Annotated in this window: 53 protein-coding genes and 1 pseudogene (1 of these 54 only partly in view); 20 read left to right on the forward strand and 34 right to left on the reverse strand. The window is 64.6% G+C overall.

Annotated features, from left to right (window positions below):
- On the forward strand, positions 1–2,075 hold the 3' portion of the coding sequence (locus tag I6F12_RS12955) for a TonB-dependent receptor (RefSeq protein ID WP_225156488.1). It extends 397 nt beyond the left edge of the window; the window shows 2,075 of its 2,472 coding nt (coding positions 398–2,472); its start codon lies off the left edge, out of view; it ends in the stop codon at positions 2,073–2,075.
- Between the two features lie 4 nt (positions 2,076–2,079).
- Here the strand turns inward: I6F12_RS12955 and I6F12_RS12960 are convergent, their stop codons facing one another.
- Genes I6F12_RS12960 through I6F12_RS12970 form a run of 3 tightly spaced genes read right to left on the reverse strand, consistent with a single transcriptional unit; the run spans position 2,080 to position 5,606 of the window.
- The gene (locus I6F12_RS12960; RefSeq protein ID WP_036007882.1) at positions 2,080–3,105 is read right to left on the reverse strand and encodes an ABC transporter permease; all 1,026 of its coding nucleotides are present in this window, start codon (positions 3,103–3,105) and stop codon (positions 2,080–2,082) included.
- A complete protein-coding gene (locus I6F12_RS12965; protein ID WP_225156489.1) occupies positions 3,102–4,619 on the reverse strand; it encodes a sugar ABC transporter ATP-binding protein in 1,518 nt (505 codons plus the stop codon). The genes I6F12_RS12960 and I6F12_RS12965 overlap by 4 nt, the downstream gene beginning before the upstream one ends.
- 33 nt (positions 4,620–4,652) lie before the next feature.
- Positions 4,653–5,606: a sugar-binding protein gene (locus I6F12_RS12970; protein ID WP_036007875.1), complete on the reverse strand. Its 954-nt coding sequence runs from the start codon at positions 5,604–5,606 to the stop codon at positions 4,653–4,655.
- Between the two features lie 384 nt (positions 5,607–5,990).
- On the opposite strand from I6F12_RS12970, the gene I6F12_RS12975 reads away from it, so the two are divergent.
- Together I6F12_RS12975 and I6F12_RS12980 are read left to right on the forward strand one after the other, a co-directional pair.
- Complete coding sequence (locus I6F12_RS12975; RefSeq protein WP_197424369.1) at positions 5,991–6,158, forward strand: hypothetical protein; 168 nt, start codon at positions 5,991–5,993, stop codon at positions 6,156–6,158.
- A gap of 61 nt (positions 6,159–6,219) precedes the next feature.
- On the forward strand, positions 6,220–6,627 hold the full coding sequence (locus I6F12_RS12980) for a hypothetical protein (RefSeq protein ID WP_057026612.1): 408 nt from the start codon (positions 6,220–6,222) through the stop codon (positions 6,625–6,627).
- Positions 6,628–6,702: 75 nt separating this feature from the next.
- On the opposite strand, the gene I6F12_RS12985 is transcribed toward I6F12_RS12980, so the two are convergent.
- The gene (locus I6F12_RS12985; protein ID WP_225156490.1) at positions 6,703–7,278 is read right to left on the reverse strand and encodes a nuclear transport factor 2 family protein; all 576 of its coding nucleotides are present in this window, start codon (positions 7,276–7,278) and stop codon (positions 6,703–6,705) included.
- A 79-nt stretch (positions 7,279–7,357) separates the two neighbouring features.
- On the opposite strand from I6F12_RS12985, the gene I6F12_RS12990 reads away from it, so the two are divergent.
- The 4 genes from I6F12_RS12990 (at position 7,358) to I6F12_RS13005 (ending at position 12,055) form a co-directional block, all read left to right on the forward strand.
- Positions 7,358–8,311, forward strand: coding sequence for a LysR family transcriptional regulator (locus I6F12_RS12990; RefSeq protein ID WP_225148108.1), 954 nt, complete (start codon positions 7,358–7,360; stop codon positions 8,309–8,311).
- Positions 8,312–8,470: 159 nt separating this feature from the next.
- Positions 8,471–9,931, forward strand: a complete 1,461-nt coding sequence (locus I6F12_RS12995) for a GH1 family beta-glucosidase (RefSeq protein WP_225148109.1) — start codon at positions 8,471–8,473, stop codon at positions 9,929–9,931.
- A gap of 243 nt (positions 9,932–10,174) precedes the next feature.
- Positions 10,175–11,407, forward strand: coding sequence for an acetyl-CoA C-acetyltransferase (locus I6F12_RS13000; RefSeq protein WP_225156491.1), 1,233 nt, complete (start codon positions 10,175–10,177; stop codon positions 11,405–11,407).
- 345 nt (positions 11,408–11,752) lie between these two features.
- On the forward strand, positions 11,753–12,055 hold the full coding sequence (locus I6F12_RS13005) for an HU family DNA-binding protein (protein ID WP_018320691.1): 303 nt from the start codon (positions 11,753–11,755) through the stop codon (positions 12,053–12,055).
- 70 nt (positions 12,056–12,125) lie between these two features.
- Here the strand turns inward: I6F12_RS13005 and I6F12_RS13010 are convergent, their stop codons facing one another.
- The 7 genes from I6F12_RS13010 to I6F12_RS13040 form a co-directional block, all read right to left on the reverse strand.
- Entirely contained in the window at positions 12,126–12,281 is a 156-nt protein-coding gene (locus tag I6F12_RS13010; protein WP_167361688.1) for a hypothetical protein, read from the reverse strand.
- Between the two features lie 5 nt (positions 12,282–12,286).
- Entirely contained in the window at positions 12,287–14,665 is a 2,379-nt protein-coding gene (gene lon, locus I6F12_RS13015) for an endopeptidase La (RefSeq protein ID WP_225156493.1), read from the reverse strand.
- Between the two features lie 8 nt (positions 14,666–14,673).
- Positions 14,674–15,057 carry an Hsp20/alpha crystallin family protein gene (locus I6F12_RS13020; RefSeq protein ID WP_024342525.1) on the reverse strand — a complete coding sequence of 128 codons (384 nt, stop codon included), beginning with the start codon at positions 15,055–15,057 and terminating at the stop codon, positions 14,674–14,676.
- A 168-nt stretch (positions 15,058–15,225) separates the two neighbouring features.
- A complete protein-coding gene (locus I6F12_RS13025; RefSeq protein ID WP_225156494.1) occupies positions 15,226–15,792 on the reverse strand; it encodes a ferritin-like domain-containing protein in 567 nt (188 codons plus the stop codon).
- Between the two features lie 104 nt (positions 15,793–15,896).
- A complete protein-coding gene (locus I6F12_RS13030; protein ID WP_036007833.1) occupies positions 15,897–16,103 on the reverse strand; it encodes a hypothetical protein in 207 nt (68 codons plus the stop codon).
- An 86-nt stretch (positions 16,104–16,189) separates the two neighbouring features.
- On the reverse strand, positions 16,190–17,377 hold the full coding sequence (locus tag I6F12_RS13035) for a carboxylate-amine ligase (RefSeq protein ID WP_225152336.1): 1,188 nt from the start codon (positions 17,375–17,377) through the stop codon (positions 16,190–16,192).
- A gap of 3 nt (positions 17,378–17,380) precedes the next feature.
- The gene (locus tag I6F12_RS13040; protein WP_345944159.1) at positions 17,381–18,199 is read right to left on the reverse strand and encodes a gamma-glutamyl-gamma-aminobutyrate hydrolase family protein; all 819 of its coding nucleotides are present in this window, start codon (positions 18,197–18,199) and stop codon (positions 17,381–17,383) included.
- Between the two features lie 469 nt (positions 18,200–18,668).
- On the opposite strand from I6F12_RS13040, the gene I6F12_RS13045 reads away from it, so the two are divergent.
- Together I6F12_RS13045 and I6F12_RS13050 are read left to right on the forward strand one after the other, a co-directional pair.
- A complete protein-coding gene (locus I6F12_RS13045; RefSeq protein WP_192893125.1) occupies positions 18,669–19,322 on the forward strand; it encodes an L-fuculose-phosphate aldolase in 654 nt (217 codons plus the stop codon).
- Positions 19,323–19,335: 13 nt separating this feature from the next.
- Positions 19,336–21,123: a chloride channel protein gene (locus I6F12_RS13050; protein WP_057026746.1), complete on the forward strand. Its 1,788-nt coding sequence runs from the start codon at positions 19,336–19,338 to the stop codon at positions 21,121–21,123.
- Between the two features lie 6 nt (positions 21,124–21,129).
- Here I6F12_RS13050 and I6F12_RS13055 read toward each other — a convergent pair whose 3' ends face one another.
- Complete coding sequence (locus I6F12_RS13055) at positions 21,130–21,381, reverse strand: DUF2798 domain-containing protein (protein WP_036042074.1); 252 nt, start codon at positions 21,379–21,381, stop codon at positions 21,130–21,132.
- 289 nt (positions 21,382–21,670) lie between these two features.
- Here I6F12_RS13055 and I6F12_RS13060 point away from each other — a divergent pair, with 289 nt between their 5' ends.
- From I6F12_RS13060 to uraD, 4 genes are all read left to right on the forward strand, one after another.
- Positions 21,671–22,081: a hypothetical protein gene (locus I6F12_RS13060; RefSeq protein WP_225133400.1), complete on the forward strand. Its 411-nt coding sequence runs from the start codon at positions 21,671–21,673 to the stop codon at positions 22,079–22,081.
- A gap of 1,227 nt (positions 22,082–23,308) precedes the next feature.
- Positions 23,309–23,722: a DUF3830 family protein gene (locus I6F12_RS13065; RefSeq protein ID WP_036045261.1), complete on the forward strand. Its 414-nt coding sequence runs from the start codon at positions 23,309–23,311 to the stop codon at positions 23,720–23,722.
- A complete protein-coding gene (gene puuE, locus I6F12_RS13070; RefSeq protein WP_225156496.1) occupies positions 23,723–24,658 on the forward strand; it encodes an allantoinase PuuE in 936 nt (311 codons plus the stop codon).
- Between the two features lie 4 nt (positions 24,659–24,662).
- Positions 24,663–25,550, forward strand: coding sequence for a 2-oxo-4-hydroxy-4-carboxy-5-ureidoimidazoline decarboxylase (gene uraD, locus I6F12_RS13075; RefSeq protein ID WP_057028791.1), 888 nt, complete (start codon positions 24,663–24,665; stop codon positions 25,548–25,550).
- A gap of 98 nt (positions 25,551–25,648) precedes the next feature.
- Here the strand turns inward: uraD and I6F12_RS13080 are convergent, their stop codons facing one another.
- From I6F12_RS13080 to I6F12_RS13090, 3 genes are read right to left on the reverse strand one after another with little or no spacing between them, the layout of a single operon-like run.
- On the reverse strand, positions 25,649–27,046 hold the full coding sequence (locus I6F12_RS13080; RefSeq protein ID WP_225112002.1) for a nucleobase:cation symporter-2 family protein: 1,398 nt from the start codon (positions 27,044–27,046) through the stop codon (positions 25,649–25,651).
- Positions 27,047–27,068: 22 nt separating this feature from the next.
- Positions 27,069–29,792, reverse strand: coding sequence for a molybdopterin cofactor-binding domain-containing protein (locus I6F12_RS13085; protein ID WP_225156497.1), 2,724 nt, complete (start codon positions 29,790–29,792; stop codon positions 27,069–27,071).
- The gene (locus I6F12_RS13090) at positions 29,789–30,616 is read right to left on the reverse strand and encodes an FAD binding domain-containing protein (protein WP_225156498.1); all 828 of its coding nucleotides are present in this window, start codon (positions 30,614–30,616) and stop codon (positions 29,789–29,791) included. The genes I6F12_RS13085 and I6F12_RS13090 overlap by 4 nt, the downstream gene beginning before the upstream one ends.
- A gap of 146 nt (positions 30,617–30,762) precedes the next feature.
- Between I6F12_RS13090 and I6F12_RS13095 the strand changes: the two genes are divergently transcribed.
- A complete protein-coding gene (locus I6F12_RS13095) occupies positions 30,763–32,112 on the forward strand; it encodes an 8-oxoguanine deaminase (protein WP_225156499.1) in 1,350 nt (449 codons plus the stop codon).
- A gap of 110 nt (positions 32,113–32,222) precedes the next feature.
- Here I6F12_RS13095 and I6F12_RS13100 read toward each other — a convergent pair whose 3' ends face one another.
- The 10 genes from I6F12_RS13100 to I6F12_RS13145 form a co-directional block, all read right to left on the reverse strand.
- Positions 32,223–33,299, reverse strand: a complete 1,077-nt coding sequence (locus I6F12_RS13100) for a BMP family ABC transporter substrate-binding protein (RefSeq protein ID WP_225156579.1) — start codon at positions 33,297–33,299, stop codon at positions 32,223–32,225.
- Positions 33,300–33,374: 75 nt separating this feature from the next.
- Positions 33,375–34,292, reverse strand: coding sequence for an ABC transporter permease (locus I6F12_RS13105; RefSeq protein ID WP_109142969.1), 918 nt, complete (start codon positions 34,290–34,292; stop codon positions 33,375–33,377).
- Complete coding sequence (locus I6F12_RS13110) at positions 34,279–35,370, reverse strand: ABC transporter permease (protein ID WP_225156501.1); 1,092 nt, start codon at positions 35,368–35,370, stop codon at positions 34,279–34,281. The genes I6F12_RS13105 and I6F12_RS13110 overlap by 14 nt, the downstream gene beginning before the upstream one ends.
- Positions 35,354–36,925 carry an ABC transporter ATP-binding protein gene (locus I6F12_RS13115; RefSeq protein ID WP_225156503.1) on the reverse strand — a complete coding sequence of 524 codons (1,572 nt, stop codon included), beginning with the start codon at positions 36,923–36,925 and terminating at the stop codon, positions 35,354–35,356. Before I6F12_RS13115 ends, I6F12_RS13110 begins: the two co-directional genes overlap by 17 nt.
- Positions 36,926–37,182: 257 nt before the next feature.
- Positions 37,183–37,668 (reverse strand): nucleoside deaminase, encoded by a 486-nt coding sequence (locus I6F12_RS13120; protein WP_225150466.1) that lies wholly within the window; start codon positions 37,666–37,668, stop codon positions 37,183–37,185.
- A gap of 11 nt (positions 37,669–37,679) precedes the next feature.
- On the reverse strand, positions 37,680–39,212 hold the full coding sequence (locus tag I6F12_RS13125) for an ABC transporter ATP-binding protein (RefSeq protein ID WP_225156504.1): 1,533 nt from the start codon (positions 39,210–39,212) through the stop codon (positions 37,680–37,682).
- Positions 39,209–39,892, reverse strand: coding sequence for an isochorismatase family cysteine hydrolase (locus I6F12_RS13130; RefSeq protein WP_057028619.1), 684 nt, complete (start codon positions 39,890–39,892; stop codon positions 39,209–39,211). The genes I6F12_RS13125 and I6F12_RS13130 overlap by 4 nt, the downstream gene beginning before the upstream one ends.
- A 17-nt stretch (positions 39,893–39,909) precedes the next feature.
- Positions 39,910–40,836 (reverse strand): ABC transporter permease, encoded by a 927-nt coding sequence (locus tag I6F12_RS13135; protein WP_036007718.1) that lies wholly within the window; start codon positions 40,834–40,836, stop codon positions 39,910–39,912.
- A 1-nt stretch (position 40,837) separates the two neighbouring features.
- Positions 40,838–41,950 carry an ABC transporter permease gene (locus I6F12_RS13140; RefSeq protein WP_225152354.1) on the reverse strand — a complete coding sequence of 371 codons (1,113 nt, stop codon included), beginning with the start codon at positions 41,948–41,950 and terminating at the stop codon, positions 40,838–40,840.
- Positions 41,947–43,059 carry a BMP family ABC transporter substrate-binding protein gene (locus I6F12_RS13145; RefSeq protein WP_225152356.1) on the reverse strand — a complete coding sequence of 371 codons (1,113 nt, stop codon included), beginning with the start codon at positions 43,057–43,059 and terminating at the stop codon, positions 41,947–41,949. The genes I6F12_RS13140 and I6F12_RS13145 overlap by 4 nt, the downstream gene beginning before the upstream one ends.
- Positions 43,060–43,455: 396 nt before the next feature.
- Between I6F12_RS13145 and I6F12_RS13150 the strand changes: the two genes are divergently transcribed.
- Complete coding sequence (locus I6F12_RS13150) at positions 43,456–44,712, forward strand: allantoate amidohydrolase (RefSeq protein ID WP_225156506.1); 1,257 nt, start codon at positions 43,456–43,458, stop codon at positions 44,710–44,712.
- 107 nt (positions 44,713–44,819) lie between these two features.
- Positions 44,820–46,193 (forward strand): hypothetical protein, encoded by a 1,374-nt coding sequence (locus I6F12_RS13155; protein WP_225156507.1) that lies wholly within the window; start codon positions 44,820–44,822, stop codon positions 46,191–46,193.
- Positions 46,194–46,204: 11 nt separating this feature from the next.
- On the opposite strand, the pseudogene I6F12_RS37485 reads toward I6F12_RS13155, so the two are convergent.
- The 3 genes and pseudogenes from I6F12_RS37485 to I6F12_RS13165 form a co-directional block, all read right to left on the reverse strand.
- Positions 46,205–46,341 (reverse strand): annotated as a pseudogene (locus I6F12_RS37485) (C4-dicarboxylate transporter DctA); the annotation flags it as partial.
- A gap of 38 nt (positions 46,342–46,379) precedes the next feature.
- Entirely contained in the window at positions 46,380–47,393 is a 1,014-nt protein-coding gene (locus I6F12_RS13160; RefSeq protein ID WP_225156508.1) for a formamidase, read from the reverse strand.
- Between the two features lie 135 nt (positions 47,394–47,528).
- Entirely contained in the window at positions 47,529–47,750 is a 222-nt protein-coding gene (locus I6F12_RS13165) for a hypothetical protein (RefSeq protein ID WP_225152364.1), read from the reverse strand.
- A 350-nt stretch (positions 47,751–48,100) separates the two neighbouring features.
- Between I6F12_RS13165 and I6F12_RS13170 the strand changes: the two genes are divergently transcribed.
- On the forward strand, positions 48,101–48,277 hold the full coding sequence (locus tag I6F12_RS13170; RefSeq protein WP_192893126.1) for a hypothetical protein: 177 nt from the start codon (positions 48,101–48,103) through the stop codon (positions 48,275–48,277).
- Between the two features lie 19 nt (positions 48,278–48,296).
- Here I6F12_RS13170 and I6F12_RS13175 read toward each other — a convergent pair whose 3' ends face one another.
- The 3 genes from I6F12_RS13175 to I6F12_RS13185 all read right to left on the reverse strand — a co-directional run bounded on the left by I6F12_RS13175 (position 48,297) and on the right by I6F12_RS13185 (position 50,977).
- A complete protein-coding gene (locus tag I6F12_RS13175; protein WP_225156509.1) occupies positions 48,297–49,676 on the reverse strand; it encodes a VWA domain-containing protein in 1,380 nt (459 codons plus the stop codon).
- 5 nt (positions 49,677–49,681) lie between these two features.
- The gene (locus tag I6F12_RS13180) at positions 49,682–50,629 is read right to left on the reverse strand and encodes a MoxR family ATPase (protein ID WP_036007771.1); all 948 of its coding nucleotides are present in this window, start codon (positions 50,627–50,629) and stop codon (positions 49,682–49,684) included.
- A 147-nt stretch (positions 50,630–50,776) separates the two neighbouring features.
- Positions 50,777–50,977, reverse strand: a complete 201-nt coding sequence (locus I6F12_RS13185) for a hypothetical protein (protein ID WP_036007702.1) — start codon at positions 50,975–50,977, stop codon at positions 50,777–50,779.
- A gap of 223 nt (positions 50,978–51,200) precedes the next feature.
- On the opposite strand from I6F12_RS13185, the gene I6F12_RS13190 reads away from it, so the two are divergent.
- Positions 51,201–52,175 (forward strand): quinone oxidoreductase, encoded by a 975-nt coding sequence (locus tag I6F12_RS13190; protein WP_225156510.1) that lies wholly within the window; start codon positions 51,201–51,203, stop codon positions 52,173–52,175.
- A 159-nt stretch (positions 52,176–52,334) separates the two neighbouring features.
- Here the strand turns inward: I6F12_RS13190 and I6F12_RS13195 are convergent, their stop codons facing one another.
- Both I6F12_RS13195 and I6F12_RS13200 read right to left on the reverse strand, forming a co-directional pair.
- Entirely contained in the window at positions 52,335–52,610 is a 276-nt protein-coding gene (locus I6F12_RS13195) for a hypothetical protein (RefSeq protein WP_036045322.1), read from the reverse strand.
- Positions 52,611–52,710: 100 nt separating this feature from the next.
- Positions 52,711–53,319 (reverse strand): S24 family peptidase, encoded by a 609-nt coding sequence (locus I6F12_RS13200; RefSeq protein WP_036045323.1) that lies wholly within the window; start codon positions 53,317–53,319, stop codon positions 52,711–52,713.
- A 155-nt stretch (positions 53,320–53,474) separates the two neighbouring features.
- On the opposite strand from I6F12_RS13200, the gene I6F12_RS13205 reads away from it, so the two are divergent.
- Both I6F12_RS13205 and I6F12_RS13210 read left to right on the forward strand, forming a co-directional pair.
- A complete protein-coding gene (locus tag I6F12_RS13205; RefSeq protein WP_157283862.1) occupies positions 53,475–54,011 on the forward strand; it encodes a GcrA family cell cycle regulator in 537 nt (178 codons plus the stop codon).
- Between the two features lie 45 nt (positions 54,012–54,056).
- Positions 54,057–54,632, forward strand: coding sequence for a hypothetical protein (locus I6F12_RS13210; protein WP_225156511.1), 576 nt, complete (start codon positions 54,057–54,059; stop codon positions 54,630–54,632).
- Positions 54,633–54,677: 45 nt separating this feature from the next.
- Here I6F12_RS13210 and I6F12_RS13215 read toward each other — a convergent pair whose 3' ends face one another.
- The gene (locus I6F12_RS13215) at positions 54,678–55,034 is read right to left on the reverse strand and encodes a hypothetical protein (protein WP_036007687.1); all 357 of its coding nucleotides are present in this window, start codon (positions 55,032–55,034) and stop codon (positions 54,678–54,680) included.
- Between the last annotated feature and the right edge of the window lie 188 nt (positions 55,035–55,222).

A 55,222-nucleotide genomic window follows, 5' to 3' on the forward strand; every position in this document is an offset into this window, starting at 1 on the left:
TCACCGGCAATCCGTTCCAGCCGGATGTCGAATTCCGCGGCTTCGTCGCTTCGCCCGTGACGGGCACGCCGCAAGGCCTTGCGGTGTACCAGAACGGCGTCCGCATCAACGAGGCCTTCTCGGACGCCGTCAATTGGGACCTGATTCCGACGGCTGCGATCAGGTCGGTGACGCTGGTGACCAACAATCCGGCCTTCGGCCTCAATGCACTCGGCGGCGCGATCAACCTGCAAATGAAGGACGGCTTCACCTATCAGGGCGCCGAGCTCGACCTCATGGGCGGATCGTTCGGCCGCATCCAGGGCTCGGCGCAATGGGGCAAGCAGGTCGACCAGAACTTCGCCGTCTACGGTGCGCTCGAAGGACTGCGCGACAACGGCTTCCGCAATTTTTCCCAATCGACCGTGCGGCGCTTCTACGGCGATGTCGGCTACAGGGCCGGCGACAGCGAATTCCACGCCAATATGGGCGTGGCCAAGAACGATTTCGGCGCCAGCGCCACGGTCCCGGCCGAGCTGCTCGACAGATATTGGGGCGCGACCTACACCACGCCGCAGACCACCTCCAATCGCGTCGGCTATCTCAACCTGACCGGCAAGGTCGACGCGACGCCGACCTGGACGCTCGAAGGCACCGCGCGTGTGCGCAGGTACGAGCAAAAGGTGGTCGACGGCAACCCGACCGACGTGGAGGAGTGCGCTGCAGATCCGGCGCTGCTCTGCTTTGGCGACGACACCTCACCCGCCTACGGCGCGGGCGGCGTGCAGCTTGCCAACCCATTTGCGCCGGGCACGATCCTCGGCGCGATCGACCGCGGCTCGATCCGTTCGACCACGTTCGGCGTGTCGGGGCAGGCCACCAACACCGACCAGTTGTTCGGTCATGACAACCGCTTTGTGGTGGGCGCAACCTATGACGCCAGCGTCACGCGCTACAACGCCTCCTCCGAAATCGGCTCGATGGGAGAGAACTACGTCGTCAGCGGCAGCGGCGTTTTCCTGGGAGCGACTCCTGTGGCGGACCCCGTCGCCGGCCCGGTCTCGCTGCGGACCGTCAATCAGTATAACGGCCTCTACGCGATGGATACGTTCAACGTCACGGATGCCTTCGCCATCACGGGGGGCGGCCGCTTCAATGCGGCGCGGATCACGTTGGAAGATCAGCTTGGGACTGCGCTCAACGGCGATCACACCTTCACGCGTTTCAATCCGATCATCGGCGGCACCTACAGGATCACGCCGGAATTGACCGCCTATGCCGGCTACTCCGAGGCCAACCGCGTCCCGACGCCGCTCGAGCTCGGCTGCTCCGATCCGGCCCGTCCCTGTCTGATCGCGGCGTTTCTGGTCTCCGATCCGCCGCTCAAGCAGGTCGTCTCCAAGACCGTGGAGGCCGGTTTCCGGGGCACCAAGGAGTTGAACATCGGCACCCTCGGATGGAAGATCGGCGGCTTTCGCGCCACCAACCACGACGACATCATGGCGGTGCCGGTCGTTGGCCGGACTGGTTTCGGCTATTTTTCGAACGTAGGCCGCACCCGGCGGCAGGGGCTCGAAGCCGAAGTCAACATCAAGTCTCCGACGCTGCAGTTCCAGGCGAGTTACGCGTTCGTCGATGCCCGCTTCCTTGATCCGCTCGAGCTCGGCTCGGAAAGCCCGTTTGCCGACGATACTTCCGAGACCATTCAGGTCAGGCCCGGAAACCAGATCCCGGCAGTCCCGCGCCACCGCGTCAAGGTCGGCGTCGACTATGCCGTGACCGACGTCTGGAAGGTCGGCGGCAACGCGCTGTTCGTCTCCAGCCAGTATCTGGTCGGCGACGAGTCCAACCAGTTCGCGAAGCTGCCGTCCTACACGGTGTTCAATCTCCACACCTCCTATCAGGTCGCGAAGAACGTCCAGCTCTACGGCCGCGTCGACAACATCTTCGACAAGCGTTACGTGACCTACGGCCAGTTCTTCGACCGCGACGCCTTGCCCAACTTCACCAATGGCGGCGCGGATTTCACCGACCCGCGCTCGCTGAGCCCGGCAAGGCCGCGCGCGTTTTACGCGGGGTTGCGGGTGACGTTCTAGATTTTCACTCCACCTTCACGCGCTCGAGCGGAGCCGCAGCGACGCTCGCCTGCTCCCGGCCTTTGGCCGCACTCGCGCGGTGGCGTCGCTGCACCAGATATTGATCGCCGAGCACACCGACCAGGATCACCGTTCCCATCACCGCGAAATTGAGCGAGCTCGGAATGCCCAGCAGGTTGACGAGATTCTGCAGCACCTGGAGCAGCACGGTGCCGAGCACGACGCCGATGATCGAGCCTTCGCCGCCGCGCAAGGAGCAGCCGCCGAGCACGGCGGCCGCGATGGCGTAGAGCTCGTAGAACGAGCCGTGCACCGCCGGCGAAATCGACCGGGTGTACATCGCGATCAGGATCGCCGAAAACGCAGTCAGCCCGCCACAGATGACATAGGCCGAGATGATCACGCGGTTGGTGCGAATGCCGGAGTAGCGTGCCGCTTCCTCGTTCTTGCCGACGGCAAGGAGATAGCGGCCGAACACCGAGCGGTGAAGCACCACCCAGGCGATCACGGCCACCACGGCGAGCGCCACCACGCTGTGCGGCAGCGGGAATCCGAGCACGTTTGTGCGGCCGGCGGCCAGCCATTCCAGCATCGGAAAGCTCGCGCCGAAGCCGAAGCCCGCCGTCGCGTCCTCGGTGTAATAGCGCGCCGCGCCGCGATAGATCAGAAGGCCGCACAGCGTGACCACGAAAGCCTGGATCCGCATCCTGGTCACCAGCGTGCCATGAACCAGGCCGATCACGAGCCCGGCCGCGACGATCATCGCGAGGGCTACGACCCAGTTGACGTCGTGATTGACGATCAGGTCGATGAACAGGACGCCCAGCAGTGCGATCACCGAACCCACCGACAGCTCGATCCCGCCGATGATGATGATGAAGGCTTCGGCGATGGAGAAGATGCCGAACAGCCCGATCTGGTTGGCGGTGTTCGAGAGATTGCCGACGTACAGGAATCTCGGATTGATCAGGGCGACAACGGTCCCGACCACCAGAATCAGAACGAGAAGGCTCAGGTCTTTCTTGCTCAAGGTCCCTCCGCCGTGATTGTGTGGCCAACGGCAAGCTGCAGCACATTGTGCTCACTGAACTGGCTGCGATCAAGGAAGCCCGAGATCGCGCCTTCATGCATCACCGCGAGCCGGTCGCTGACCCCGATCACCTCCTCCATGTCGCTGGAGATCATCAGGATCGCCACCCCGGCATCGGTCAGGCGGCGCAGCATGCCGTAGATTTCCTGCTTGGCTCCGACGTCGACCCCACGCGTCGGCTCGTCGACGATCAGCACCTTCGGCCGCATCGACAGCCATTTGGCGAGCACGACCTTCTGCTGGTTGCCTCCCGACAGCGAGCCGACGGCGGTCTTGACGTCGGGCGCGCGGATTTTTAGGCGCTCCCGCTGACGCACCGCGTTCTCGTTCTCGCGATCCGTATCCACCAGCCAGAAGCGCATATAGGACGCCAGATCCGGCAGCGAGATGTTTTCGGCGATCGAGACGTCGAGCAGCAGGCCGGCGCCCTTGCGGTCCTCCGGAACGAGATAGATGCCTTGCTCGATGGCGGCCCGTGGGCTTGCGATACGGATCGGCTCGCCATCGAGACGTATCGTGCCGCCACGCAGTGGGTCGATGCCGAAGACGGCGCGGGCGAACTCGGTGCGGCCGGACCCGACGAGACCGGCAAGCCCGAGGATCTCGCCGCGGCGGACCGACAGGCTCACGGCCCGGCCGGGATAGGTGTCGGTGACGGCATCGACGATCTCCAGCACGCTGGCGCCGGGCGGCGCGGCCGGCGGAACGTAGAGCGATTTCAGGTCGCGGCCGATCATCAAGCGGATCATCGCCGCCGGAGAGAGCTCCGCACGCGTCAGCGCGCCGACCACGCGACCGTCGCGCAGCACGACCGCACGGTCGGCGCACTGCATCACCTCGTTGAGCCGATGCGTGATGAAGATGATGCTGACGCCGTGGGCTTTCAGGCCGGCCACGGTGCGCATCAGGCGGTCCGTCTCGGCGAGCGTCAGGCTCGAGGTCGGCTCGTCCATGATGACGAGACGAGCGTCGAGCGAAAGCGCCTTCATGATCTCGACCAGCTGGCGCTGCGCCAGCGACAGGTCGGCGAGCGGCGCATCGGCCGCGAAATCGCAGCCCAGCCGCTCCAGCAGCGGCGCGACATCGGCATACATCCGTTTGCGGTCGATCAGCCGCAAGGGCCCGCCGTGCACGGGCTCGCGGCCGATGAAGACGTTGCCGGCGACATCGAGATTGTCGAACAGGTTCAGTTCCTGATGGACGAAGGCGATGCCCGCCTTGATCGCATCCGCCACGGTGAGCGAAGATCGCGCGGCGCCATCGACACGAATAAAGCCGCCGCTGGGCTCCACGACCCCGCCGAGCACGCGCATCAGCGTCGACTTGCCGGCGCCGTTCTCGCCGATCAGCGCAACGACCTCGCCGGGCGACACTTGGAGACCGACGTGGTCGAGAGCGACCACGCCTGGATAGCTCTTGCTGATGTCGACCAGTTCGAGAAACGGTTCTGGCATGGCAGGCTGCACGGCGGGCAGCGCGGATCTCTCCTATTTCTTCAGCATCTGCTTCATCGAGGCCATGAACTCGTCGACATTCGCCTTTTCGATGACCTTGCCGGGCACGATGATGATACCGTTAGCCGGAATGCCGGACTTGTTGCCGCCGATGTAGTTCGCCATCAGCTTCATGCCCTGATAGCCCCATTCGAACGGCTGCTGCACCACCGTGCCGACGATGCTGCCTTCCTTGACGCCACCGAGCGTAATCGGATCCTCGTCGAAGCCGATGATCTTGATCTTGCCGAGCTTGCCGGCCTCCTTGAGCACCTCGTAGATCCGCGGTGTGTTGTAGGAGTAGAAGCCGACGAGGCAGCTCACATCGGGCATGGCGGCGAGGATGTCCTCGACGTTGCGCTTGGCGCGGGTCTGGTCGATCTCGTCGCCGCGAACGTCGACGAGCTCGACCTTCGAGCCTTTGAGCGTCTCCTTCACGCCTTCGATGCGCTCGCGTGCGTTGTCGGCGCCGGGTAGGCCGACGAAGCCGACGCATTTGCCGCCGTTCGGCAGCGCCTTGACCATCAGCTTTCCTGCCTCCTTGCCGAGGTCGGTGTTGGAGGAGCCGATATAGGCCACGCGCTTGGATTTCGGCGCGTCGCTGTCGGTGGTGAACAGCACGGTCTGGGACGCAACCTTGTTGAGATGCTCGGTCTGGTTCTTTGGATCGACTGCGCTGACCATGATGCCGGCGGCACCGGCGGCGACGAGGTCGTCCATCACGCGCTGCTGCACGGCGGCTGCAGCCTGTTCCGGATATTTGAACTGGAGCTCGTAGTTGGGCAGCTCGCCCTGCGCCTTCTTCATCCCGGCCTCGGCGATCTTCCAGAAGTCGGACGCCCCGTTGACGACGAAGGCCAGAACCTTCTTGTCCGCCGCATCCGTCGGGCCGACACCCGCTGCGATCGCGAAGGCAACAGACACACCTGCAACCAAGAGACGCTGCATATCATTCCTCCCCTAAGGCGGTCGGCCCTTTTTGATGGCCAACTCTGCTTGAACCCAGATTGGGCGCATGCCTCACCCCCAGCGGCACGGCAATCAGCCGCTACCCGCATCGTTGCGGCAGAGGCGGGTCACCAACCCGGCCGGCGAGGTGAAATGAGGCACGTACCTCAAGCTAGCAGAAGCCCGCCGCGCACGCAATTGGAAGCAACGGTCTGGACGTCAACCGCTGCGCTCAGGCTGGTGTCGCCGGTCCCACGGCAGCCTTTTCGGGCAATCCGCAAGCCGGCCGCGCCTTTAACCGACTGGAAACCATCGCAAATGATCTGAAAATTGTAACGAAACTCTCCGCCCGTCTCCGCGTCGGTTCGCCGGAGGGCAAGTCTCATGACAGAGCGCCAGTTGAGAGAGCAGGAATTCCAGATTGCGCGGTACCGGGATCTGGAGCGCGAGGTGACCGATCCGCTTGCAGCGTGTCTGCTTCACAGCATCATCGAGGAGCTCGAGGCCGAGCTGCGCAAGCAAAGACCGGATTGGCACGGGCCCGGTCATTAACCGTTTATTGGCGCTAATGATGCCAATTGTTGGCGTGGGAATACCAGGGGAGGCTGCTCCCATGCTGAAGGACGGCACCTACGCGGCGTGGTACAAGACGCCGCTCGACCATGGTACCGGGATCGTCCATGTCGCAGACGGCCAGATCTGGGGCCGTGACAGCCTGATGACCTATCACGGCACCTGCCAGATCGATGGGGATCGCTTCACCGCAACCGTATTGACGAAGCGTCACACCGACGGACGCGCCACCGTGTTCGGCAACGATCAAGAGCTGACGTTGACGATCGAGGGAAGCTGCCCTGGCAAGATCGCGACCTACACCGCGACGGCACCTCAGGCGCCGGGCATGATCCTCCACGGAACGCTCATCCTCAGGGAACAACAGCCGCCGCCACCTGAACCACCAGGGCAGATGCCGGCATTCAATCCCGACAAGCTGCCGAAATTGCCGAAGCGCTCGCGCTGAACATCGCGACGAAATCGCACGTCGTCTCGACTGGCCGCCGGCCGGCTCCGAATCCAGCTCATCTGCAGCGCTTCGTCATTTTTCCTCCGGCCATCCCCGGGCGAGTATCGCCGCCTGTTGCAAGGTGATGCTTCGGACCAGCGGGTCCGCATGACGGTGCACGAGTTGCCAATCCGTGCCGTCCTTGCGGTAGACTTCGGTCACGCGCAGCGACCAGTCTTGAGCCGGCAACCCGCCCACCTCGGCGCGCTGGCGCTCGACCATGACGAGAGCGACGAGCGCGTCGGATGCATAGGTTTGCAAAACCTCAAGTTCGGTTTGGCCTTCCCTGAAGTATCGGGAGAGGGCAGCCAGACGCTGGGGACTAGCGTCGAATCCCCGACTCGTAGGCCCGCCGAAGGGCTGCATCAGCGTGAAATCGGGCGCGATGCGGACAAGCTGGGACCAGCGATCCACATCGCCACGCATGAAGGCGGCATTCTTCTCGCGGGCGCGTTCGACGAGGCCTGCTATCGCGTCGCTTCCAGCGGCCGCATCGGCCGAAAGCTGACCGGACAGGGGAATTGCTGCGGTAGCGGCCATCATCGAGCGCCGCGATATCTTTTCCTGCTCGCATGGCCGCCTGTTCAGCCCGGACGGTTTGTTGGTCATTTCTCAGCTCCTGATCGAACGACGAGGCCCATGCATGAAGCCTTGATCCCAATGAATCCAGCGATATGATTTCAGCAACATGCTGAACCAAATTGATTTATCCAGGATCGACCTCAATCTCCTCGTGCTCTTCCGCGTGGTCCTGGAAGAGCGCCATGTCGCGCGTGCAGCCGCTCGGCTGAGCCTGACGCCGTCGGCTGTCAGCCATGCGCTTGGCCGCCTCCGTCTTCTGCTGAACGATCCGCTGTTTCTGCGGACGCCGAAGGGCGTCGTTCCGACGGCGCGCGCCCTGGAGCTCGGCGAGCCGGTGGCCGAGATCATCGCGCGCGTCGAACAGCTGATCGGCTCGGCCACACCGTTCGACCCGGAGCAAAGTGGCCGTCGATTTACGATTGGCGCTCCCGATGCCGTACTGGTCTCAGCGATCGGTCCGCTGTTGCAATCGATCGCGACTGCGGCGCCCCACATTGATATCGGGCTGATCCACCTGATGCCTGCGCCGCGCGGTGGTGCAATCGGAGAACCTTGGCAGCAAAGCCTAGACATGCTCGAACGACGCGAGCTCGATATCGCAATGCTGCCGCTGCCGGCGGTATCACCGCGTTTCGAGGCGCGCAGGCTTTACGAGGAGGAGTTCGTGCTGGCCATGCGCAAGCGACATCCCTTCGCAAAAGCGCCAACCCATGCTGCGTTCGCGCGATCACAGCACCTGCTGGTCTCTCTCAGTGGGGAACCGCGCGGTTTCGTTGATGAGATGTTGGCAAAGCGCGGCCTCGAACGCCGCATCGCTTTGACTGTTCCGAATTTCATGATGGCGCTTGCCCAGCTTTCCGGGTCTGATTTGATCGCCGCATTGCCGCGCCGACTGGTGGAGCAGCACGCCAGCCGTTTCGGCCTCGTGTTGGTCGAGCTGCCTTTCGCGCGCAAACCGGATACGATCCGGGCCATCGCGACCAAAGCGGCTATGAAAGACGCGGGCATCGCGTGGCTGATGCAGATTGTGGTCGGTTCAATCGGAGCAGGCCGAAGCTAGAATCCGGTTTGAACTCAATAGGCGTTCATCTCGGCAAGGGAACGGCATTGTGCTGCCGCGCCTGCGGTGGCGGATCTGGGACCTCCTGCACCCGCTTCTCAAATCGCCCGGAACTGTTCATTGTGCCGGCCCGAAACGAAAAGAAGTGGAGCAGCATCAATGACGGAGGGGGTCTCGCGCCGCCGGTTTGCCAAGCTGGCGGGATTGTCCGCAGCCGGGATTGCGAGTCCGCTTGTCGCCGAAGCCAAGCCGGCGCGGCCGCCGCGCAATGCAGCCGGTTTTCCGGCGGGCTTTCTCTGGGGCACGGCGACCTCGTCCTATCAGGTCGAGGGTGCGGTCGAGGAGGACGGGCGAGGGGCCTCGATCTGGGACAAGTTCGTCCGCATCCCCGGCAAGATCGAGGACGGCACCAACGGCGACCGCGCCAACGAGCACTATCACCGCTACAAGGAGGACATCGCCCTCATCAAGGAGCTCGGCTGCAAGGCCTATCGCTTCTCGGTGGCCTGGCCGCGGCTGTTCCCGGACGGCGACGGCAAGCCCAATCCAAAGGGGCTCGACTTCTACAACCGTCTCGTCGACGAGCTGCTGAAGAACGGCATCGAGCCGTGGCTGACCCTCTATCATTGGGACCTGCCCCAATCGCTCCAGGACCGGTTCGGCGGTTGGCGTTCGACCGAGACCTGCAAGATCTTCGGCGACTACGCGGCCTATATCGCCGCGCACCTCACCGACCGCGTCAGGAACGTGTTCACGTTGAACGAGAGCGGGCGCTTCGTCTATTTCGGTTACGGCGTCGGCATCGACGCGCCGGGCTTGAAGCTGCCGCAAGCCGATGTCAATCAGATCAGGCACAACAGTGCGCTGGCGCACGGGCTCGCGGTGCAGGCGGTGCGAGCCCATGGCCGCCGCGGCACCAGGGTGGGGCCGGCGGAGAACATCGATGCCTGCGCGCCTGCCTTCGACACGCCGGAAAACGTGCGGGCCGCGGAGACCGCGCTGCGCGAGATGAATGCCGGCTACCTCAACGTCATCATGACGGGCCGCTATACCGACGCCTTCCTGAAATACGCCGGGTCCAACGCGCCGAAATACACCGATGCGGAGCTCAAGATCATCTCTTCGCCGGTCGATTTTCTCGGTCTCAACATCTATGCGCCGCAGAACTACGTGGTGGCCTCCGACCAGGGCGCGGGCTTCAAGCCGCTGCCGATCCCGAAATCGTTCCCGCACATGAATTCGGACTGGCTGCGCGTCGGGCCCGAGACGATCTACTGGGTGCCGAAGCTGGCGGCGAAGATCTGGAAGACGGATGCGATCTATATCAGCGAGAACGGCACCTCCGGCGACGATGTGGTGTCGCCCGACGGCAAGATCTACGACACCGATCGCATCATGTATCTGCGCAACTATCTCGCCCAGCTCCAGCGCGCCACCGACGAAGGCGTGCCGGTGCGCGGCTATTTCCTCTGGAGCCTGATGGACAATTTCGAGTGGGTGTACGGCCTTAACAAGCGTTTCGGGCTGTACCACGTCAATTTCGACACCCAGGTCCGCACGGCAAAACTCAGCGCCAGCTTCTACCGCAACGTGATCGCGAAGAACGCGGCGGGGGCGTAGCTCTTCTCCCTCTCCCCGTTCTTACGGGGAGAGGGCAGGGGTGAGGGGCTCTCTCCGCGAGTCCATCTGTCACCCTGTCACCGTTCTTGCTGAGGCTCCCCCTCACCCGGATTTTCCGCTGCGCGTAAAATCCGGCCCCTCCCCGCACGCGGGGAGAGGCGAAGGGCGAGCGCCGCACATTGACTCTCTTCTCCCCCTTATTCAAAACCGTTCTCAACACCCATAAACAAGAGGACGACGCCAATGCCTGACGCGCTGATCATTGATGCCTGCCGCACGCCGCGGGGCATCGGCAAGGCCGGCAAGGGAGCCCTCTCGGGCATTCATCCGCAGCAGCTCGGGGCGACCGTGCTGCGCGCACTCGCCGACCGCACCGGCATCGATACCGCCGATGTCGACGACATCGTCTGGGGCTGCAGCGCGCAGGTGGCAACGCAAAGCGGCGATCTCGGCCGCATGTCGGCGCTCGATGCCGGCTACGACGTGCGCGCCAGCGCGGTGACGCTCGACCGCTTTTGCGGCAGCAGCATCACCAGCGTCAACATGGCGGCAAGCTCGATCATGGCGGGTGCGGAAGACCTCGTCATCGCCGGCGGCTGCGAGATGATGTCGATGGAGGGACGCCGCGGCGGCGGTCCGATGATGATGGACGGCGGCAATCTGCGTCTGCGGGCACGGCATCCGCAGTCGCATCAGGGCGTCTGCGCCGATGCGATCGCGACGCTGGAAGGCATCACCCGAAGCGACGTCGACGCGCTCGGGCTGGAGAGCCAGAAGCGCGCCGCGCATGCGATCGCGAACGGCCACTTCAAGAACAGCCTCGTGCCTGTTTACCGCGAGGACGGCAGTCTGGCGCTGGATCATGAAGAATACCCACGGCCGCAGACCACGATGGAAGGCCTCAGCAGCCTGAAGCCGGCATTCCCCGCCGTCGCGGACTACGCGCTCGACGACAAGGGCACGACCTATCGCGGCCTGGTCCTGCAAAAGTACCCTGATCTCGAAATCGACTTCGTGCATCACGCCGGCAACTCCTCCGGCGTCGTCGACGGCGCTGCTGCGATCCTTTTGGCCTCGCCCGCTTATGCCAAGGCGCATGGCCTTAAAGCCCGGGCCCGCGTGGTCGCGATGGCCAACATGGGGGACTCGCCGACCCTCATGCTGAACGCACCGGTGCCGGCAACGCGCAAGGTGCTGGCCAAGGCGGGGCTCACCATCGACGATATCGACCTGTTCGAGATCAACGAGGCCTTCGCCGTGGTGGCGGAAAAATATATCCGCGACCTCAAGCTCGATCGGGCCAAGGTCAACGTCAACGGCGGCTCGATCGCGCTCGGCCACCCCATCGGCGCCACCGGCTCGATCCTGATCGGCACCGTGCTCGACGAGCTCGAACGGCGCGACCTCAAGCGCGGTCTTGTCACCATGTGCGCCGCCGGCGGCATGGCGCCGGCCATCATCATCGAGCGCGTCTAGCCAATCGCCCACTGACTTTCTCCCCATTTTTACGGGGAAGAAGACCGGCGACCAGCGATCCGACCCTTATTTTTCAGGGTGAAACACGACCGGCCTCTCATAAAGAGGCCGGTCGTCGCTTGTCGAAAGCGGCGAATCAGTTCTAGCAAGGTTGCGTGCGGGCCTTTGAAACAAGGCAAAAACCGCTGCCCGAGGCTTCATCCGCTCCGGAAGTAGCTAAAAAGCAGGGTTTTTTGTCACAGCAGGCCAGAAAAGCCCGTAATTTCGCGACAAAACTGTGCAGAAGGCTATAGGCCTTCAACGGTTGGTCTAATATGCAACCGGCAACGAATCAGAGGAGACACGATGCCAACCCAGATGTCCAAATCGCAATTGATCGAAAAGATTGCGACCGCCACCGAGCTTTCCAAGCGTGACGTCAAGAACGTCATGGAGACGCTGACCGATGTCGGCCACAAGGAGCTCAAGAAGAACGGCCTGTTCCTGGTGCCGGGCTTCGCCAAGTTCGTGGTCATCAAGAAGCCCGCGACCAAGGCGCGCAAGGGCACCAACCCGTTCACGGGTGAAGAGATGATGTTCAAGGCCAAGCCGGCCCGGAAGATCGTCCGCGCCCGCCCGGTCAAGGCCGCCAAGGACGCCGTGGGCTAACAACGCAAAGGCCCCCTCGAACGAGGGGGCCTTTTGTCTGGGGTAGCCGCGAGGGTTCGAGACGGAGGGCTCAACCCTTGCGGCGCTTCACTCGGACCGTAGCAGGCTGAAGCCGCGGCTCGGGTCCTACGAGCCCATCGCGAATCCGGTCGATCGCGCGATCGAGCAATTGGCGCAGCCGCTGCGTCTTCCGCGACCGCTTCGCTCTTTCCAGCAGTTTCTTCATCGCATTCACTCCGCCGCTTCCTTGGCTTCAGCCGGCTCGAGCGCCGCGGCGATGGCTTCGTCGACGCGCTCCAGCCAGATGAACTCGAGGGTGTCCCGCGCGCTCTTCGGGATGTCGTCATAGTCCCGCTTGTTGCGCGCCGGCAGCATCACCCGCTTCAGGCCGGCAGCAGCCGCAGCCACCACCTTCTCCTTGATGCCGCCGACCGGCAGCACCAGGCCGCGCAGCGAGATCTCGCCGGTCATCGCGGTGTCACTCCTGACCGTGCGGTTGGTGAGCAGGGAGGTCAGCGCCGTGAACATCGCAACGCCCGCGCTCGGCCCGTCCTTCGGGGTTGCGCCCGCGGGGACGTGAACGTGGATGTCGCTCTTCTCGAACGCTTGCGGATCGATGCCGAGCTGAGAGGCCCGGCTCTTCACCAGCGTCAGCGCAGCCTGCACGCTCTCGCGCATGACGTCGCCGAGCTGGCCGGTCAAAATCAGCCCGCCCTTGCCGGGCACGCGCGTGGCTTCGATGAACAGGATGTCACCGCCGACCGGCGTCCAGGCCAGGCCGGTGGCAACGCCCGGAACGCTGGTGCGCAGTGCGATCTCGCCCTCGAAGCGCGGCTGGCCGAGCACGGTGGTGATGTCCTTTGCCGTCACCACGACCTTCGCGGCCGTGCCTTCGGCGACCTGCACCGCGGCATGGCGGAGCACCTTGCCGATCTCGCGCTCGAGGTTACGCACGCCAGCCTCGCGGGTGTAGCCCTTGACGATCAGCTTCAAGGCTTCCGGCTCGATCTCGGCCTGCTCGGCCGAGAGGCCGTTGGCCTCCAGCTGCCGCCGCACCAGATAGCGCCGCGCGATCTCCAGCTTCTCGTCCTCGGTGTAGCCGGCGAGGCTGATCAGCTCCATGCGGTCCAGCAGCGGACCCGGGATCTGATCGAGCATGTTGGCGGTCGCGATGAACACGACGCGCGACAGGTCGAAGGGCACGCCCAGGTAATTGTCCCGGAACGTTCCGTTCTGCTCGGGGTCGAGCACCTCCAGCATGGCCGCGGACGGATCGCCCTGCACGCCGCGGCCCATCTTGTCGATCTCGTCCAGCATCATGACGCAGTTCCTCGCGCCCGCCTTCTTGATGCCCTGGATGATGTTGCCGGGCAACGCGCCGATATAGGTGCGGCGGTGACCGCGGATCTCGGCCTCGTCATGCACGCCGCCGAGGCTGACGCGCACGAAAGGACGATCCATCGCGCGCGCGATGGATTGGCCGAGCGAGGTCTTGCCGACGCCGGGCGGGCCGACGAAGCACAGGATCGGCGCCTTGCCCTGCGGGGCGAGCTTGCGCACCGCCAGATATTCGATGATCCGGCTCTTGATCTTCTCCAGGCCGAAATGGTCGGCATCCAGGATGGCTCGCGCCTCCTTGATGTCGATCGGCTTCTCCGCGGGCAGCGCCCAGGGCAGCTCGATCAGCCAGTCCAGATAGGTGCGGACCATGCCGGCCTCGCCGGCAGCCTCCGGCATGCGCTCGTAGCGGCGCAGCTCCTTCTTGGCATGCGCTTCCGCTTCCGGCGGCATGTTGGCCTTGGCGATCGCAGCCGTCAGCTCGGTGACCTCGGCCTGCTTGCCGTCGCCTTCGCCCAGTTGGCGCTGGATCGTCGCCATCTGCTCGCGCAGGATCGCCTCGCGCTGCCGCTCGTCGAAGGAGGCCTTGGTCTGCTGGCCGATTTCGTTGCTGATGCGCAGCACCTCCAGCCGCTCGGCCAGGTGCTTCGACACCTTCTCCACGCGAAGAGCCAGGTCGATGGTCTCCAGCACCTCCTGCTTGTCCTGCGGCTTGATGTCCATGAACGACGTTGCCAGATCCGCCAGCGCGCCGGGCGCGCTGGTGCCCTGGAACATCGCGGCGAGCTCGGGCGGCGCCTGCGGCAGCAGCTCGATCGCCTCGATGGCCTGGCGCTGCAGGTTCAGCGCGCGGGCCTCGATCTCGGGCGAGGTCGTGGTCGGCTCGGGGATCTGCTGGAAGCGCGCGGCCGGGAACGGCGTCCCCGGCAGGAAGTCGAGGATGCGCGCGCGCTGCACGCCCTGGCAGACGATGTGATGGGTGCCGTCGGGCGCGGTGATGTAGCGCACGATGTTGGCGATGGTTGCGACCCTGTAGAGGTCGTCCGGCCCGGGGTCATTGGTCTCGGGGCTGCGCTGCAGGACGATGCCAATCGGCCGCTGCTCGCGCAGCGCCTGCTGCGCGGCGGCAATGGACTTCGCCCGGCCGATCGTGATCGGCGCGATCGCGCCGGGAAACAGCACCATCTCGCGCACGGGGACGATGATCAGCGCGTCGTCGGGGATCTTCACGTCGTTATTGCTTTGTTCGTTGTTCATCTGTTCGGTGGCCATGATCGACCTCAGGATTTCGCGAGGCGCAGTGCGACGCAGCCGTCCATCACGAAGCGGCTGATGGCGTAACGGCCGAGGGGCAATGCAATGCGGCGCTCAAAACGCCCTTGCGGCAGCTCGAGCCGATGGATGCGGGCGTTGCGAAGCTCCGGCGGGAGGGTGCGCTGACCCGAGATGACGAGCACGCCGTCATGGATGACGGTCTCGACATTGTCCGGATTGACGCCGGGAAGCGCGACCAGGATCAGGAGCTCACGCTCGGTCTCGAGCACGTCGATCGGCGGCTCCCAGCAGGCTTCCTGGCGGCCGAACTGCTGGCGCAGCCGATCGGCGCGGGTCAGCGAGTCCAGGGCTTCGGACAGCATCCAGTCGAGGGGATTTTTGGGTTGCATGATGCAGGCTCTGGGGTGGGAAAGCCTGCATATGGGGCCGGTTCCAAGGAAATCCAGTACGGAAATCCAGTGCAGTGGCGCTGATGTGCCATGCGCCGCCGTGCGATCAAGGCAAGCGAACGCCGCGGCATGCGGCCGCGACGTTCCGTTCATTGGCAGGGCGCGGGCTCAAGCCGCCGCGCGGTACTCTTGTTCCGCTTCGAGGTTGATCACAGAGGTGGCGAGCTCGGTCAGCGTCTGATCGGTCGCCTCTTCCTCGTCCAGCGTCTCCTGGAGCAGCCTTGCGGCGTCCTGCATGCCGAGCTCTTCGGCCCAGGTGCGCAACGTGCCGTAGCGGGAGATCTCGTAGTGCTCGACCGCCTGCGCTGCCGCGAGCAGTCCGGCATCGAGCGCCGGCGCGCCCTTGAACTCCTTCATGATCTCGGCGCCCTCGTCGGCAATGCCGTTGATGGCCTCGCAGGGCTTGCCGCGTGCCGGCTTGCCCAGCATCTTGAAGATCTGGTCGAGCCGTTTGACCTGGCCCTGGGTCTCACGCAAATGCTTGTTGAAGGCGGCCGTAAGCTCCTTGGAATTCGCGGCCTTGGCCATCTTGGGCAGGGTCTTGATGATCTTGTTCTCGGCGAAATAGATGTCCTTCAGCGTCTCCAGAAACAGGTCGCTGAGCATCTTCGGCGCCTGACGCGGCCGGCGCGCCGCGTTCTTCTTGGTCGTGCGTTTCTTCGCTCGTTTAGCCATACGTCCTCCTCATGAGGTAACACGGGAAGGCCTCGCCCTCCTCAATCCTCAGGCGATCAAAGCCGCGCCATGAATGAAAGTTCCAAACTGCAACCGGCGAAGGCTCAGGTCGGGCGCTTGTAGGGATCTTCCTGGCGCTGCCGTGCCTCGGTGTTGCGATCGAGCTGCGCCCGCTCGCTGCGGCGCAAGTTGCCCGCCTTCATCACGCCGTAAACGAGCGCCCCGCCGAGCACGAACGCGCCGATGAACCAGAGCCAAAGCATCTGGGCCGAGGCGTGGCCCAGGAGCATGCTAATGCCGCTGTCGCTCATGATTGGTCTCCACGATTGTCCATTGCTATCACGCTGAGCTAAGTCGGCGGTCGAAACCTCGTTCCATGCGACCGCAGCCGGCGACGTCAGACCAGGTCGGTCAGCGGTTGCCGCACCGCTTGCGCTTTCGGCTCGCCGCCCCGGGCGGTGAAGTCTCCGGCTTCGGTCGAGGTCCGCAGCCATTTCGTCACGTCGCTGATTGCTTCCCGCGGCGAGTGGCCGAACTTGCGCAAGCCGCGAAAATATTCGAGCTGAAGGTGGGCCGACGTGCCGCGCTTGGGGATCGACTTCAGATGCTGGATATCGTTTTCGATGCCGAGATGGTCGACGTGGGGTGCCACCATGGCGATCACCGAATCGAGCCAGCTTCTGAACGAGACCGGCTCGAACGAGACCAGGTCGATATAGGTGCCGTCGGTTCCGTAGCGCTGGGCGCGCCAGCGATTCTCCTCCACCAGCGCGCGGTGCACGGCCGAATAGGTGGCGTTCAGCTCGGGATGGTGGACGGCGTGGCGGACCAGCGCGCGGAACAGCGCCGCGATCGCCACCGAATCCGCGATCGCCGTGCAGCAATCGGTGATGCGCAGCTCGAGAGTCGGATGCTGCAGCGAGGGCCGCAACGCCCACCAGACATAGGTGGCGTTGGGGACGATGCCGGCATCGACCAAGGTCTTCACGTAGGTCTCGTATTCGGAAAGGTTCCGAAACATCTCGGGAAAGCCGGTCCGGGGCAGGGCATCGTTGGCGGCATTGCGGTAGCCCAGCAATCCTGTCGGGTAGCCGCACCAGAACGGCGAGGAGGTCGAGAGCGCCAGCAGCAGCGGCAGGAACGGCACCAGGCGGTGCATGATCTCGACGCGCAAATCGGGCTCGGGGACCTCGACATGGACGTGCAGTCCGCTGATCGGGTTGCCGAGGCCGACCATCCCGAGATCGCTGATGACCTTGCTGTAGCGACGCTTGCGCGTCATGCGCTGCTGCTGCGGCTGCGCCAGCGGGTGTGTGCCGGCCGCGATGATGCCGACGCCGTGGTCCTTGCCGACCTCGGTGAGCACCGCGCGATAATGCGTGAGCTCGGCCAACGCATCGGCCGAAGACGTCAGCGGCGGGGTCGCCACCTCGATCTGCGATTGCAGGATCTCGGTGGTCAGCCGCTCGCCGAGCCGCTTTTGCGCCGCGGCCATGTAGGGCTTGGGCAGCTCGGATCGCGGCGCCGCGGACTGGCGGTTGACCAGAAAATATTCCTCCTCGATGCCGAAGCGGTAGCGGTGCATCGCCTACGCCGCCCCTTGTGCCTTGGCGTGGCGGCGAACCGCGTCTCCAAAAGCCGCCAGAATGCGCGCCGAGGCGTGGTCGGAGCTCGCCCAATAATCGGGATGGAAAAGCGTGCCGAGCGCAAAATCGCTGGCGCCCTCGACGCTGACGGCCTCGATCGAGCCGTCGTCGGCGACGGCCTCCGCGACGAGACCCGGTGCGAGATCGGCGATCAGGAAGCTGTGCAGCGAATTCACTAGAATCGAATCCGCGCCGCAGATCTGCTGCAGGACGCCGCCCCTGCGCAAGCCCACCTTCTGCCGCAGCCGATAGCGGGCATCCTCGTTGTCCGCGTCGGGCGTGCCATGGCGTTGCTCCTCGGGCAAATCGTCTGGCTCTTTCGCCAGCGTGCCGCCGAAAGCGACGTTCAGCTCCTGGAAGCCGCGACAGATGAACAGAGCGGGGATGCCCCGCGCCAGCGCCCGCGGGATCAGGCGCAGCGCGACCTCGTCGCGGAATTCGTCGAACGGGCCGTCACGCTTCTCGTCGACCGTTTGTCCATAGCGGGACGGATGGACGTTGGTCTGTCCGCCGCCGACGAAGAGGCCGTCGAGCCTGTCCAGATAGGCATCGATGTCAGCCTCCGGCGCCGCGGGCAGAATCCGCGGCACGGCGCCGGCGACGAGGCCGATCGCATTGACGCAGACCATCGAAACGGCGGCGAGCTGTTCGCCGCGCGCGACCATGGAATCGGAGAGAATGCCGATCTGCGGTGCGCCGCTGCGCCCCTGCCACTGCCCGCGCGAGGCGCTACGCCGCCACTGCTGAAGGCCGTACGCCACGGCATCCGCTGCGCTGCCGAATTGATGAATCGCCGCCTTGAGCTCTCTGACGTTTGTCCCTAATCGAAGTGCCCAACGGCTGCAGGCAACGGGATCGTGCGGATCAATTCTGGAACGGGGCTCGTGCAATTGCTTCGGCTGCTTCTGTTCGTGTATCGATGCACAGTGAAACGGCAATCGTCGGGAATGGTTGCTTTGCGATTGCACCGTTCGATCTCATTGCCTCCGCACCAGCCTTAACTTTTGTTATGGCTCTCGCGCGTCCTCGGCATGCTTCTCGCCGCCTATTCCGTGCAGTTCGTCATCAACGGGGTCGGTCCGGATCGGCCTGCCCCAGTAGCTGCGACAATCTGTTAACCTGTCGCTATCCCGTTCGGCCGGAGTGTCACGGGATCCGGGACGCTTTCGCTTGCACTGTCATGTTGCTTTGACGTAACTCGGTCCAACAAGCCCTCGACAGGAAATCGACATGTCGATGACAGCGGACGAGCTCGGCAAGAGACAGGCCATTATCGACGCCTGCCGGCGCATGAACGCGCTCGGCATCAACCAGGGCACATCGGGCAATATCAGCGTCCGGCATGTGGACGGCCTCCTGGTCACGCCGACCAGCGTGCCCTATGAGGCCATGCGTCCGGACCAGATCGTCTTCATGGCCATGGACGGCTCGCACGCGCCCGACCAGAAGCCGTCGAGCGAATGGCGCTTTCATCGCGACATCCTGAAGTCGCGGCCCGACGTCAACGCCGTCGTGCACGCCCATCCGACCTATTGCACCATCCTGGCGATCATGGGCATGGAGATCCCGCCCGTGCATTACATGATCGCGGCGGCGGGCGGCGACAGCATCCGCTGCGCGCCCTACGCGACGTTCGGAACGGCGGAGCTGTCCGAGCACGCCGTGCGGGCGCTGGAGGGCCGGCTCGCCTGCCTGCTCGATCATCACGGCATGATCGCGATCGGCAAGACCCTGGACAAGGCGATGTGGCTGGCGGTCGAGGTCGAGACGCTGGCGCGGCAATATCACGGCTGTCTGCAGATCGGACAACCGCCGCTGCTCCCGAGCGAGGAGATCGAGCGGGTCCGTCAGCGCATGGCCGGCTACGGCCTGTCGGAACGGTAGGGCGGGCCAGACGGTGTTAGTGCGGATCAAACATCTCGTCGATCGCAAGAAGACGAACCGCACCATGGTTCGGCTGCGCGCCCTGCTGCGCAGCAACGAGTTCTACCTGATCCCGCTGGCGCTCGTGATCGGCACGCTCGCGGGCGCGGTCGTGACGCTGATGGCCCACATCGCGCAGATCGCGCATGTCGTGATCTACGGCATTCCCATTGACGTCCACCTGTCGGCCCACGCGAGCGTCAGCCCATGGGCGGCACTGATCGCGCCTGCGCTCGGCGGGCTGGTGCTCGGAATCATGGAATGGTCGCGGCGGCGCATGAAGATATCGAACGCGGTCGATCCGATCGAGGCAAACGCGCTGCGGGGCGGCAATCTGTCGATGCGCGACAGCGGGGTGGTCGCAGGCCAGACCCTGATCTCGAACGGCTGCGGCGCCTCCGTCGGCCTCGAGGCGGGCTACACCCAGATCGGTTCGGGCATCGCCTCGTTGATCGGCAAATTCTTCAATCTCCGCCGCAACGATCTGCGCCTGATGGTCGGCTGCGGGGCCGCGGCGGCGATCGCGGCGGCGTTCGGCGCGCCAATCACCGGCGCCTTCTATGCCTGCGAGCTGATCGTCGGCGTCTATGCCGTAGGCAGTGCCGCGCCGATCCTCGCCGCCTCCCTCGCGGGCGCCTTGACCGCGCAATGGCTGGGCGGCGCGCCATACTCGCTGGAGATACCCAAGGTCAGCGCCGTCGGCGTCGAGCAATATCTGGCACTGATCGGGCTCGCCCTCATCACCAGCGGCGTCGGCATCGCCGTGATGCGCTCCTCGCCGATGTTCGAGCGGCTGTTCGCCTGGATGCCGGTCTGGCTGCGTCCTGTGATCGGCGGGCTCATCGTCGGCGGGTTCGCCATCATCACGCCGCAGGTTCTCGCGGCCGGCCATGGCGCCATGGTGCTCGATCTCTTCCACGACATGACGATCGGCCTGATCGCGCTGATCATCGCCTTGAAGGTGACGGCCTGCCTGATCTCGCTCGCCTCCGGCTTTCGCGGCGGCCTGTTCTTCGCCTCGCTGTTCGTCGGCAGCCTGATCGGAAAGTTCTTTGCCGCGGTGCTGCTGCTCATCAGCCCGAACTTCGCGATCGATCCGCTGGTGGCGATGTTGACTGGCATGGCGACGCTCGGCGTCGCTATCGTCGGCGGCCCGCTCACGATGTCGTTCCTCGTGCTCGAGATGACACGTAACGTCGACGTCACCGCCGTGGTGCTGGCCGGCTGCATCGTGACCTCGATCTGCGTGCGCTTCATGTTCGGCCATTCCTTCTCGACCTGGCGCCTGCATCTGCGCGGCGAGACCATCCGCAGCGCCAACGACGTCGGCTGGCTGCGCAATCTCACGGTCGAGCGCCTGATGCGCTCGGACGTCGGCAAGGTGCCCTCGACCACGACGATCGCCGCCGCGCGCCGCGAGTTCGCGCTCGGCTCGCGGCCGGGAATCGTCATCGTCAACAATGCTGACGAATATATCGGCCTCGTCCTGCTGCCCGATTTGTTCTCCAGCGACCTCGACACCATCGCCGACGACATCCAGGTGATCGAGCTCGCCCGCCTGATCGACATCGTGCTGATCCCGGAAATGAACGTGAAGTCGGCGATGGCGGTGTTCGACGAAGCCGAGGCGGAGATGCTGGCGGTGGTCGATTCCACCGACAGCCGCAAGGTGGTCGGCTTCCTCACCGAGAGCTTCGCTCGCCGCCGCTATGTCGAGGAAATCGACAAGGCGACGAGAGGCGTGCTGGGGGCGCTGTCGTAGGCGCGGTTACCGGCCGGGTGGTGCTGCGACGAGCCAGGCCACGATCCGGCGGACCAGCGGCAGCACCAGGAGCAGGGTCGGGAAGGCGACGAGCCAGGACAGTCCCCAGGCGCCCGGCCAGGCCGCCAGGAACGCCGGCGTTGCCCCCAGGCTCCGCAGCGTCGAAATGACCGATACCACCGCCGTCATGAGGATGGACAGCACGAATGGCGTCACGATCGGCGCATAGCGCGCCGGCAGTTTGCGAACCACAATCATCTGGTTTCTCTAGGAAAGGACGCGTCGATCTCGGTGAACCTGGAAAATGGCATCGATCCCGACGGCGTCGGTTGATGCGTTGGTTCACGTAAACGCTTACGGCGACCGAAAACGGCGCGGCCGTTCATTAATCGCTCAGGTTGGCTGGTTCAAGCTGGGTCTGATCGTTCGGGATTTACAATCGTTCAAAGCGTGGCAGATCGCCGCGATCATGAAACCATTTCAGTGGTTTGCGGATTATAGATCGTTTGCTTATGTTTCTTTGGGCGAGAACAGAGGAAATTCGAACATGAGTATTGGACCCGTGATTTCCGCAGCCGGCCGCAACACGATCGTGGTCGCGCTCGCTGGCCTCGCCCTGATTGCGGCTTCCGCATCCCCGTCCGCAGCGGCGTCGGCCGGGACACCGGCCGCCAAGTCGGCTGTCAAGGCGGTCGTTGCCGGCCAGGCCGCCTCCGACGTCACCGATTTCAGCTCGCACCGGCGGCGTTACTATCGACGCGGGCCGAATGCCGCGGGTCTCGCCTTCATGGGCATGGCCGCAGGTCTGATCGGAGGCGCCATCGCCGAGAGCCGCCGCCGCGAATACTATGAAAACCGCTATTATTATGGCTATGGCCCGCGTTACTACGGCGGCCCTGGTTACTACGGCGGTTCCGGCTACTACTACGATCCGGGCTATCGTTACGCACCGTACTGAGCGCTCCAGGTCTCGACGAGCTCAATCTCGTCTCTCGTAGCCCGGATGGAGCGAAAGCGTAATCCGGGGCTGCGCGCTCGGCATCTTGCGCTGTCCCCGATTACGCTGGCGCTCCATCCAGGCTACGGGACCGAGGTGTGTCGCGGCGCTGTCAACCCGCTCGCGCGAAAATATTCCGCTTTACCGAAATTCGGAAATATCGTATGTGTCGCCCATCCCGGCTCAATCTCGAGGGGCGATCATGCGGTCGTCATTGTCGCGAGCCGGGCTTGCGGTGGACGCGGCAGCGTCGTGTACGAGAGCTGAGGGCAGGGCGGATTGCTCTCCGTGAGCCCCGAGGCTTCGTACGGACGAGCGGCGCTGTCAGGTTCGTCGCGCCGGCATTTCGATGGCAACGTGCACAACGCCGTCGAACCCTGCGGCGCCAACGGACCGCGCGTACGGCAAAACCGTGTGGTCCTGGCCGTCGTTGCTACGGTCAAGCTCTGGCGAATGCGGCATTGGCGTCAACCGGCGCGGTGCCGGCGACTTTCGCGGGAGCGAGGGAGGCCAGAGGGAACTCGGCTCCCGGGAGAGCGCGGCATAAGCCGTCCGACCATCGCGCAGGGAAGGCCGTGTGTTGGGCTTCACCTGTATGCTGCTGTGCGGTTCTTCCTGCGTGTGCTCTAGCGCAGTGGACCGCGGGTGCCGCCGGCACCCGGCCTTCCCTGCGCCCTCTTGGCTATGAGGGCGGCGAGACGAAGCAAAGCTCGGGCGAAGCAGCCGCGAGGCCGAGTACGCACGTCTGCGTCCACACATTCGGTGTCATCGCCCGGCTTGACGGGGCGATCCAGTACTCCGAGACGCCAGTGATTGAATCGAGAGGCCGCGGCGTACTGGATTCCCCGCTCCAGTGCGCGATTGCGTACAAGGCGGGGAATGACAGTGTTACTTGGAGAACGCAGCGTCGCCTCATCTTCGTCGTTCCGAACGCAGCACCACGCTCAGCTCTCGTGCCCCGGACGCAGCGCATCCGCGCCGGCGCCCCTTTGCCCGGCAATTCTGCCGGTGGACTCACCTCCTGCAATCCGGTTCAATGGCAACGAGCTTTCAGGCGATCGGCCAGGCCGGGTGGCGTGCCCCAACTTATACGAGAGCCTCCCGCGCCACTTGCGCGAAACGGTCGGGAGTGCTTTTTGCTGAAAGTTCCCCGTGGGGCGCGCATCGCCCCCGATCCAGAGAGATGAGATGAGCAAACTCGTTATCCGCGCCGGCGATTTCACCTTCGATGCCCGTTTCGAGGAGCAGGCGGCGCCCAAAACCGTCGCCGCCTTCCGCAAGGCGCTGCCGTTCGAAAGCCACATCATCCATGTGCGCTGGAGTGGCGAGGGCGTGTGGATGCCGCTCGGCGACCTCGACTTCGGCGTCGGCTACGAGAACCACACCAGCTATCCCGCCCCCGGCCAGATCATCCTCTATCCCGGCGGCATCAGCGAAACCGAGATCCTGCTGGCCTATGGCGGCGTGCACTTCGCGAGCAAGATGGGCCAGCTCGCCGGCAACCATTTCATCACGCTGACCTCGGGCCTGGAGAACCTCGCAACGCTGGGCAAGAGCGTGCTGTGGAAGGGCGCGCTGCCGATCCGCTTCGAGGAAGTCTGAGTGACCGAGCCCCGCTACCCGCGCGATCTCCGCGGCTACGGCCGCAACCCGCCGCATCCGCAATGGCCTGGTGACGCGCGGGTCGCGGTGCAGTTCGTCGTCAATTTCGAGGAAGGCGGCGAGAACAACATCCTGCACGGCGACCGCGCCTCGGAAGCCTTTCTGTCCGACGTGCTCGGCGCGCAGCCCTGGCCCGGCCAGCGCCACGCCAACATCGAATCCATGTTCGAATATGGCTCGCGCGCCGGCTTCTGGCGGCTGTGGCGGATGTTCAAGGAGCGGAACTGGCCGACCACGGTGTTCGGCGTCGCCACCGCGCTCAAGCGCAATCCCGAGATTGTCGCTGCGATGAAGGAGGCGGGCTGGGATATCGCCAGCCACAGCCTGAAATGGATCGAGCACAAGGACATGACCGAGGCGCAGGAGCGCGCCGAGATCGCCGAGGCCATCCGCGTGCATACCGAGGCGACCGGCGCACGTCCGCTCGGCTGGTACACCGGGCGCTCCTCGATCAACACCAACCGTCTGTTGATGGAGGAGGGCGGCTTCCTCTATCTCTGCGACTCCTATGCCGACGATCTGCCCTATTGGGTCAAGGGCGCCAGCGGCAAGCAGCTCATCATTCCCTATACGCTCGATGCCAACGACATGCGGTTCATCAACCCGCAAGGGTTTGCCGAGGGCGAGCAGTTCTACACCTATCTGAAGGACGCCTTCGACGTGCTCTATGCGGAAGGCGAAACCGCGCCAAAAATGATGTCGGTCGGTCTGCATTGCCGCCTCGCGGGCCGGCCCGGCCGCGCAGCGGGCTTGATCCGCTTCCTCGACTATATCGGCAAGCACGAGCGCGTCTGGGTGCCGACGCGGCTTCAGATCGCGCAGCACTGGCACGAGAAGCACGCCCATCTTGCCGCCGACGCATTCGAGATCGGGTGAGATGATGTCGCAGATTTCACTCGCCGATCTCAACGCTGCAAGCACGGCCGACTTCGTCGCGGCGCTCGCCAACGTCGTCGAATATTCGCCGTGGATCGCCGAGCAGCTCGCGGCAAAGCGGCCGTTCGCCGGCATCAACGAGCTGCACGCCGCGCTGATGGCCGCGATCCAGAGTGCCGAGCCTGACGTGCAGCTGGCGCTTATCCGGGCGCATCCCGATCTCGCCAACAAGACGCAGCGCGCCGCAGGCCTCACCGCGGAATCGACCGACGAGCAGAACAGCGCCGGGCTCGACCGGCTGTCGGATGCCGAATATTCCGCGTTCGAGCGGGCCAACAACGCCTACCGCGACAAGTTCGGCTTCCCCTACATCGTCTGTGTGCGCCGTCACACCAAGGATTCCGTGCTGCGCGACTTCGAGGCGCGGCTGCTCAACATCGCCAAGACCGAGATAAGGCGTGCGATCGAGGAGATCGGCCGCATCTCGGCGCTGCGGCTCGACCAGCTGGTCGCCGCCGACGACAGGCTGAAGGTGCACGGCCGGCTCTCGACCCATGTGCTGGACAACCAGATCGGCAAGCCCGCACCTAGCATCCCGATCGAGCTCGTGGAGCTCGCGAGCCTTGGCGAGAACCGCGTCATCGCGCGCACGGTGACCAATGCCGATGGCCGCACCGACCAGCCGCTGATCGGCGGCCGTCCGCTGCCGATCGGCCGCTACGAGCTGCGCTTCAGCGTCGCGAAATATTACGCCGCGCGCAACGTGCCGCTGTCCGATCCGCCGTTCCTCGACGAGATCCCGCTGCGCTTTGCGATCAGCGAGCCGGAAAGCCATTACCACGTGCCGCTGCTGGTCACGCCCTGGAGTTACTCGACCTATCGCGGCAGCTAGAGCACGATCCGGAAGAGTGCGTAGCGGTTTTCCGACAAGATCATGCTCAAAACAATAACCTAAAGCGCGATGACGATTCATCCTAGTCGCATCGCGCTTTAGACATGTTGCGCCGATGCGGCGGCTGACGCCGCGTCGGCCTCCGCGGCAGCGCCACCGCTCAACCCGTTGAAGAAGGCATTGAGCAGCACCGACACGACCGCGCAGAGCAGGATGCCGGACTCCAGCAGCGGGTGCAGATCGTGCGGCAGATTGCGGAAAAAACCGGGAGCAACGAGCGGTATCAGTCCAAAGCTGATCGAGATCGCGACAATGAACAGATTGTAGCGGTTGTTGCGGAAATCGACCGAGGCCAGGATGCGTGCGCCGGTGGCCGCCACCATGCCGAACATCACGAGGCCGGCGCCGCCGAGCACGACCAGCGGCACCGCCTCCACCAGCGCAGCGAGCTTCGGCAAGAGCCCGAGCACGAGCAGGATGCAGCCGCCCGTCACCGTCACCCAGCGCGAGCGCACGGCCGTGACTGAGACGAGGCCGACGTTCTGCGAAAACGAGGTATAGGGAAACGTGTTGAAGATGCCGCCGAGCAGCGTGCCGAGCCCGTCGGCGCGTAAGCCGCGGCTCAGGGCTTCGCGGTCGACGGCCTTGCCGGTGATCTCGCCGAGCGCCAGGAACATACCGAGCGACTCGATCATCACCACGATCATGACGATGCACATGGTGATGACAGGCACCAGGTGGAATTGCGGCATGCCGAAGCGGAAGGGAAGCACGAGTGCGCCCCAGGAGGCGGCGGCGACCTTGTCGAAATGCATCACGCCCAGAATGCTCGCGAGCACCGCGCCGGCGATGATGCCGAGCAGCACGGCGACGTTGGCGAGAAACCCGCTGCCCCATTTGATCAGGCCGAGGATGACGAGCAGCACGAACAGCGAGATGCCGAGCCCCTGCAATTGCCCATAGGCTGGATTGGGAAAGCTGCCGGGAACGCCGTCGACCACCTTCGTCAACGTCGGCAAGCCGCCGCCGGCCCAGTTGATGCCGACGCGCATCAGGGAGATGCCGATGATGAGAATGATGGTGCCGGTGACGACGGGAGGAAACAGCGGCAGCAGCCGGCTGACGAACGGCGCAACGACGATGCCGAACAGGCCGGCGGCGATCACGGAGCCGTAGATGCCGAGCAGGCCGATTTCCGGTGAAGCCGCCATCGACAGCATCGGGCCGACCGAAGCAAAGGTCACGCCCATCATCACGGGCAGGCGGATGCCGACGCCGGGGAAGCCGAGGCACTGGACCAGCGTCACAAGTCCGCAGGCGAACAGGTCGGCGCTGATCAGGAAGGCGACGTCCTCCGGCGGCAGCTTCAGCGCGCGGCCGATGATGAGGGGGACCGCGACCGCGCCGGCATACATCACCAGCACGTGCTGGAGCCCGAGCGCGAGCAGGCGCGGGACCGGCAGGACCTCGTCGACGGGATGGACGTCGTTGCTCATGGATGTATCCCCCGAAACATGTCTAGCCGAATTTGTCATGGAGCGCCGGAAACAGCCGGTCCGGCTTGAAGGGCGGCGCGGTGAAGCGAATGCCGGTGGCATCCGCGATCGCGTTGCCGAGCGCGGCGGCGACCGGATTGTAGGGACTCTCGCTCATCGACTTCGCGCCGAGCGGGCCGATCGTGTCGGACGTCCCGGCGAAGAACACTTCCGTGCGCGGCACGTCGGCGAAAGAGGGCAGGTGGTAGTCGCGGAATTTCGGATTGGTGACGCGGCCGCTCGCGTCGATCACCATCTCCTCGTAGAGCGCAGCGCCGAGCGCCTGCGCCACGCCGCCTTCGACCTGACCGCGGCACTGCATGGGATTGGCGACGACGCCGGCGTCCGCGGCGTGCACGCTCCTGAGAATCCGGAGCTCGCCGGTCGCCTTGTTCACCGCGACGCGAAAGCCCTGCACGTTGAACCCCACCGATCGCGGCGTGCCGCCGGACGTGCCGCTGCCTGCGAACGGCCAGCCGCGCTCGCGGGCGAGCTTCGCCAGCTCCGTAAAAGGCATGCGGCGGACGCCGCTGACGACGGAGTCCGCATCGAGCGCGCAAGTCTCCACATCGCACAGCCAGGCTCCGGCGGCGGTCGTCTTCAGCTCGCTCGCAAGCTGCACGGCTGCCGCATGCGTCGCCTTGCCCGCAACGAAAGTGCCGGCGCTGCCATACGCGCCGGTGTCGTGGCCGCCATGGGCGGTGTCGGACTGGCGCAGACGAATCTTGTCGACGGTGGTCGCCAGCGTGGTCGCCGCGATCTGGCGATGCACGGTGCTGGTGCCGTTGCCGAACTCGGCCGTGCCGACGGTGAGGTCGAAGCCTCCGTCGTCGTTGAGCGCGATCGTTGCATCGGCGAAGTGGCCGGCCGGCGGCACGGTGTCGATCATGGTCAGCGCGATGCCGTCGCCGATCAGCCAATCCGGCGACAGCTCCGGCTGCGGGGAATCGGCCTGCATCGCGCGCTCGACGAGATCGAGGCACTGGTCGAGCCCGTAGGAGCCGTAGAGCACGTCGTGATATTCGGAGGGCGGCGGCGACAGCATGGGATCGCCGGGCCTCACGATATTGCGCCGGCGCATCTCGTAGGGGCTGATTCCGAGCTGCCCCGCCAGTTCGTCGATCGCCGCTTCCACCGCGATCAGCGCCTGCGGCAGGCCATAGCCGCGAAACGCGCCCGCCGGCACGGTGTTGGTGTAGACGGCGACGCCGTCGACCCGCTTGTTCGGGCAATTGTAGACGGCGATGGACTCCGCCAGCGCGTGGAACATCACCGGGCCGGCATGATTGCCGTAGGCGCCGGTGTTGGAGAGCACGTCGAGCTGAAGCGCGGTAAGCTTGCCGCCCGCATCGGCGCCGGCCTTGACGTGGATCCGCATCGGATGCCGCGTCGAGGTCGCGATGAACTGCTCCTCGCGTGTCAGCTCCAGCTTGACCGGCCGCCCGGTCTTCAGCGCGGCAAGCGCCAGGATGTCCTCGACGAACATCTCCTGCTTGCCGCCAAAACCGCCCCCGACGCGTTCGCAGAACACGCGGACCTTGTCCATGGGAAGCTGGAAGATGTCCGACAGCGCACGCCGGGTCAGGAACGGCACCTGCGTCGAGGTGCGGACGGTGAGAACGCCGGAATCGTCGAGCCAGGCGAGGCCGCCATGGGTTTCGAGCGCCGCGTGCTGCACGCGGTGACTGTGGAAAGTAGCCTCATAGGTGGCGGCAGATGTTGCAAGCGCCGATGCGACATCGCCGAACTCGCCATGCGTCTCCGCGACCAGGTTGCGCTGGGCATCGGCAACGCGGTTCGCAGCTGTGCGGTCGGGATGAACGACCGGCGAACCCGGGGCCATCGCCTGCTCGGGATCGATCAGCGCCGGCAGGATCTCGTAGCTGACCTTCAGCTTGCGGCACGCAGCCTCCGCGGCGGCTTCGGTCTCGGCGACGACGGCAGCAACCTTCTGGCCGACGAAACGCACGACGTCATCCAGGACGCGGGTGTCCTCCGGGTCCATCCAGTCTTTCTCATGCCGTGCCGTCGAGATCAGGACGGACGGCGCATCTTCGTGCGTCAGCACGGCGTGTACACCGGGGATGCTCAGCGCGTCCGACTTGTCGATAGCGACGATCCTGGCGTGCGCATGCGGCGAGCGCAGCAGCTTGATGTGCAGCAAGCCATCGATTGCGGTGTCGAAGGTGTAGCGTGCCGTGCCGCGGACCACATTGGGGCCTGCGGGGGCGGGCAGGCTGCGGCCGAAGGCGGCGCCGGCCTCGACGCTCGTCTCGACATTGGTCTTGCCGAGGATCGCGTCCTCGATCGACCGATAGCCGGTGCAGCGGCAGATATTGCCTTTCAGCGCCGTGCCGAGATCGGTGCGCTGCGCCTGGTTCAACGAGGCGCAGGTCAGGATCATGCCGGCGGTGCAGAATCCGCATTGAAAGCCCTGTGCATCGAGAAAGGCCTGCTGCATCGGATGCGTGCCGTGATCGCCGCCAAGGCCTTCGATCGTGGTCACGCTGCGGCCCTCGGCCCGGAACGCCGGGATCAGGCAGCTGTGCACCGGCTCGCCGTCCAGCAGTACGGTGCAGGCGCCGCAGTCGCCGGCATCGCAGCCTTTCTTCACGCCGAAATGGCCGAGCTCGCGCAGGAACGTGCGCAGGCACTGGCCGGCGCGCGGCTCCTGGGAAAATCCCTTGCCGTTGACCTCCAGGCTCATGCGGGTATCGCTCCCGAGAGTTCGCCGCGAATCTCCTCGGCCAAGCGCAGCGTCATGTGCTTGCGCCAGAGTGGCGCGCCATGGATGTCCGTGTGGTACAGATCATCGGTAATCTCCTGCATGAGCGCGGCGCGCAGCGCGCCTGCGTCCGGGGCTTTGCGGAAGCGCAGCTGGATCGGCCGCACCGTCGACGCGGTGACCGTGAGTGTCAGCGTATCATCGGCTTCGAGACTGCCGATCAGCAGCGCCGCGGAGCGGCCGACGGGCGCCAGCGAGATCTGGCGGAAGGCCGTGCGGCGCTTCAGCGCGGGAAGCGGGATGTCGATCTGCCGGAGCAGGTCGCCTGGCGTCAGGCGATTGCGCTGGTTGCCGGTGACGAATTCGGTGACCGGAAGCCTCTGTTCACCGCCGCCGGCCTTCCAGATGGTGCAGACGCCGTCGAGTGCCGACGTCAGCGAGATCATCGGTCCCGCCGGCAGCGACATGCAGAGATTGCCGCCGACGGTCGCGGTCTTCCAGATCTTGAACGAGGCAAGGAAGGCCCGGCAGCACTGGTTGATCAGCGGCGCTGCGAGCCAATCAGAGGGGCAGGCGAGTCCATCGAGCTCTGCGATGGTGCAAGTGGCGGCGATCGAGAGGTGGCTCTCTGTGATCGCAAGTGCCGGCCATTTCAGATCGGTGAGATCGATCAGCCGCGTCAGATGCGTTTGCGGCTCCGAGAACAGCCAGGTGCCGCCCGCGAGCCAAGCATCACCTGCCGTCCAAACGGGCAGCTGCGCGCGCGTTTGCGGATGGGCGACGGCTGTGATGGTATTCAAGTCCATGGCTGCGCCAATGCTTCCGACGGTTGAATGGTCCGAGCGAAGTGTTGCAAGACGGGAGCCAAGTGGCAACAACAAGTCGAAGCAAGGACGCAATCGTCCTCGGCCTTGCAGGTCCGCCGTCAGGGTGGGCGAGGAGAAGCAGGATCATGACTGAGGCAAGTTCGACCTGGATCAGGGATCCCCTGGCCATCCTCGCCGACCGGGCCGAGCGTGGCATTGTCGTGAAGGGCGGCCGAATCGTCGAGCTCGTGCCGGCTGGCGGTGTGCCCGCAACCGCCGATGTCGCAGTGTTCGATGCGGGCGAACACGTCGTGCTGCCGGGCCTGATCAATACCCATCATCACTTCTACCAGACGCTGACGCGGGCGCTGCCGGCCGCGATGGATCGCGAGCTGTTCCCCTGGCTCCAGGCGCTCTATCCGGTGTGGGCGAAGCTGACGCCGGAAGCGCTCGAGCTCGGCGTCACCGTGGCGATGTCCGAGCTGTTGCTCTCCGGCTGCACCACCACGACGGATCACCACTACGTCTTCCCGCCCGGACTCGAAGACGCCGTCGATATCGAGGTGGCGGTGGCGAAGCGCCTCGGCGTGCGCGTGCTGCTCACGCGCGGCTCGATGAACCTGTCACAGCGCGACGGCGGCTTGCCGCCCGACAGTGTCGTGCAGGACGAGGACACCATTCTCGCCGATAGCGCCCGCGTGGTCGCCAAGCATCACCAGCGCGGCGCGGATGCGATGGTGCAGATTGCGCTCGCGCCATGCTCGCCGTTCTCGGTGACGACGTCGCTGATGCGCGCCACGGCCGATCTCGCCGACAAGCTCGACGTGCGCCTGCACACCCATCTCGCCGAAACCGAGGACGAGAACAGCTTCTGCCAGCAGATGTATGGCTGCCGTCCGCTCGACTATCTCGAGCAATGCGGTTGGCTCAATGCGCGCACCTGGCTCGCCCATGGAATCTTCTTCAATCCGGACGAGATGAGACGGCTCGGCAAGGCCGGCACGACCGTCAGCCATTGTGCGTGCAGCAACCAGCTGCTCGCGTCGGGCTGTTGCCCGGTGTGCGACATGGAAGAGGCCGGCGTCGGGATCGGCATTGGTGTCGACGGCTCGGCCTCAAACGACGGATCCAACCTCATGCAGGAGGTGCGGGCCGCGTTCCTGCTGCAACGCGCGCGTTATGGCGTCACCAAGGTCAGCCACAAGGATGCGTTGCGCTGGGCCACCACGGGCTCGGCGGCATGTGTGGGCCGGCCGGAACTCGGCGACATCGTCGTCGGCAAGGCCGCCGATCTTGCGCTGTTCCGGCTCGACGAGCTGCGCTTCTCCGGCCACGGCGATCCGCTGGCTGCGCTCGTACTGTGCGGGGCGCATCGCGCCGACCGGGTGATGGTGGCTGGAAAATGGGCGGTGATCGACGGTGCGATCCCGGGTCTCGATGTGGCAGACCTCATCCGCCGCCACAGTTCCGCGGCGCGGGCCATGCAGGCTGGATAGCCGGGCGAAATAGAGAAAGAGGGGGCAGCCACAAGTGCCGGGTGCTTCTGGCCACCCCCTCCGAACCTCCTCCGGGAGGAGCAGGTGATTTAGTCAATGCAAGAAGCGTGCTACTTGCCCGGCAGCTTGTCGTCGATGCCTTTCACGTAGAAATTCATGCCGAGGACCTGGCCGTCATCCAGGTGAGCGCCGCCCTTGCACTCGACCGGCTTGCCGTCCTGCCCAACGATCGGGCATTTGAACGGATGCAGCTTGCCCGCGGTGATTGCGGCCTGGGCATCCTCGGCCATTTTTTTCACATCGTCAGGCATGTTGGTGTAGGGCGCCATCGCGAACATGCGGCTGTCGAGGCCACCCCAGGTGTCCTCGGACTTCCAGGTGCCGGCGAGCTCGGCCTTGACGCGCTCGATATAGTAGGGCCCCCAGTTGTTGATGATCGAGGTCAGCTGGGCCTTTGGCCCGAACTGGATCATTTCGGAATCCTGGCCGAAGGCCAGCTTGCCGCGTTCGCTGGCGATCTGCATGGCGGCCGGCGAATCCGTGTGCTGCATGATGACGTCGGCACCCTGGTCGATCAGCGCCTTGGCGGCGTCGGCCTCCTTGCCTGGGTCGAACCAGGTGTTGGCCCAGATGATCTTGACCTTGATGTTCGGATTGATGGTCTGCGCCGCCAGTATCGTCGCGTTGATGCCGGAGACGACCTCCGGAATCGGGAACGAGCCGATATAGCCGAGCACGCCCGACTTCGACATCTTCGCCGCAATCAGGCCTTGAATGTAGCGGCCCTGATACCATTTCGCCGAATAGGTCGACATGTTCGGGTTGCGCTTGTAGCCGGTGGCGTGCTCGAAATGCACGTTCGGATATTTCTTGGCGACCTTCAGCGTCGGATCCATGTAGCCGAACGATGTGGTGAAGATCAGTTTGTTGCCGGCGCGGACGAGCTGCTCGATTGCCCGCTCGGAGTCCGGGCCTTCGGGCACGTTCTCGAGATACGTGGTCTCGATCTTGTCGCCCAGTTCTTTCACCAGCGCCTGGCGACCGAGGTCGTGCTGATAGGTCCAGCCGAGGTCTCCGATCGGACCGAGATAAACGAAGCCGACTTTCAGCTTGTCGGCGGCGGAGGCCGCACTGACGCTCCCAGCGAGCAAGAGCCCGGCAGCCAGTGCAAGAAGTGATTTCCTCATCATCGATCTCCAAACTTCGGGGGAAGCCACGATCCGCAGCATGCGCGCCCCATCGCGCACGCCTTGGAATGAAACTCAGCGGTCAGGCACGAACACCGTACCGAGCGCAGCCGGCGCGGTCGAGCCGCCGGTGCGCGCTCGGGAGATAAGGACCAGCACGATGACCGTCGCGAGATAAGGCAGCGCCGACATGAATTGCGAGGGAATGCCGACGCCCCATCCTTGGGCATGCAGTTGCAGGATCGTCACCGCGCCGAACAGATAGGCGCCGATGACGAGCCGGCCCGGCCGCCAGGACGAGAACACCACTAGCGCCAGTGCGATCCAACCGCGGCCGGCGGTCATGCCCGGAATGAAGAACGGCGTATAGGCGAGCGGCAGATAGGCGCCCGCAAGACCCGCGCAGGCGCCGCCGAACATCACGGCGAGGGTGCGGATGCGCAGGACGGGATAGCCGAGCGCATGCGCGGAAACGTGATTGTCGCCGCAGGCGCGGAGGATCAAGCCTGCCCGGGTGCGGTACAGGAACCACCAAACCGCGACGATCAGTGCGATCGAGAAATAGACGAAACCATTCTCGCCGAACAGCACGCGGCCGATCAGGGGGACATTAGTGAGACCGGGAATGACGAGTTGCACGGCCGGCGTGATGCGCTCGCCGACGAAGCCGGCGCCGATCAGACCCGAGAGGCCAACACCCAAGATGGTCAGCGCGAGGCCGGTTGCGACCTGGTTGACGGCGAGCCCGAGTGCCATCAGCGCGAAGACGAGCGACATCAGCGTGCCCGCGACGATGCCGAACAGCGCGCCGATAAAGATCGATCCGGTCAGCCAGGCGCCGGCAAAGCCACAGGCCGCGCCGACGATCATCATGCCTTCGACCCCGAGGTTGAGCACGCCGGAACGCTCGGCCACGAGTTCGCCTGTCGCGGCCAGCAACAGCGGCGTCGACGCGGCGAGTACCGCCAGGATGATGGCCTCAACCAGCTCCACGGGCCACCACCTTGTTCGGGAACACCAGCTTGAAGCGGTAGAGAATGAGGGAGTCGCAGGCGAGCACGTAAAACAGCAGAATGCCCTGAAAGACCTTGGTGACGTCCAGCGGAATCTTCATCGCGATTTGCGCCTGCTCGCCGCCGATAAAGGTCAACGCGAGGAAGAGGCCTGCAACTAATATTCCAAGCGGGTTCAGCCGGCCGAGGAAAGCGACGATGATCGCGGTAAAGCCGTAGCCTGGCGAGATGCCGGGCTGGAGATGCCCGACTGGACCCGCCACCTCGATGATGCCGGCAAGCCCGGCCAGCGCCCCGGAGACGGCGAAGGTCAGGATGATGAGCTGGTTGGCGTTGAAGCCGCCGAACCGCGCGGCGCGCGGCGCGGCGCCGACCACGCGGATCTCGAAACCCTTGATGGTGCGCCCGAGCAGGATCGCGGCTGCCGCGACGACGAGCAGGGCGATGACGGAGCCGAGATGCAGCCGGCCGCCTTCGATCAGCAACGGCACGGTCGCTACCGGATCGAACTCGGCCGTGGTCGGGAAATTGAAGCCGTGCGGATCGCGCCAGGGGCCGCGCACGAGATAGTCGAGGAAGAGGTCGGCGACATAGACCAGCATCAGGCTGGTCAGGATCTCGCTGGCGCCGAATTTCACCTTGCAGATCGCCGGGATCAGCGCATAGAGCGCGCCCGCAGCGGCGGCGAGGACGAGCATAGCCGGCAGCACCCAGGCGCCGGCATCAGTACCTTGCGTCTTCACCGCGATCCAGCTTCCCGCGACTGCGCCGATCAGGAATTGCCCTTCGGCGCCGATGTTCCAGGCGTTGGCGAGATAGCACAGCGACAGGCCGATCGCGATCATCACCAGCGGCGTCGCCTTCACCGCGATCTCCTGGAGCGAATAGCCGTCGGCGAGGGGCGCAATGAAATAGGCGTGCAGGGCAAGCAGTGGATTCTTGCCGAGGATCGCGAACAGGATGACCATGGTCACGATCGTGAGGCCAATCGCGATCAGGGGGGACACCAGCGCGATCGTGCCGGAGCGCTCGGCACGCTTCTCAAGCACCAGCTGCATGCGCGATCTCCTTTGGCTGCAGGCTGCTGCCGCCCATCAGAAGGCCCAGCTTCTCGCGGCTTGCTTCGCGTGCCGAGAGCGGAGCCGACAGCTTGCCGTGGAACATCACGGCGATGCGGTCGGCAATCTCGGCGAGCTCGTCGAGATCCTGGCTGGTCACGAGTACCGCGGCGCCTGCGGTGGCGAGATCAAGCAGCGCCTGACGGATGACGGCGGCGGCGCCGGCATCGACGCCCCAGGTCGGCTGGCTCACCACCAGTACCGCGGGATTGCGCAGGATCTCACGTCCCACGATGAACTTCTGCAGATTGCCGCCGGACAGGCTGCCGGCCTCGGGATCGCGCTTGGCCTTGCGGACGTCGAAGGCTTCGGTGGCGCGGTCGACCGTTCTCAGCGTGGCCGCCGTATCGATGAAGCCGCGATGGACCATGCCGCTGGCGGCATGGCCGGTGAGCAGCGCGTTCTCCGACAGTCTCATCCGCGGCGCGGTGCCGTGGCCGAGTCGCTCCTCGGGAACGAAGGCCGCCCCCAGCTTGCGCCGCTGGGTGATCGAAAGGTGACCGGCGGCGATGCCCTCGATCACCACCGTCCCGGGGGCCTTCGCGAGGCGCTCGCCGGAGAGCGCTGCGAACAATTCGTCCTGGCCGTTACCGGCGACGCCGGCGATGCCGAGAATCTCGCCGCCCTTCAGCTCGAATGAGATGTGCTCGAGCCGTACGCCGTGCGCTTCGACGGGAGCCAGCGAGAGATCGTTGACGACGAGCCGCGGCACGGTGGTCTTGCGGCCGGATGCGCCCTTCACCTCCTTGACCTCGCCGCCGACCATCATCCGCGCAAGCGAGGCGGCGGTTTCGAGCCGAGGGTTGCAGGTCTCGACCTTCCTGCCGCCGCGCAGGATCGTCGCCGTGTCGCAGAGCCGCTTCACCTCCTCCAGCTTGTGGCTGATATAGAGGATGGCGCGGCCCTCGGCCTTGAGGCGCTCCAGCACGATGAAGAACTGGTCGGCTTCCTGCGGCGTCAACACCGCGGTGGGCTCGTCCAGGATCAGGAATTTCGGATCCTGTATCAAGGCGCGGACGATCTCGATGCGCTGGCGCTCGCCAACGGACAGTTGCCACACCTCACGCCTGGGATCGAGCGGCAGACCGTAAGTCTTCGACACCTGTTCCAGCCGGGCCGACATGTCCTTGAAGGATTCCTTGCCGTCGAGGCCGAGCGCGACGTTCTCGGCAACCGTGAGATTGTCGAACAGCGAGAAGTGCTGGAACACCATGCCGATGCCGCGGCTGCGCGCTTCGGACGGACCGGACAGCACGATCCGCTCGCCCTGCCAGTGAATCTCGCCGGCGCTGGGCTGGATCAGTCCGTAGATCGCCTTGACCAGCGTCGACTTGCCGGCGCCGTTCTCGCCCAGCAGGGCGTGGATTTCCCTCGGCCGGATCTCGATGTCGATGCAATCGTTGGCGAGGAAATCGCCATAACGTTTGGTGAGCCCGATGGTCCTCAGGAGCGGGGACTCGCCTGAATGCTGGCCGTTGGGCGTCGGATCTAACATTCGCTGATACGCTTGCATGGGTGAAGTGCCTCAATACTGGGCCAGTTTGAACCCCGGCGTAAGATGTGAAAAAGCATCATCCCTTGCTCAACGCGTCGGCAGGCTCTCGGCCCAGCGCTCGTCGTCGATTTTCGAGCGATCATAACCCCGCAAGCAGCCCCGGACGGCGGGGAAGCGATCGCGTCGGCGGGCGATGCGTGTTGCAAATTTGTGACGGTCCAAGGGGAGTCGGAACCTGCTATGCAGGGGATGTGCTGCTACTTCGTCCAAACGCCGACATGCAGCGCTTCGGCTTCGTCTTCGAGCAGTGGGCCGACGACCTCCGTCGGCCGCTGGCCGCTGGCAAAGACCTCGCGGCATGGCAGGTTGAGCGTCGGATTTTCCGGATGGTTGCCGGTGATGCCGCGCAGGCGATGCTCGCTGAGGCCATAGACGACACGGCCGATACCGGCCCAGTAGATCGCGCCGGCACACATCGCGCAGGGTTCGGCTGAGGAATAGAGCGTGGCCTTCGCCAGCACCTCTCGATCGAGTGTACGGCAGGCCTGGGTGGCTGCGAGCCGCTCGGCATGCGCGGTGCCGTCGCGATCCGGCATGTAGCCGTTCTCAATCTCGATCAGCACCTTGCCGTCCGCATCGACGACAATGCAGCCGAAGGGGTGGTTGCCATGGGTGAGGGAACGGCCGGCGACCGCGAAAGACAGGCGCAGAAAGTGCTCGTCCCGCCCTGATGCATCGCTCATCGATCCTCCGTTCAGTGCCCTGCCATGTGGCGGCCGACCACCGTGAGATCGGCTTCGCTGGTCCGCGCTTCATACACGAATTCGCCGTGGAACATCACCACGAGCCTATCCGACAGTTCGAGCAGCTCGTCGAGGTCCTCGCTGACGAGCAGGACGGCGGCGCCGCGGTTGCGTGCGGCCATAATCTCAGCGTGGATCTGCGCCACCGCCGCGAAATCGAGGCCGAAGCAGGGATTGGCCGCGATCAGCACCTCGACGTCGCCGCCGAGCTCGCGGGCCAGCACCGCGCGCTGCACGTTGCCGCCCGACAGCGCCGAGATCGGCGTGTCAGGCGTGCGGGTCTTGATCTTGTACCGGGCAATCTTCGTCCTCGCGTCGTCGCGAAAGGCGCTGGGATTGAGCCACCAGCCGCCACTTGCAAAGGGTGCGCGGTCGAATTCTCGGAAGGCGATGTTGTCGGCGACGCTCATGCCGCCGACGCAGGCATTCTTCAGCGGCTCCTCGGGCAGCAGCGACATCCTGTGCCGCCGCATCTCCTCGCGGCTTGCGTGATAGGGATCGCCGGCGACGCGCACCTCCCCGCTCTCGGCCTCGCGCTGGCCGGCCAGCACCTCGACGAGCTGGCGCTGGCCATTCCCGGAAACGCCGGCGATGCCGACGATCTCGCCGGCGCGAACGGTGAGCGAGACATCGTGCACGGCAACGGCGCCCGCATCGTCCAGGGCGCGGAGCTTTTGGAGCTCCAGCCTGGCCTGACCGGCTTCGCCGGTGCGCGGCGGCTGCACCGTCAACTCCTCGGCACCGATCATGGTGCGGGCCATCGCGTCCGGCGTCAGCTCGGAAACCTTGCCGGCTCCAGCGAGCTTGCCGCGGCGCAGGATGGTGACGTCATCGGCAAACGCCATGACCTCGCGGAACTTGTGCGTGATCATCAGGATGGTCAGCTCGCCTTTCACAACCATGTCGCGGAGCATGCCGAGCACCTCGTCGGCTTCCGCCGGGGTCAGCACCGAGGTCGGCTCGTCCAGGATCAGGAAGCGCCGCTTCAGATAGAGCTGCTTGAGGATCTCGCACTTCTGCCGTTCGCCGGCAGAGATGTCGGAGACCTTTGCGGAGAGCGGTACCTTGAAAGGCATGCGGCCCAAGAACGCCTCCAGCTCCTTCATCTCCTTCGGCCAGTTCACCACGGCTGGCACGTCGTCGCGCGCCAGCACGAGATTTTCGGCAACGGTCATCGCCGGCACCAGCGTAAAATGCTGATAGACCATGCCGAGGCCGAGCGCGTGGGCATCCTTCGGGTTGGCGATCGCCTGCTCGCGGCCGCCGACGAGAATGTCGCCTTCGGTCGCGTGGTAATAGCCCATGATGCATTTGACGAGGGTGGATTTGCCGGCGCCATTCTCGCCGAGCAGCGCATGGAACGAGCCCGGCCGCACCTTCAGCTCGACATTGTCCAGCGCCAGGAAGTCGCCGAAGCGCATGGTCATGGCGATGGCATCGACGCCGAAGGCGCCCGATGGCGGCGGCGTTTCGCCGATGATCACGAAATTGCTCCGATGAAGGCATCAGAGGTCGAGACTGCGCCGAACACGCCGCCCTGCATCTTGATCATCTTCAGCGCGTGGTCGTGGTTGCTCTTGTCGGTCGCGCCGCAGCAATCGTGCAGCAGGACGCATTCGAAGCCGCGGTCGTTGGCCTCGCGCATCGTGGTGTGGACGCAGACGTCGGTCGTGATCCCGGTCAACACGATGTTCTCGATGCCGCGCACGCGCAGGATCAGCTCCAGATCGGTGGCGCAGAACGAGCCCTTGCCGGGCTTGTCGATGATCGGCTCGCCCGGTAGCGGCGCGAGTTCTTCGATGATGTCCCAGCCGGGCTCGCCGCGCACCAGGATGCGTCCGCACGGGCCGGGATCGCCGATGCCGGCGCCGATCTGGCGCGAGCGCCAGCGCTTGTTGGCGGGCAGGTCGGAGAGATCGGGGCGGTGGCCCTCGCGGGTATGGATGATATGGAAGCCTTGCTTGCGCATCACTGCGAGCAGCCGCTTGATCGGCTCGATAGGTGCCCGTGTCAGCGAGAGGTCGTAGCCCATCTTGTCGACATAGCCGCCGACGCCGCAGAAATCGGTCTGCATGTCGATGATGATCAGCGCCGTGTTCTCGGGGCGGAGATCACCATTGTAGGGCCAGGCATAGGGCTCGGACTTGATGTAGCGCTCGGGCATGGACGACCTCGTGCGTGTTACCGTGTGATCGAGAGTTCGGCGGGCGCGCCGGTCAGCGTCCGCTTCGGCGAGCAGGTGATGATCATGATCGCCAGCGTCAGGATGTAGGGCGCGGCGTTGAATAGGTGATAGCCAGAGGTGACGCCGACCGATTGCAACGCCGGACCCAGCGCCGCCGCGCCGCCGAAGGCGAGCGAGGCCCACAGGCAGAGCAGGGGATCCCAGCGCGCGAAGATCACGAGCGCCACGGCGGTGATGCCCTGGCCCGAGGAAAGGCCCTCGTTCCAGCTTCCGGGGTAGAACAGGGACAGAAACGAGCCGCCGATGCCCGCGAGGAAACCACCGGCCATGGTGGCGCGCAGGCGGATCAGCAGCACGGAATGGCCCATCGCGCGTGCGGCATCCGCGCTCTCGCCGGCGGTGCGGATGAGCAAGCCCCAGCGGGTGGTGCGGAAGGCCCAATAGAGGATTGGCGCCAGCGCCACGCCGATCAGGAACAGCACGTTGATGCGCAGCGCTGCCTGGACTTGCGGGATGTCGCTCCACCAGCCGAAGTCGACGGCGGGCAGCCGCGGCGCTGTCGGCTCGATCAGCGGCTTGCCGAGATAGAACGCAAGGCCAGTGCCGAACAGCATCAAGGCGATGCCCACGGCAACGTCGTTGACGCGCGGCAGCGAGCAAATGCCGGCATGCAGCGCACCCAGCAGCGCGCCGGTGATGCCGGCGGCAAGCACCCCGAGCCACGGAGAGCCGGTGAGATAGGAGATGCCATAGGCGCTCATCGCGCCCATCACCAGCGTGCCTTCCAGGCCGAGATTGATGCGGCCCGCGCGCTCGGTGATGCATTCGCCCAGGCTCACGAACAGGAAGGGGGTGGAGACGCGAATGGCGCCGCCGAGGACGGCGAGCGGGACGGTCCAGAGGCCAATCGATCCGTCTGCCATCTCAGGATTTTCCCTTCAGGAATCCGATGCGGCCGTAGAGCGCATCGCTGGCGAGAACGAAGACGAAGATGATGCCCTGCAGCACCAGCACGGACGCATCGGGCAGCCCCAGGCGGCGTTGCAGCAGGCCGCCGCTGGCGCTGATGCCGCCGAGCAGGATCGCGACGGGAATGATGGCGAGCGGATTCTGCCGCGCCAGAAAGGCGACGAGAATGCCGGTGAAGCCGTAGCCGGCGGCGAGGTTGGCGTTGGTGCGTCCCTGCACGGCGGCGACCTCGACCATGCCGGCGAGGCCAGCCGCGCCGCCGGCAAGGAAGCAGACGGTCAGGATCAGCTTGTCGACGCCGAGACCGACGATCTTCGCAGCACGGATGTTGCCGCCCGCCACGCGCGCGGCGAAGCCGAACACGGTGTGATAGATCAGGATGTAAGAGGCGATCGCGGCGATCAGGCCGAACACGAGCCCCCAATGCACGTCGGTGCCGGGAATGGAGCCGATCATGTTGGCGGCGCCGATCTCGCGGGTGGACGGCTTGTTGAGGCTGGCGGGGTCGCGCATCAGCCCCTCGACGAGATGGTTGAGGATCGCGAGCGCGATGTAGACGAGCAGCAGGCTCGAGATGGTCTCGTTGACGCCGCGATATTGCCGCAAGCCGCCTGAGAGCATGATCCACAGCCCGCCGCCGATCACGCCGGCGCAGACCATGGCGACCTGGACGACGAGCGGCGGCATGCCTTGAAGCGCGAGTGCGGCGCTGGTTGCGGACAATGCGCCCATCAGCAGCGCGCCTTCGCCACCGATGATGACCATGCCGAGCTGCGCCGGCAGCGCGGTACAGAGTGCGGTGAGGATCAGGGGCGCTGCGCGCGTCAGCGTGTTCTGCCAGGAGAACCAGGTGCCGAACGCGCCGTAATACATGTAGAAATAGAGATCGAGCGGATTCTTGCCGAACATCGCGACGAAGATGCCGAACACCGCGAGCGCGCCGACCAGCGCCGCGCCCGGGATCAGGACATATTCGATCGTGCCGCCGTGACGCTGGAGGAAACCGGGATCGGCGGCCGGGGCGACTGTCCCGACCGCCTCCGTGGAATCCGCCGCTTCCGTCGTCACGAAGTGGCTCCGAGCACGCCCTCGACCAGGTAGTCCATCTTCTCCAGTTCAGGATCCTTCTGGCCGCGGTCGGTACCGACAGGGATCACCGTCTTGCCCTTGTTGTCGACCAGCCCACCCTTGAAGATGGCGAAGCCTTCTGCCGACAGGAATTTGGCCTTGGCCGCGTCGGCCGCCTTGCGCGCTTCGGCCGAGACCGCTTCGCCATAGGGCGAGGTCTTGACGATCTCTTCCTTCAGGCCGCCGCGGTAGAAATTCGGGATGCCTTCGCCGGAGGCGATCATCTTGACGAACTTCGGATAGAGCGCTTCCCAGTTCCACTCCGCGCCGGTGAGATAGGCCTTGGGTGCCAGCGCCGACTGGTTGGTGTGATAGCCGCAGACGAAGGCGCCGCGTCGCGCCGCGTTCTCGACCATGGTCTTGGGCCCATCGACGTGGCAGGTGAGCACGTCCACGCCCTGATCGATCAGGCTGTTGGTGGCTTCGGCCTCCTTGACCGGCATCGACCAGTCGCCGGTGAAGATCACCTGCGTGGTGGCCTTTGGATTGACGGACTTGGCGCCAAGCGTGAAGGCGTTGATGTTGCGCAGCACTTGAGGGATCGGCTTGGCCGCGACAAAGCCGAGCTTGCTGCTCTTCGATGTCAGGCCGGCGACGATGCCGGAGATGTACTGAGCCTCGTCGATATAGCCGAAATAGCTGCCGGCGTTCTTGGGGTCCTTCTCGCTCCAGAGGCCGCCGCAATGCTCGAAGCGGAGCTTCGGGTACTTGTTGGCCATCTTGATCATGTGCGGATTGTAGTACCCGAACGAGGTCGGGAAGAGCAGGGTGGCGCCATCGAGATTGATCATGGACTCGATCGTCTTCTCGACCGCATCGGTCTCCGGCACCTTCTCCTCCTCGACCACCTTGAGGCCGGGGATCTTCTTCAGCGCCGCCGCGCCCTGCGCGTGCGCCTGATTGTAGCCGTAGTCGTCGCGCGAGCCGACATAAATGAAGCCGATGGTGGTCTCGGCCGCGACGGCCGGGCGCAGGCCCGCTGCCGCGCCGAGGGTGAGGGCCGCGCCGCCCTGCAACACATGACGTCGTGAAATCCTGCCAGAATCCATTGCTCGCTCCCCTTGGCGGATGTTCCGCCTTGATCTCACGGCTGCGCCGGCGTGGCGGAGCCGGGGTCAGATGTCGCAAGCTTCGTGCCAGAGACTATGAAGCATGCAGTTTGCGATAAGTACTTGAAATAAATATGAAATAATCAGTGTTCTGAACTTGGCGAGGAAGGCGGCAGACTAATTTATGGGCAATATAAAAGCATTGTATGCAGTGGAGTTGAGCAGCCCGAACCTGCTCGCGCATGTGCATGACGGTCGTCGGACGGTCGGCCGGCAAGGCGCATTCATGCTAACCACGCGCTGACTGGGACGGCGCCGGAGGATGTTCGCTGGCACCGAACTTGTATCGATTGTCGTCAGGACCGCCGTGTCCTCAAAGATGGAAAGCTCGCCGAGATGGGCGCTGGTACCGTTCACGATGCATCGCTCGGCAATGAGATCGTTCGCCGGATCAACGAGCTCGGCGCGATCTCGGAAGAGCCCGAAAAACTCACCCGCATCTTCCTCAGCAAGGAGCTACGCAAGGCCGCGGACCTCATCATGGGGTGGATGCGCGAGGCCGGCATGAGCGCCCATCTCGATGCCATCGGCAATGTCTGCGGACGGTACGAAGGCGACCGGCCGGGCATGCCCTGCCTGATGCTCGGCTCGCATTACGACACCGTGCGCGATGCCGGCAAATGGGATGGACCGCTGGGTGTGATCACGGCGATCTCTTGCGTCGCCGATCTCAACCGCCGCGGCAAGCGCCTGCCATTTGCGATCGAGGTGATCGGCTTTGCCGACGAGGAGGGGGTGCGGTTCGCTTCGACCTTGCTCGGCAGCCGTGCGGTGGCCGGCACCTTCGATGAGAGTATCCTGGACACGCGCGACCGCGACGGCGTGTCGATGCGCGAGGCGCTCGTGCAGTTCGGCCTCGCTCCCGACCATATCGGTGCGGCCGCGCGCGCGCGGCGCGAGCTGCTTGCCTATCTCGAATTGCACATCGAGCAGGGGCCGGTGCTGGAAGCGCAGAACCTGCCGGTGGGCGTCGTCACCGCCATTACCGGGGCCACGCGCCTTGCGGCCCGGCTCACCGGTATGGCCGGTCACGCCGGCACCGTGCCGATGGCGCTGCGCCGAGATGCGCTCGCCGGCGCGGCCGAATGCATCAATGCGATCGAGCAATTTTGCCGCACCGACGAGGGCGGCCTCGTCGGCACCGTGGGCTACATCCAGGCGAGGCCCGGCGCGACCAACGTCATTCCGGGTGAGGTATCCTTCACCATCGACATGCGCGCACCGACCGACATGCATCGCAAGCGCGCGGTGGCCGATGTCGTCCGCCAGATCGAGGCGATCGCCAAGCGGCGACAGCTGGCGCTTCAGCTCGACGTTACCCACGAGAACCGCACCGCGCCCTGCGCGCCCTGGCTCAAGCAGCAGATCGCGCAAGCGATCGAAGCCGAAGGCTTCTCCGTGTTCGAGCTGCCGAGCGGGGCAGGGCACGACGGCATGGCGATGATCGACATTGCCGATGTCGGCATGATCTTCGTCCGCTGCCGCGGCGGCATCAGCCATCACCCGGACGAGCATGTCGCGCTTGCCGATGCCGATGCCGGAGCGCGTGTGCTGCTGCGGGTGATCGAGAATTTCGGGCCGCGTAAGGCCTAGGCGAGCGTCACGAACCCGCAAGTCACCGGGTAGAGATACGAATCAGTCATGTTTAAGATGGTGGCCATCATCACGAGGGTCACGAGACAATCAGCCGATTGACGGACATGAACAGCGACATCTCTTTTCCATCACATCGTGAAAACCGGTTCTATCAGGGGATGGCTGCGACCTTCGTCGCCAACGCCCTTCAGGCGGTCAATTTCCTCGGTGATCGATTCCTGAGACAATCGCATCATTCGTTGTCGGCGATCGAGGACCTCTATCGGCACTCGATGGACAGCGCCTTTTCGGTGACCGAGGCCTTCCTCGTCACCGGCGCACCGCACGCCTCCGCCTATTACCCCCGCGACTTCGCCTGGTTCTATCCCGACGTTCTCGATCCTGAAACCATCATGAATGCGCAGGACGCGATGCGGCGGGTCCGTCTGCTCGAGAAGAGCGTGCGCCTGCTGCTGGAGGCCGTCCGCGCCAACGTGGTCACCACGACCATCGTACCGGCCGGGCGCGGCCGGTATCTCGGCGTGAACTATTTTTCGCGACCCTCGGATACGCTGCTCGGCATTCTTGCCGGTCTGCAGCAGATGATCTCTGCCGAGGAGAGGGCGTCGTCCTACCTTGCGATGTCGCAATGCGCGCATGCCGGCCGCTTGTTGCTGGCCGAATATGGCGGAGACCTGAAGCGCGCGATCCTGAAGCTTGCGAGCGAGCTGGAGTCCTTCGACACTGACGGCACCAGATATTTGCTGTGCGACGCCAGCGGGCCGCGCTCTGCGGCGACGGATACCCGCGCCGAGCGCCGGCGTTTCGTCACCAATGCCTGCGTCTACACGACCTTCGTGTGGGGCGTGCAGCTCGGGATCGTCGGCGAGAACGAGCTGAAGCGGCTGCTCGGGCGCGACCTCGCGCAGTACAAGAGGGATCTGCTCCGCCTCTTCGGCAAGAACGGCTACATCAGGCATTCCCTGGACGGCCCGGCGAGCTCACCGGCATCGTCGATCGCATTGGATTTCGTCAGCGTGCATCGCGGCTTCTGGGATATGAGCGAGGCGAGCGAGCGCGCGCTGTTCGCGGCCACGACGGATCTGATCATCGCCGAGCCACGGTTTCGCATTCCGAGCACGTTCCACTTCCTGGTTTCGGCGGACAACCCGCGGACCAAGATGATCCACAAGATTGCAGCTCCCGCCTATCAGGGGCGTTCCTCCTGGCCGACGTTCAACGTCGAATTTGCCGACCGCATGCTGGATTACGATGAGTTCTCGGGTGGCGATACCTATCGGACCTGCGCGCAAGGAATCCTGAAGGACATTCGCGCCGCGACCGAACTCCACGGCGGCTATCAGGAGCTGATTTCGGAGCAAGGTCTGAAGTATCGCACCTGGGCCTATAAGGGTGCCGTGGCCCACTCGTGGTTTCCGCGCTTTCTGTCGGTCTGGAGGAGGGCCTACGGCACGCCACTCCTCCAGTGGAACGATTGATCGCCGAACCTCTATCCCGCCGTCACGTCGACCACCTCGCCGCCCTCCAGCACCTTGGCCGCCTTGGCCGGTCGAGATCGCCTTCCCGGGCCGCGACCACGACGGTTGCGACGCAATTGCCGACGAGGTTGCCGAGCGCGCGGGCCACGGTGCCAGATTGTCGCGGTTCCACCCGAGAAAGCCGGGTTATTCCGCCGCCTTCGCCGTCTTGCCGAACATCCGCGTCGGGGCCGGGAAGCCGCACGAGGTGCCGTCGGTGACCTTGACCTGGTTTTCCCACGGCAGTCGGAAGGTGCCGGCGACCATGTCCTGCATGAAGGTGTAGGGGCAGTCCATCGCCCCGCCCTTCACCGCGACATAGCCGCGGTGCCAGAGCTGGTAGATGTTGTTTTCGACGCCCCAGTTGATGCGGGCTTCGCGCACGAGATCCGGCCGGACCTCTGCGGTGATGATCTCGTCGGCACGGCCGGTCGTACCATGCGCCAGGACCGTGCCGTCGAAATTGACGATCATGCCTTCGCCCATGGAATCGAACGAGCCGTCCGAGCCGCACATGCAGACATTTGCGGTGATCATCAGATTCTGAAACGAATTGGCCTGGTTGGTGAAGCGCCAGGCTTCGCGGATCGGCGCGGTGTAGCCGGCGGTGCGGATCATGATCTCCGCGCCTTTGTAGGCGCATTCCCGTGCCATCTCCGGGAACATGCCGTCATGGCAGATGATCAGCGCGATCTTCGCGCCCTTCGGTCCCTCGATCACGGGAATGCCGATGTCGCCGGGCTCCCACGGCTCGACCGGAATCCAGGGATGAAGTTTGCGATAGTAGAGCTTGATCTCGCCGTGATCGTCGATGATCAGGCCCGAGTTGTAGGGATTGCCATGCGGGTTGAACTCCATGATGGAGAAGCAGCCCCAGATCTTGTTATCGACACAGGCCTGCTTGAAGGCCGCAACCTCCGGTCCGTTAAGCCGACACATGATCTCCGGATTGGTGTCCATCGACAGGCCGTGCAGCGAGTATTCGGGGAAGACCACCAGATCCATGGTGGAGAGATTGCGGCGGGCCTTGCCGACCATCCAGACGATGCGCTCGGTCTGCCTGGCGAGATCGGCCGCGCTCACCACGCTAGGCAGCTGCAGCTGCACAAGTCCGATAACCACACCGTTGGGGGATTTGTTCAGCCCGCCAAGCCCGTTCATGATCAGCTCCCTTGCCTGTCTGGCGCAGCGTCGTTGCGAGCCAGATCTTGTCGCAAGAAGCAAATCCGATTTCGATGAAGAGCTAAAGGTTATTTTTCAGGCGATGGCGCAGTTACGCGGCAGCAGGCGATCTCGTCACGCCACGAGATCGAGCAGCCGGCATGAGCCGCGCACCAGCACCTTGCGTCCTGTGGATGTTATCGCAGGCACGCCGTCATTCATGACAACGAGGCCGAGCTTGGCGAGGCTTTCGACGAGATAGGCCTTCGCGAGGCGACCGTTCGACACCGGGTTGCGAAGCGCCTTTAGCGCTTCCCACTGGTCGGTCGATAGATCAACGTCGAAATCGTTGCTCATGGTGCCTCAGCCGATCGTCCGGTTCGCGTGCCCCTGTTAGCGGCGCCGCATGAAGACCATGCGACGACAATGAGTCGGGAATTCGGTCAGCTGTTTAGAACATCTCTTCACAAATTGCGGCACTTCGTTGCGCCACAAGAGTTAACGTCGTTGTGCACGACCACCGTCACGATCTCCGATCACTGATTGATGATCCGCACTTGATGTTGCGATGCGAGCTGCCGCAGTGCACGGCAAGCATCACTGTCCTATTTGGCGTCGCGATATGCACAGAAATGATGAGGCGGGAGATTGAGGACTCTGTTACCTTGGCCTGCGGGGAATGGCTTCACACGGCCGGAGTGGAGTGCATGAACAGGCTGGTGGAAATTCGCAGTCAGGAATTCCTTTGCCGAGAGCGCGCGGCGCTCGATTCGAAGCGCCGGCCGTTCTGGCTGGCGCAGGCAGAAGAATGGGAGCAGCGCGCGCTCGACGAAATCGCGCGTCACTTTCGGGAATGCAATCAGGCCGAGCTGAACGCCGCCTGACGGAGGCGGCTGTTATTGCTTATTGATAAGTCGCCACAATATCGGAAACAGCGCGTTCGAGCTGTTGCGCGGTGGCGCATTGGCGCACGACGCTGCAAAAGGTTGCGTAGCGCGGCATCTCGGAATCGCCAAAGCCCCAGGCGAGCCGCCCCTCGGGATTGAGCCAGACCAACCGCTTCGAACGCTCGGAGATCCGGCGCAAAATGTCGGCGCGTGGGTCGAGATTGTTGCTGCGGGCATCGCCGAGCACGATCACCGTGGTCTGCGGCGTCAGCGCGCTCATGAACTCCTTCTCGAAATCGACCAACGAGGCGCCGTAATCCGACGAGCCGAAGCCGACCTTGGACATGATCTCGGACATCGCCTCCTCCGGCGACTTCGTCTCCAGGATCTCGCTGACTTCGATCAGGTGCGAAGAGAAGGCGAAGGAGCGGACGTCGTCGACCACCTCGTGCAGCGAGTGGATCAGCAGCAGGAAGAAGTCGGAGACTTGCGCAACGGAGCCCGAGACGTCGCACAGCGCGACGATCTTCGGCCGGTCGCGATGCTTGCGCTTCCATGCCGTGAGGAAGGGCACGCCGCCCCAGGCCGCGTTGCGGCGGAGCGTTCGGCGAACGTCGAGATGGCCGCGGCGCTGGCGCTTGCGCGGCTTGGAATAGCGCTCGCGCAGCCGGCGAGCGATCTGGCGGATGAGGGCACGCATCTCGGCGACCTGGCGCCGCTCGATGCGGGCAAGCGGCGCGTTGCGCAGGATCTCGTTGCGGAGGTTTTCGGCCTCCTCGCGGGCATAGAGTGCGAGCCCTTGCGAGACCGTATCGCGCACGGCTTCGCGCAAGGCATCGAGCGCGGCGCGCAGGCGCTCGGCCAGCGACGGGTTGGTCGCGGTCAGTTGGTCGAGATCGTCGCGCAGGCGCTGGAGGCCCATGGCGTCGAGGATGCGGCTGGAGAATATGCCGCGCTGGGTGGAGTAGCGGATGTCGGACAGGGAGGCCGCGCCGGAGGCGCTGGCAATCGCGGCAGCGATCGCGTTGCGATCCTGCGACAATAGCATCTGCGCCAAGGGACCCAGGCCCTGGGAAGGCTGACCTTCGCCCGCCTCGCTCGCCGAGCCGGCGGAGGGCGGCTGATCCTCGCCTTGCGCAGCATCGTCTTCGCCGGCAGCCTCAGGCTGCTCCTGTCGCGGCTCCGGCTGGCTGAAGAACAGATCAAAGCAGTCGCCGAGCGCGAGCTTCTCGTCCTGCGACTTGGCGAGCGTCAGCAGCAGCGCATCGCGTAGCACGGCGCGGTCGGAGAGGCCGACCTGCGCGACGGCGCGCATCGCATCGATGCTTTCGGCCGGCGAGACGTGAACGCCAGCCCCGCGTGCCGCCCGAAAGAAGCGATGGAGATTTTCGCGCATCGGCGTCAACCGAAGACGTTGGACCGGGCCGCCTTGGCAATGAAGGTCGTCACCTGCGGCGTCGCGGCCTCGATGTCGGCTTCGTATTTCAGGAGCACGTTGAGCGTGTCCTTGACGATCTCAGTATCGAGTTCGGAAGCCTGGAGCAGCACCAGCACACGCGCCCAGTCGATGGTCTCGCTGACCGAGGGCAGCTTCTTCAGGTCGAGCGAGCGGATCTCGTGGATGAAGCCGACCATCTGCCGCCGCAGCGTCTGCGAGATGCCGGGCACGCGGCTTTCGACGATGCGCTCCTCGAGCCGCTGCTCGGGAAAGCCGATATGCAGATGCAGGCAGCGTCGCTTCAGGGCATCGCCGAGGTCGCGCTCGCTGTTGGAGGTGAGGATCACCGTCGGCGGCGTGATCGCCGAAACGGTTCCGAGCTCGGGGATCGTGACCTGGAAGTCGGACAGGATTTCCAGCAGCAGCGATTCGAATTCGGCGTCCGACTTGTCGATCTCGTCGATCAGGAGCACGCAGCCGCCCGGCTGCTCAAGCGCCTGGAGCAGCGGCCGCGGCTCGACGAATTCCTTGGAGAAGAACACGTCGCCGAAATCGTGGAGCTGGTCGAGCGCGGCATGCAGCGTCTGCGCGCCGCCGAGAACCTCGCCGAGCTTGTCCTTGAGGATCTGCGTGTAGAGAAGCTGCTTGGCGTATTTCCACTCGTAGAGCGCCTTGGCCTCGTCGAGGCCCTCATAGCATTGCAGGCGGATCATCTTCATGCCGCGCCAAGCCGCGATCGCCTTGGCGAGCTCGGTCTTGCCGACGCCCGCGGGGCCCTCGACCAGGATCGGCTTCTCGATCTGCTGCGACAAATAGACGGCAGTCGCGATCTGCCGGCTCGCGATGTAGCCCTGCGCGGCGAGGCCGCTCTCCACTGCCTCGATCGAGGTCGAGGCCTTCTGATCAGCCACGAAAGGGCGCTCCCAAAGGTCTTGCGTGAAGCTTGTTCTGCCTGCGTTCCAGGCAAAGGACAAGCCACGTTTGGGAGACATCTGACCCGCGTGAACGGCGTTTTTTCCGCTAAGCGCAAATAGTTAAGCGCTTCGCTGTTGGCGCGATCAGTGCCGCAGCAGCTCCGGCTTGCGGATCGTCTGCCTGAGCTCGGCGCCGCAATCGGCGCATTCATAGACGAAGTCGATCTTGGCTAGGCTCCAATGCGGCTCGACCTCGCGCACATACATCGGCAGGAACCCCATACAGGTAGGGCAATTCACTGGCGCGATTTCGACGTCCTGATGATGCTGAACGTAAGCTGGCATCTCGGCTCTCCTTCGCAGGCGACCATCAAACCCCGCGCAACGCTACTGCGGGTCGCCGCGGGGCCCTCATCAACTCTTTCGAACGGAGGCGGAACGGCGGCTGTTTGTGGTTCGCTGTGACATTCTTGTTACGGCTTCTATACTGTAACGGGCGGACCAAATGCCTATTTCACAGGCCGATCCGGTGTTCGAACTTTCATTTCAACGATAAAGGAGCACGCCCATGACGCATGCCATTCGCTTTCACAAAACCGGCGGTCCGGAAGTCCTGGTCTGGGAGGAGGTCAGCGTCGGCAAACCTGGGCCCGGCGAGGCGCGCATCCGCCACACCGCGGTCGGCCTCAATTTCGTCGACATCTATAACCGTTCCGGCCTCTATCCGGCGCAACTGCCGAGCGGGCTCGGCAGCGAGGCGGCTGGCGTCGTCGAAGAGGTCGGGCCTGGCGTCAGCGATCTGAAGCCGGGCGATCGCGTCGCTTATGGCGCCTCGCCGCTCGGGGCCTATTCGGAGGCGCGGCTGATCCCCGCCGACCGGCTGTTGAAATTGCCCGACGGCGTCGACGACAAGACGGCGGCGGCGATGATGCTCAAGGGGCTCACCACGCAATATCTGATCCGCCAGACCTATCGGGTGAAAGCCGGCGATACCATCCTGCTGCATGCGGCCGCCGGCGGTGTCGGCCTGATCTTGAGCCAGTGGGCCAAGCATCTCGGCGCGACCGTGATCGGCACCGTCAGCAACGACGAGAAGGCGAAGCTCGCCAAGGCGCATGGCTGCGACCATGTCATCATCTATACAAGGGAAGATTTCGTGAAGCGGGTCGACGAGATCACCGGCGGCAAGAAAGTGCCAGTGGTTTACGACTCCGTCGGCAAGGACACGTTCCTGAAATCGCTGGATTGCCTCGCCCCGCTCGGCGTCGCCGCGCTGTTCGGCCAGTCCTCCGGCGCGGTGGAGCCGCTTAATCTTGGCCTGCTCGCCCAGAAGGGCTCGCTCTACGTCACGCGTCCGACGCTGTTTACCTACGCCGCCAAGCGCGAAAATCTGGTGGCGATGGCGAATGAGCTGTTCGACGTCGTCAAGTCCGGCGCGGTCAAGATCGAGGTGCACCAGACCTACCCGCTGAAGGACGCCGCCAAGGCGCATGCCGATCTTGCGGCACGCAAGACCACGGGATCGACCGTTCTCCTGGTGTAATGCCCAACGGGATGGTGGCGCGAGCTCTAAAGCGCGATGCGATTAGGATGAATCGTCATCTCGCTTTAGGCTGTTGATTGATCATGATCGTTTCGGAAAACCGCTGCACACTTTGCGCTAACGCGGCCCTTCAGGTCCGGATCATGCTGTGGGCCTGCGTCACGTCCTCTCGTGCTTGCGCAGGTCGTGGATGTGGTCGAGGCGGATTGCCTGGAGATCGACGTCCTCGGGCTCGATCCGTGGGAGGGCCGCCTCGGCCAGGATGGCCGCGGTGACATCTTCGACCGAGTTCTCCACGATCTCGTGGATGAACGAGACGTTCCGATACTCACCCGAGGCGAGGCGGGAAATGACCTCGCGCCGGGTGATTTCGGGATCGACGACCGCCTCGCGGCCCCGCCGTCCGTAATCGATCATCACGACGAAGTATTGCATGAAACGACCCTGCCGCGCCCCATGGTCGGGACTCGGCAGATTATTTCCGAAAATCGGAACTATGTCAAGTGTGATTTCTATTAATCAGAAGCGGCGGCTCTCATTTGCCCTTCTTGCGCGGCCGCGCCGACTTCGCACGCAGCCGCTCAAGCTGTCCCTTGGGCATGGACAGGCAGATCTCCCCGACCCAGTCAAGCTTGACGCCGACGATCGGCTTGGCATTGAAGCTCGTGAGGTTGACCACTGAGGGAGATTTGCCCCGCTCGATGGTCTTCAGATAGCGCTCGCCGGTCTTGAGGCGGACCACTGCCTCTTCGCCGTAGAAGCTCGACAGCGGGTGGCGCTGGTCCTTGTAGACGACGATCACGTCGCCGCTTTCGTATTTGGGCAGCATCGAATCGCCCACGATCTCGAATGCGATCGTCTCTTCCATGATCGGGAAGGGCAACGCGACGTCGCCGAGACCTTCCGGCGGAACCTGTTCGTAGTCCGGCTCGATCACGGCGCCGGCTCCGACGCGCCCCATGATCGGCGCGAGATTGAGCTCGAGATATTCCATGATCGGAATGATCTCCGAGGCCTTCACCAGGCGCTCGCCGCCGAGAATCTCCGAGACCGCGCCGGGCCGCACGCCCATGGCCGCAGCCAGGCCGCCCTTGCTCTTGCCCGTCTTCTCCAGGCCCCGCTCGATCATTGCTACGTCCAACATGGTGATTCCCTCGATTACGCACCGTCTCGCCTCTTGTAATCCGAAATTCGGAATTGATGCAATTATGAATATCAGAAATACGGCTTGACTCTGTATTCGGAATAACAGAATGTGCGTCTCGCCTCCCGGGTGGAGGCGCATCACAGGACAGCAGCATGGAACCGGGCCATTGGCCGTCGGAGCACTCCGACGCGCTTCGCGACTATTTTCACAAAGGCATGTCTTATGCGGAGATCGGAAGACAGATAAACGCAAGGTTTGGAACGGCTTATACGCGCAGCGCGGTGGTCGGCCGCGCCAAGCGGCTCGGGCTCATCGTGCCGCAATGGATGACGAGCCCGGCGCTCGCGCCGCCCTTGCCGGGTGAACCCAGCCTGCTTTCGCCGCGCCGGGTGGCGTGGCCGAGCCTCAATCTGCCGCCGAAGTCCGCCATGAAGCCTGCGGCGCGGGTGAAGTTGCGCTGTGTCGGCATCCAGCCGCGCCTGATCCAATTGGTCGAGCTCGAGCCGGCCGACTGCCGCTATCCCTATGGCGGCGACAAGGACGGTGAGGAGATCACCTTCTGCGGCCACCCGCGCCAGCCGGGCTCGAGCTATTGCGCGCCGCATGGCCGTCTGACGCGCCGTTCCGAGGCTGCGTCGGCGGCCCGTGCCGCAGGCCCGGTCGTGCTGAAGCTGGTCTCGGCGCTCTGACGGTGCCGCCCTCCGTTCAACTCTCAGTCTTGCAAGGAGATCCGAGTGGCTCGTGCCCGACGCAACAAGTCCTACAAATTGGCGCAGATCTACGACCGGCGGTGGCGGGAGGTGCCGTTCAACGCCGAGATCGCGGAGGTGGAGGTCGACAATCCGCTCGCGCTCGATTCCGGCGAGAAGATCCTGGCGATCCGATCGGTCCGCGGCGATCCGCTTGGCCGGCTGCACGCGCACCATCAGATCGACGAGGCGCAGTACCGCGGCGGCCGCGCCTTCCAGAACGATTGGGAGCGGGCGGAGCGCGGCCCGCAGGCGGTGGATACGACGCGCGAATATGTCGATGGGACGGGCACGCGTGAGCCCGTCACCGAAACCCAGCGCCAGGCGGTGCTGCGGCTCAACAGGATCGAACGAGAGCTCGGCACCGACGGCGCCGCGCTGGTGCACGACGTGCTGGTGCTGGGTCTGACCATGGATCAGGTTGGGCAGCGTCGTGCCGTCCGCACGCAACGCTGGAACGATTACTTCGCGCGGCGTTTTCGCGAATGCCTGGACCGGCTGGCGCTGATCTACGGCTTCGCGACGGAGACGGGAACGGCGCGCGGGGGCCGACGTGGATGATTGCGGAGCGCCGGCGGTCTCGGCCGCCGGCGCTCCGCCCATTGCTTACGGGTGAGGGACGATCTGGTAAGGCGTGGTGTAGGGCTCGACGCGCAGCGAGGCATGGGCCAGCAGCCCGATCTTGGCTGTCGGTGCCTGCTGTAATTCGCCGTTGGGGCCACGATGCACGTTGTATTGCCAGACGGTGAGATCGCCCTTCTGTGCCAGCGCGTGTGCAACGGCGCTCGCATCATTGCCGCCGAGCGCCTGAAGCTCCTGCGCCGACAGTCCGACGACGATTTCGTCCTTGACGGTGACGATCTTGAACAGGTTCATCTTGGTCTCCTGCGCCCATGCGCCTTGTGTCGAGAGGGTGAGAAGCGCAATTGCGGCGCCCTTGATGAGATCGCAGCGAGAAAGCATGCCGTCGTCCTTTTGGTGCTGAGGCGCGCCCAATCGAAGAGTTTTTCAGCCATGGCGCCCGTGTCTGCGTGGCCGTGCCGCAACGGCTTGGTCGCTCGCGCGTGGACGGCGGTTCACGGTGGACCGGCCGCGAGATCGACTTTCACGCGCTTAATGCAACCGCCGGGACGGATTCAACAAATGCGTGT

The organism is Bradyrhizobium sp. IC4059 (assembly GCF_020193615.1).
Classification (GTDB): domain Bacteria; phylum Pseudomonadota; class Alphaproteobacteria; order Rhizobiales; family Xanthobacteraceae; genus Bradyrhizobium; species Bradyrhizobium yuanmingense.

Excerpts from the sequence above, each read along its gene's own strand:
- I6F12_RS12965 (WP_225156489.1), bottom strand. The coding sequence starts at position 4,619 with ATGCCAGAACCGTTTCTCGAACTGGTCGACATCAGCAAGAGCTATCCA.
- I6F12_RS12970 (WP_036007875.1), bottom strand. The coding sequence starts at position 5,606 with ATGCAGCGTCTCTTGGTTGCAGGTGTGTCTGTTGCCTTCGCGATCGCA.
- I6F12_RS12975 (WP_197424369.1), top strand. The coding sequence starts at position 5,991 with ATGACAGAGCGCCAGTTGAGAGAGCAGGAATTCCAGATTGCGCGGTAC.
- I6F12_RS12980 (WP_057026612.1), top strand. The coding sequence starts at position 6,220 with ATGCTGAAGGACGGCACCTACGCGGCGTGGTACAAGACGCCGCTCGAC.
- I6F12_RS12985 (WP_225156490.1), bottom strand. The coding sequence starts at position 7,278 with ATGACCAACAAACCGTCCGGGCTGAACAGGCGGCCATGCGAGCAGGAA.
- I6F12_RS12990 (WP_225148108.1), top strand. The coding sequence starts at position 7,358 with ATGCTGAACCAAATTGATTTATCCAGGATCGACCTCAATCTCCTCGTG.
- I6F12_RS12995 (WP_225148109.1), top strand. The coding sequence starts at position 8,471 with ATGACGGAGGGGGTCTCGCGCCGCCGGTTTGCCAAGCTGGCGGGATTG.
- I6F12_RS13000 (WP_225156491.1), top strand. The coding sequence starts at position 10,175 with ATGCCTGACGCGCTGATCATTGATGCCTGCCGCACGCCGCGGGGCATC.
- I6F12_RS13005 (WP_018320691.1), top strand. The coding sequence starts at position 11,753 with ATGCCAACCCAGATGTCCAAATCGCAATTGATCGAAAAGATTGCGACC.
- I6F12_RS13010 (WP_167361688.1), bottom strand. The coding sequence starts at position 12,281 with ATGAAGAAACTGCTGGAAAGAGCGAAGCGGTCGCGGAAGACGCAGCGG.
- lon (WP_225156493.1), bottom strand. The coding sequence starts at position 14,665 with ATGGCCACCGAACAGATGAACAACGAACAAAGCAATAACGACGTGAAG.
- I6F12_RS13020 (WP_024342525.1), bottom strand. The coding sequence starts at position 15,057 with ATGCAACCCAAAAATCCCCTCGACTGGATGCTGTCCGAAGCCCTGGAC.
- I6F12_RS13025 (WP_225156494.1), bottom strand. The coding sequence starts at position 15,792 with ATGGCTAAACGAGCGAAGAAACGCACGACCAAGAAGAACGCGGCGCGC.
- I6F12_RS13030 (WP_036007833.1), bottom strand. The coding sequence starts at position 16,103 with ATGAGCGACAGCGGCATTAGCATGCTCCTGGGCCACGCCTCGGCCCAG.
- I6F12_RS13035 (WP_225152336.1), bottom strand. The coding sequence starts at position 17,377 with ATGCACCGCTACCGCTTCGGCATCGAGGAGGAATATTTTCTGGTCAAC.
- I6F12_RS13045 (WP_192893125.1), top strand. The coding sequence starts at position 18,669 with ATGTCGATGACAGCGGACGAGCTCGGCAAGAGACAGGCCATTATCGAC.
- I6F12_RS13055 (WP_036042074.1), bottom strand. The coding sequence starts at position 21,381 with ATGATTGTGGTTCGCAAACTGCCGGCGCGCTATGCGCCGATCGTGACG.
- I6F12_RS13060 (WP_225133400.1), top strand. The coding sequence starts at position 21,671 with ATGAGTATTGGACCCGTGATTTCCGCAGCCGGCCGCAACACGATCGTG.
- I6F12_RS13065 (WP_036045261.1), top strand. The coding sequence starts at position 23,309 with ATGAGCAAACTCGTTATCCGCGCCGGCGATTTCACCTTCGATGCCCGT.
- uraD (WP_057028791.1), top strand. The coding sequence starts at position 24,663 with ATGTCGCAGATTTCACTCGCCGATCTCAACGCTGCAAGCACGGCCGAC.
- I6F12_RS13080 (WP_225112002.1), bottom strand. The coding sequence starts at position 27,046 with ATGAGCAACGACGTCCATCCCGTCGACGAGGTCCTGCCGGTCCCGCGC.
- I6F12_RS13085 (WP_225156497.1), bottom strand. The coding sequence starts at position 29,792 with ATGAGCCTGGAGGTCAACGGCAAGGGATTTTCCCAGGAGCCGCGCGCC.
- I6F12_RS13090 (WP_225156498.1), bottom strand. The coding sequence starts at position 30,616 with ATGGACTTGAATACCATCACAGCCGTCGCCCATCCGCAAACGCGCGCG.
- I6F12_RS13095 (WP_225156499.1), top strand. The coding sequence starts at position 30,763 with ATGACTGAGGCAAGTTCGACCTGGATCAGGGATCCCCTGGCCATCCTC.
- I6F12_RS13100 (WP_225156579.1), bottom strand. The coding sequence starts at position 33,299 with ATGAGGAAATCACTTCTTGCACTGGCTGCCGGGCTCTTGCTCGCTGGG.
- I6F12_RS13110 (WP_225156501.1), bottom strand. The coding sequence starts at position 35,370 with ATGCAGCTGGTGCTTGAGAAGCGTGCCGAGCGCTCCGGCACGATCGCG.
- I6F12_RS13115 (WP_225156503.1), bottom strand. The coding sequence starts at position 36,925 with ATGTTAGATCCGACGCCCAACGGCCAGCATTCAGGCGAGTCCCCGCTC.
- I6F12_RS13120 (WP_225150466.1), bottom strand. The coding sequence starts at position 37,668 with ATGAGCGATGCATCAGGGCGGGACGAGCACTTTCTGCGCCTGTCTTTC.
- I6F12_RS13130 (WP_057028619.1), bottom strand. The coding sequence starts at position 39,892 with ATGCCCGAGCGCTACATCAAGTCCGAGCCCTATGCCTGGCCCTACAAT.
- I6F12_RS13135 (WP_036007718.1), bottom strand. The coding sequence starts at position 40,836 with ATGGCAGACGGATCGATTGGCCTCTGGACCGTCCCGCTCGCCGTCCTC.
- I6F12_RS13145 (WP_225152356.1), bottom strand. The coding sequence starts at position 43,059 with ATGGATTCTGGCAGGATTTCACGACGTCATGTGTTGCAGGGCGGCGCG.
- I6F12_RS13150 (WP_225156506.1), top strand. The coding sequence starts at position 43,456 with ATGGGCGCTGGTACCGTTCACGATGCATCGCTCGGCAATGAGATCGTT.
- I6F12_RS13155 (WP_225156507.1), top strand. The coding sequence starts at position 44,820 with ATGAACAGCGACATCTCTTTTCCATCACATCGTGAAAACCGGTTCTAT.
- I6F12_RS13160 (WP_225156508.1), bottom strand. The coding sequence starts at position 47,393 with ATGAACGGGCTTGGCGGGCTGAACAAATCCCCCAACGGTGTGGTTATC.
- I6F12_RS13165 (WP_225152364.1), bottom strand. The coding sequence starts at position 47,750 with ATGAGCAACGATTTCGACGTTGATCTATCGACCGACCAGTGGGAAGCG.
- I6F12_RS13170 (WP_192893126.1), top strand. The coding sequence starts at position 48,101 with ATGAACAGGCTGGTGGAAATTCGCAGTCAGGAATTCCTTTGCCGAGAG.
- I6F12_RS13175 (WP_225156509.1), bottom strand. The coding sequence starts at position 49,676 with ATGCGCGAAAATCTCCATCGCTTCTTTCGGGCGGCACGCGGGGCTGGC.
- I6F12_RS13185 (WP_036007702.1), bottom strand. The coding sequence starts at position 50,977 with ATGCCAGCTTACGTTCAGCATCATCAGGACGTCGAAATCGCGCCAGTG.
- I6F12_RS13190 (WP_225156510.1), top strand. The coding sequence starts at position 51,201 with ATGACGCATGCCATTCGCTTTCACAAAACCGGCGGTCCGGAAGTCCTG.
- I6F12_RS13195 (WP_036045322.1), bottom strand. The coding sequence starts at position 52,610 with ATGCAATACTTCGTCGTGATGATCGATTACGGACGGCGGGGCCGCGAG.
- I6F12_RS13200 (WP_036045323.1), bottom strand. The coding sequence starts at position 53,319 with ATGTTGGACGTAGCAATGATCGAGCGGGGCCTGGAGAAGACGGGCAAG.
- I6F12_RS13205 (WP_157283862.1), top strand. The coding sequence starts at position 53,475 with ATGGAACCGGGCCATTGGCCGTCGGAGCACTCCGACGCGCTTCGCGAC.
- I6F12_RS13215 (WP_036007687.1), bottom strand. The coding sequence starts at position 55,034 with ATGCTTTCTCGCTGCGATCTCATCAAGGGCGCCGCAATTGCGCTTCTC.